This window comes from Rathayibacter sp. VKM Ac-2926, from assembly GCF_022815565.1.
Taxonomy (GTDB): Bacteria; Actinomycetota; Actinomycetes; order Actinomycetales; family Microbacteriaceae; genus Rathayibacter; species Rathayibacter festucae.
Genome location: NZ_JALGRS010000012.1, coordinates 1 through 55,556, shown reverse-complemented (window position 1 = coordinate 55,556; position 55,556 = coordinate 1). Strand labels below are relative to the sequence as shown.

The following is a 55,556-nucleotide window of genomic DNA, read 5'->3' as shown; positions in this document are numbered from 1 at the left end:
GGTCGATGCCGCTGGTCGAGCCGAGGCGGGCGAGGTCGAGCTGCTCGGCGCCGAGCAGGTGCACGACGAGGGTCTCCGACGCCTGGATGGCCGGCGAGCTGGACGACGCCGAGGACAGCGAGAACACGAACAGCGGCGGCTCGGCGCTCACGGAGAAGACGGACGTCGCGGTCAGCGCGACCGGTCCGGTGCCCGGGTCGGCGGTGATCAGCGCGACCCCCGCGGCGTGGTTGCGGAACGCGAGCTTGAAGTCCGCGGGCGAGAGCCCGGCGAAGGCGGCGTGCGGTCGGCCGTCGGCAGGCGCGGATCCGGCGGACGCGGCGGTGTCGGACGCGGTGGCGAGGTTCTCGCGGCTCATCGGAGACTCCAGATCGATCGGGGTGGCGGCGCGGAACGGGCCCGCCCTCGCGCCACAGCACGGCCCCTCCAGCCTGTCGCACCGGGCAGGGGCCGCTCGCCTCATTGCGGAGTATGACACTCCCGCCTCCGCCCCCCGAAGCCCGCACCGCTCGTCCGATCTGCAGGCGATGCGACGGTGAGAGCCCTCCCACCCGCGCCCGGGGGCGGCACACCCCCGGATCGCCTGCAGATCGAACACCCACCACACCCACCACCCCCACCACACCCACCACCCCCACCACCCCCACCCCCCGCGTCCGCTCCCCGCGCAACCCGTGGCACCCCCGCCCGCACGCGCGCAGACTCGACACCATGGCCCACCGCCCCCGCGAATCGAGCACCCGCCCCGAGAACAAGACCTGCGCCTCCTGCGGCCGCGAGATCGAGTGGCGCGCGAAGTGGGCGCGCGACTGGGAGAACGTCCGCTACTGCTCCGACGCCTGCCGCCGCCGCGGCGTCGGCCCGGAGGAGGCGCGCCTCGAGGAGGAGATCCGCACCGTCCTCCTCGCCCGCGCCGCGTCCGCCACCGCCTGCCCGTCCGAGGTCGCCCGCCGGGTCGGCGGAGAGGAGTGGCGGCCGCTGATGGAGCCGGTCCGCCGCGCCGCCCGTCGCCTCGTCGACCGCGGCGAGATCGACATCGTCCAGGGCGGGCAGATCGTCGATCCGTCCCGCGCGAAGGGCCCGATCCGCCTGCGCCGCCGACCCGGGGGACCGCTGTCGCCCGACGGCGGCGCCCGCTAGCCTCGCTGACATGCCCAGCAGCGACGCCGTCGTCCTCACCGTCCCCGGACCGCACGGCGACCGGGAGGTGCGCGTCTCCAGCCCGGGCCGCGTGCTGTTCCCGGAGCCGGGCATCACCAAGCGCGAGGTGGCGGAGTACCTGATCGCGGTCGGCGAGGCCTTCGTCGCCGCCAACGGCGACCGGCCGATCTCGCTGCAGCGCTTCTCCTCCGGCATCGACGGCGACCAGTTCTTCTCGAAGAACCCGCCCAAGGGCGCCCCGGAGTACGTCCGCTCCGTCCCCGTCACCTATCCGAGCGGGCGCGTGCACCCGCAGCTCGTGATCGACGAGCCCGCCGTCGCCGTCTGGGCCGCGCAGATGAACACGCTCGTCTTCCACCCGTGGGCGTCCCGTGCCGAGGACTCCGACCGGCCCGATCAGCTCCGCATCGACCTCGACCCGCAGCCGGGCACCGATGTCGCCGACGCGGTCGTCGCGGCGCACGCGCTCCGCGAGGTGCTGCGCGAGGCGGGCCTGGAGTCGTTCGTGAAGACCTCCGGCAACCGCGGGCTGCACGTGTTCGCGCCGATCGTGGCCGAGCACGAGTTCCTCGACGTGCGGCACGCGGTGATCGCCGCCGGCCGCGAGCTCGAGCGCCGGATGCCCGAGCAGGTCACGACGGCGTGGTGGAAGGAGGAGCGCGGCGAGCGGATCTTCGTCGACTTCAACCAGGCCAACCGCGACCGCACGATGGCCGGCGCCTACAGTCCGCGTCCGCTCGCGCACGCTCCGGTCTCCTGCCCGGTCGAGTGGGAGGAGCTCGACGGGATCGATCCGACCGCGTTCACGATCCGCACGGTTCCCGAGCGCCTGAGCACGACCGGCGAGCCCTGGGCGCGGATGCACGACGCCCCCGGCCGCCTGGACGCGCTGCTCGGCTGGTGGGAGCGCGACCTCTCCGCGGGCCTCGGCGAGCTGCCGTTCCCGCCCGACTTCCCGAAGATGCCGGGCGAGCCGCCCCGCGTCCAGCCCAGTCGCGCGAAGAAGCCGGCGGCGGAGTCCGCGGAGGACGCCGCCGAGTAGCGTCAGCCCAGCACGTCGCCCAGGTCGTACGCCGTGGGCTGCTCCAGCTGCGCGAAGGTGCACGAGCCGGCGTCGCGGTCCGGCCGCCAGCGCTCGAACTGCACCGTGTGCCGGAACCTCGATCCCTCCATCTGGTCGTAGCGCACCTCGAGCACCGTCTCCGGCCGCAGCCGCACGAACGAGGTGTCGCGGCTCCCGGAGAAGCGACTGCGCTCGCCGTCGCCGCGCACCGCCTCGCCGTCCGCGTCGCGCTCGACGACGTCGGCGAGCTCCTCGATCAGCTCGACCCGCCGGGCGTCGGTGAAGGCGGAGGCACCGCCCACCTGCCGCAGCGCCCCGTCGGTGTCGTACAGGCCGAGCAGCAGCGAGCCGAGCCCGGGCTTCGAGGTGTGCTCGCGGTAGCCGATCGCGATGACGTCGGCCGTCCGGTGGTGCTTGACCTTGAGCATCGTCCGCTTGCCCGGAGCGTAGGGCGCGGCGAGGGGCTTCGCGATCACGCCGTCCAGCCCCGCGCCCTCGAACCGCTCCAGCCAGTCGCGGGCGAGCGCCTCGTCGGCGGTGGTCCGGCCCAGGTGCACCGGCGCGGTCACTCCGTCCAGCAGTGCGGCGAGCGCCTCGCGCCGCGCCGAGTACGGCTCGTCGAGCAGGCTCCGGCCGCCCACGGCGAGCAGATCGAAGGCGACGAGCATCGCCGGGGTCTCGGCCGCGAGCGTCGCGACGCGGCTGGCCGCCGGGTGGATGCGCTGCGAGAGCAGCTCCCAGTCCAGCCGCTGGGCGCCGCCGGGCCCGGTCGCCAGCACGATCTCGCCGTCGAGGACGCAGCCGTCGGGCAGCAGCCGGAGGAACGCCTCGACCAGCTCGGGGAAGTAGCGCGTGAGCGGCTTGGAGCCGCGGCTGCCGATCTCGCAGACCCCGCCGGAGACAGAGACGATGGCGCGGAAGCCGTCCCACTTCGGCTCGTAGGAGTAGCCGCCGTCGACCGCGTCCTGCGCGGGCACCGCGGCGACCGCCTTGGCGAGCATCGGGGCGAGGGGGAGGGGGAACGGGAGGTCCATCCTGTGATCATCCTCGCCGCAGCAGCCCTGGCGCACCCCTCCCGCAGAGGCTCCTCCCCAGGGTCGAGCGCGTGACGAACAGATCACAAGCGCCACCTCCGGTACCTTTCGCGCCAGCGGATACGGAAGACTGCGCCTCATGAGCATGTGGGGACAGCACTCCGGAACGCGCGCCAGACCAGACCGATCGGTGCGTCCGCTCCGAAGAAGAGCTATGACCCTCGAATGTCGGAACGACGCCGGACGGAGCCGCCGCTGATGGCGCGCACCGCCGTCTCGGCCGCCCGGCAGCTGTTCTCGCGCTCGCGGCGCAGCGACTCCCCCGGGGAAGGGGAACCCCCGTACGGAGTCGAGCCCGACGTGACCGAGTACCTGCCGGCTCCGGCGCGCGACGAGGAGGCTCCCCGCCGGGACGCCCTCCTCGAGCAGCACGCCGCTCCGGCGCACGCGGATGCCGGGTACGTCTTCGACGTGCCCGCGCCCGCGATCGGCGAGTACTGCGAGCTCGACGCGGATGCTCTCGAATTCCCCCATCCGGGGGTCGCCTCCTTCGTCCCCGATCTCTCGCGCCCGGTCCGCGGCGGAGGATCGCACAGCGCGTTCCGCAGCCCGCCGCCGCCCGCCCCGGCGCCCGCCGCACCGTCGCCGATGATCGACCTCCCGCGGGACTTCGCGCCCTCGGAGGAGGTCGAGGAGCCGCACGCCCACGAGCAGCAGGCCGTGACGATCGCGCCCCCGTCCCCGCCCCCGCCCCCGTCGTCGCGCTTCGAGCCGCAGCCCGTCGACGCGCAGTTCTTCGACGCGCCTCCGGCGCCGCCCGCACCCCCGGCCCCGCCCGTCCTCGCCCCGCCCCTCGCGGAGCAGCCGGACGAGCCCACCGCGGAGGAGACCGACGAGACCGAGTGGTCCGGGACCGAGGAGCCCGCGGACCTCCAGTTCGACGGCACCCGTCTCGCCGCGCCCCGGCAGCCCGCGGCTCCGCCCGCCGACGCGCAGCCGGTCGACGCGCAGTTCTTCGAGCCGCCGACCTCCGCGCCGTCCGCGGTCCAGCCGCCGGCCCCTGTCGAGGCCGCACCGCCCGTCGCGCCGCCGCTCCCGCCGGCGCCCACCGTCGACGCCGCGCTCCTCCGCGGCTTCGCCCTCGCGCCGACCGACGTCGACGGCCCCGCCCTCGCGCCCGTCATCGGCGAGGTCTGCGAGCTCGACACCGAGCACCTCGAGTTCCCGCACCCGAACGCCGCCTCCTTCGTGCCGGTCCAGGGGCGCAGCCGCGGCGCCTTCGGGCTGCTCCTGCCCGATCCGGCCCGCCGCTCCGCGCCCGTCCAGCCCGAGCAGCACGTCCAGCCCGAGCAGCACGTCGAGCCCGAGCAGTACGACGAGCCGGAGCAGTACGACGCACCCGAGCAGTACGCGCAGGAATCCTTCGGCGGACCCGATCAGCACACCGCGCCGCAGCACCGCACCGAGGACCCCGCACAGGACCTCTTCAGCGAGCGCTTCCTCGCTCCCGCGCCGTTCCCCGGCCGCAGCGACTCCGACGGCGACACCCGCGACGACGACGACGCCGACGGCTTCCTCGCGCCGCCCGTGCCCGCCACGGCGCACCAGTGGCACGGCGCTCCCGTCTCCGCCGAGGCCGCGGACGACGAGGGCAGCCCCCGCCCCCGCCGGAAGACCGTCCTGATCGTCGCCGGCATCGGTGCCGCCGTGCTGCTCATCGGCGGCGCGCTCGTCGCCGTCCCGCTGATCACGAACGGCGGCGGAGACGGCGGCAGCGCCACCGGCCCCGTCGCGGCCGCCGCTCCCGGCACCACCGAGGCCGCCGTCGCCTGGGTCGCGGACACGATCGATCCCGCCTCGGTGCTCCTGGTGCAGGACGACCTCGTCGGCGACGTCACCGACGCCGGCTTCCCCAGCGACACCGTCGTGTCGGAGTCGACGCTCTCCGCGGCGGCACCCGATTCGGCCTGGCGCGCGGCCGACTACATCCTCGTCACGCCGAGCCTGCGGGCGAGCGCGACCGGCGAGACCGAGACGGCGCTCGACAACTCGGAGGCCGTCGCGAGCTTCGGCAGCGGCGACACCGCTGTGGAGGTGCGCCGCGTCCTCGACCAGGGCACCGATCAGGCCGCCGCCGCGGCCACCGTCCTGACCGCCGCGCGCGCCTCGGCCGGCAGCCAGCTCGCGGCCAACCCCGCGCTGACCACGACCGACGCCGCCCGCGCCCTGCTCGAGGGGGGCCGCGTCGACTCGCGGCTCCTCCTCCTGCTCGGCCAGCAGCTCGCCTTCACCCCGCTCTCGGTCGCCGACTTCCCCGTCGGCACCAGCGAGGTCGACGGCGTCCGCCACCGGATGATCCTGTCCGGCTACAACGGCGCCGCGCTCCCGGCCGACGCCGCCGCGCTGCAGAGCGCGACCACCTGGCTCGGCAGCCAGTCGGGCGACTTCGTCCCGACCTCCGTCGAGTCGACCCCCGAGGGTCTCCTCGTCACCCTCGACCTCGATGAGCCGACCGGGCTGCTCCCGGGCGCTCAGTAGCACGACCCACCCGAAGGACCCGCCATGAACCCGATCCGCCCTCTCCGTCTCGCGCGCGCCGCGCTCGCCCTCGCCGCCGTGTCCGCGCTCGCCGCTCTCGGCGCCGCGCCCGCCTCGGCGGCCGAGGCGCCGCCGGCCACCGGCTGGGTGCGGGTCGCGCACCTCTCGCCCGACACCAAGTCGGTCGACGTCACCCTGACCGCCCTCGGCGGCGGCGGGGCGAGCTTCGAGCTCGACGGCGTGGCCTACGGCGCGGTCTCGCCCTACTGGACGCTCCAGCCGGGCACCTACGTCGTCGCGATGGTCCCGTCCGGCGCCCCCGAGGGCACCGCCCCCGTCATCGAGCAGTCCGTCGACGTCTCGGCCGGCACCCCGCTGACCGTGGCCGCCCTCGGCCGCAACGCCGTGCTGCGCACCACGGTCTTCACCGACGACCTCACCCCGCCCGCCGACGGCCAGGCCCGGGTCCGCGTCGTCCAGGCCTCGACCACCGCGAGCCAGGTGGACGTCGCCACGACGACCGGCACGCTGCTCGCGACCGGCGCCGCCCAGGGCACCGCCACCGGCTACACCAGCGTCCCGGCCGGCCCGTGGAGCCTCGACCTCTCGGCCGGTGCCGTGACCGCGACGGCCGACCTCGACCTCGCGCCCGGCTCCGTCGCCTCGCTCTTCGTCCTCGACGACGCCTCGAACGGCCTCGTCGTCTCGCCCGTGCTCGACTCGGCCGCCATCGGCGACCTGCCCACGGGCGGCATCCAGACCGGAGGCGGCGCCACCGCCGTGCACGTCGCCTCCACCACCTCCGCCGCCGCGCCGCTCGTCGACGGACTCCTCGGCGTGCTCTCGGTCCTCGGCGTCTTCGCCGCGGTCGCGGGTGCCCTCGCCCTGATCGCGCGCCGCTCCTCGGTCGGCACCGGCCGAGCGAGCTGATGCGCCGCCTCGCCGGAGCGGGAGCCGCCCTCGCGGCGCTCCTGCTCCTGGCCGGCTGCGCCACCGCGGGGGAGGAGGCCGCCCCCGCGGCGACGCCCGCCTCCTCCGCCGCCCCCGCCACCACGGCGCCGGCCACCCCGTCCCCGGGTGACGCGGGCGCGCTGCAGAACCCGGTCGCCGCCGCCGCTCCCGCGCGCTCGGCGGTCACCCCGGTCCGCGTCGTGATCCCCGCGATCGGCGTCGACTCCACCCTCGAGTCGCTGACCCGCGACGACAACGGCTGGATCCAGCCGCCCGTCCAGGTCGACGAGGCCGGCTGGTACCGGGACGGCGTCGTCCCCGGCGACATCGGCCCCTCCGTCATCGCGGGTCACGTGGACTCGCGGATCGGCCCCGGCGTCTTCCTGGACCTCACGGCCCTCGTCCCCGGCGACACGGTCGACGTGATCCTGTCGGACGGCAGCACGCGCACCTTCTCCGTCACCGGCTCGGTCTCGGTGCCCAAGGAGGACTTCCCGACCGAGGACGTCTACGGCCCGAGCCCCACTCCGCAGCTGCGCCTGATCACCTGCGGGGGAGTGTTTGACGACTCCTACGGCCACTACGTCGACAACGTCGTCGTCTCGGCCGACCGCATCGCCTGACGGTCCGCCGTGACGGCGCCCCACTCGCAGGCGGCGCGCCGATTCGAGGCGTAGCGTCGAGGACCATGAGCACCTCTTGGAAGCGCTGGGTCCCCGCCGCCGCCGTCCCCCTGGTCGTCGTCGCCGCGGCCGTCACCCTGCCCCTGTCCGCGAGCGCGGCCGGGGACCTCCCGGAGAAGTCCGCCGCCGACCTCCTGACCTTCGTCGCCGAGAGCGACACCACCGCCTTCTCGGGCGAGGTCCAGCAGACCTCCGCCCTCGGGCTCCCCGACCTCTCCGCTCTCGGCAGCACCGGCTCCGGTGCGCAGGGCTCGGACGACGCCTCGGCGACGAGCGCGCTGATGGAGCTCGCGACCGGCTCTCACCAGGCCCGTGTCTTCGTCGACGCCGAGCACGGCGCGCGCCTGCAGGTCCTCGACCGCCTCGCCGAGCGCGACGTCGTCGCGACGAAGGCCGACGGCGTCTGGATCTACGACTCCGCCGAGAACTCCGCGACCCACCTGCTGCCGCCCACCGGCGACACGGCCGCTCCTCCGACCGAGGCTCCCGCCGGCGAGATCCCGACCCCGTCCTCGGTCGCCGAGCAGCTGCTCGCCTCGATCGACCCGACCACCACCGTCGCCGTCGGCTCCGATGTCCGCGTCGCCGGCCGTGACGCCTACGAGCTCGTGCTCACCCCGCGCGACAGCAGCACCCTCGTCGGCTCGGTCACCGTCTCGATCGACGGCGAGACCGGCCTGCCCCTCGGCGTGGCCGTCACTCCCGTCGGCGGCACCGCGCCCGCCTTCAGCGTCGCCTACACGAGCATCGACGTCTCGGCGCCCGACGCCGCGATGTTCTCCTTCACGCCGCCCGTCGGCGCGGAGGTCACCGAGAAGGCCGCACCGACGCACGAGCAGGACCCCTCCACCGACGCCACCGACGTCCCGGCCGCGCCCGAGGGCGACTCCGGCGTCACCACCACCGGCACCGGCTGGGGCTCGATCGTCGAGCTGCCGGCCGGCGACGCCGAGTCGCTCGCCCAGCTGGACGCCGTGACCACGGCCGTCGACGGCGGCCGGGTGCTCTCGTCCGCCCTGTTCACGGTCCTCTTCACCGACGACGGACGCGTCCTCGCGGGCGCCGTCCCGGTCGACGCGCTGACCGCCGCCGCCGGTCGGTGACGACCGGCGAGCTCGCGGTCGAGACCCGGGGCCTCACCAAGCGCTTCGGGCGCCAGGAGGCGGTGTCGGGTCTCGATCTCGCCGTCCCGCGCGGCGCCGTCTTCGGCTTCCTCGGGCCCAACGGCTCGGGGAAGACCACGACCATCCGGATGCTCCTCGCCCTGGCCGCGCCGACCGAGGGTGACATCACCGTCCTCGGCACGGCGATGCCGCGCGGCGCGGCCGAGGTGCTGCCGCGGGTCGGCGCGCTCGTCGAGGGGCCGGGCTTCTATCCGTTCCTCTCCGGCCGCGCGAACCTCCGCCGCTTCGACGCGGCCGAGGCCGGCACCTCCGCGCGCAGCCGCGACAGCCGGGCGGAGGAGGCCCTCGCCCGCGTCGGCCTCTCCGCTGCGGCCGGCAAGAAGGTGGGCTCCTACTCGCTCGGGATGAAGCAGCGCCTCGGCATCGCCGTCGCCCTGCTCTCGCCGCGCGACCTGATCGTCCTGGACGAGCCGACCAACGGGCTCGACCCGCAGGGCACCCGCGAGGTCCGCTCGCTCGTGCGCAGTCTCAACGCCGACGGCACGACGGTCCTCGTCTCCAGCCACCTGCTCGCCGAGATCGAGCAGCTCTGCACCCACGCCGCCGTGATGCGCACCGGCCGCCTCGTCGCGCAGGGTGGGCTCGACGAGCTCCGCGGCGACGCGGCCTCCCTCGAGCTGCTCACGCCCGATGTGGTCGACGCCCAGCGCGCCCTCGTCGAACTGGGACTCGCGCCGCGGCTCGTCCCCGCCGAGCACCCGATCGATCCGCCGCTGGTCGTCGCCGCGATGCCGACGACCGCCGCCCCGGAGTCCGTGGTCGCGTCCCTCGTCACCGCGGGAGTCCGCGTGCGCGGCTTCTCCGTCCGCCGCCCCTCGCTCGAGGAGCGCTTCGTCCAGCTCACCGGGGAGGGCTTCGATGTCGAGCGCTGAGACCACTGCGGCCGCCGCTGCCGCCCCCGCCCGCACCGGGCGCAGCCTCGGCATCGGCTCGCTCCTCGCCTCCGAGCTGGTCCTGCTCTTCCGCCGCCGCCGTACCTGGGCGCTGCTGGCGGCCCTCGCGGCCATCCCGATCCTGCTGGCGGTCGCCGTGCGGCTGTCCGGCGGCGACGGCGGCGGTCCCTCCTTCGTCGGCGCGATCGCCGGCAACGGCCTGTTCACCGGCTTCGCGGCGATCACGGTCGCCGTCCCGCTCTTCCTGCCGCTGACCGTCGGCGTCGTCGCGGGCGACGCGATCGCGGGGGAGGCGTCGCTCGGCACCCTGCGCTACCTGCTGGTCAGCCCGGTCGGGCGGATCCGGCTGCTCGTCGTCAAGTTCGCCGCCGCGATCGCGTTCTGCCTCGCCGCGGCGCTGACCGTGATGGTGGTCGGCATCCTGATCGGCCTGGCGCTCTTCCCGGCCGGCCCGGTGACGCTGCTCTCCGGCAGCACGGTGCCGCTCGCCGACGCGATCGGCCGCGCGCTCGCGATCGCCGTCTACGCGGCGCTCTCGCTGGTCGGCCTCGCGGCGATCGGCCTGTTCGTCTCGACGCTCACCGACGTCCCGGTCGGCGCGATGGCCGCGACCGTCGTCGTCTCGATCGCGGCGCAGATCGTCGGCTCGCTCTCGCAGCTCGACGCCCTGCACCCGTTCCTGTTCACCGACCGCTGGTTCGACTTCGCCGACCTGCTGCGCGATCCGATCGCCTGGAGCTCGTTCGGCGAGAACGCGCTCCTGCAGCTCGCCTACGTCGCCGTCTTCGGCTCGCTGGCGATCGCGCGCTTCACCACCCGCGACGTCCTGTCCTGAGCCGCCCGGAACGACGGAGGCCGCCCTCCCCGCAGCAGCGGGAGGGCGGCCTCCGTCGTTCGAGCGGCCGGGCGTCAGCCCTGCGGCGTGATGCCGAAGGTGACGGAGCCGCCCTCGTCCACCTGCGCGTCGAGCACCTTGTCGCCGAGGGCCACGGAGGCGGCGACGTCGAGGAAGACCCGCGCACCGTCCTGCTCCACGACCGCATCGGTGGTCTCCGGGGCCGGCGCGACGGCGACGGCGAAGTTGCGGGCGTCGAGGTCGTCGCCGCTGATGCGGAGTCCACCCTCGACGGGGGTCTCGGTCTGACCGGTGATGGTCTTGACGACGGTGCTGGCGTTGTCGGTGAGCGTGAGCATCGGGTCGTTCCTTCCGTCCGTGATCGATGAGGGAGCCACGATGCCGAGATCCCCGGCCCGTCTCAACCCGGAGCCGCGGACGTGGAGGGGATGCACACCTCCGCGTCCCTCGCAGCAAGCCGCGGCAAGGTTTGCCTTGACGCGGAAAGTTGCCGCAAGCTACCGTGGCCGTCACGCGCACCCACGCTCTCGACGACGAGAAGAGGACGACCCCGATGAGCTTCCCCGCCCGCCGCATCACCCTCAGCGACGTCGCCGCGGCGACCGGCGTCTCCGTCGGCACCGTCTCGAAGGCGCTGAACCACCGCGGCCAGCTGAGCGGCGACACCCGCGGGCGGATCCTCGCCGCCGCCGCCGAGCTCGGCTTCGCGCTGCCGGCCGCCGCGAGCGGGCCGGCCCCGGAGCAGCGGGTGCTCACGATCGGGCTGGTCACCTCCGACGACATCGGCCGCTTCAGCATCCCGGTGATGTGGGGCCTCGAGGACGCCTTCCCCGCCGAGCAGGCCTCGGTGCTGCTCAGCAACTCCCGCGGCGACCGGGTCCGCGAGCGACACTGCGTCGAGATCCTCGCGGCCCGCGGCGTCGACGCGATCGTCGTGATGACCAACCTCACCGGTCCGCGCCCGGCGCTGCCCGCGACCAGCGTGCCGATCGTCTACGTGATGGGCTCCTCCGACGACCCCGCCGACATGTCGGTCGTCGTCGACCAGACCCAGGGGATCCTGCTCGCCCTCGAGCACGTCGCCGCGCTCGGCCGCCGCGACATCGCCTACGTCGCCGGGCCCCGGCTCGACTACTCCGCCCGGATCCGCGCCGAGGCGGTCCAGGAGCACGCGCCCTCCTTCGGCCTGCGCCTGGTCGGCGACCGCTCGCTCTACGGCAACTGGACCGAGACCTGGGGCCGTCAGGCCGCGCAGATGCTGCGCCAGCGGGTCGAACCGGTCGACGCGGTGCTCTGCGGCAGCGACGAGATCGCCCGCGGAGTGGCGGACGGCCTCCGCGAGGCCGGCGTGAGCGTCCCGCGCGACGTCGCGATCGTCGGCTTCGACAACTGGGCCGCCGCGGCGATGAACTCCCGTCCCGCGCTCACCACGGTCGACATGAACCTCGAGGAGCTCGGCCGGGCGGCCGGCGCCCGCGCGCTGGAGGCGATCGACGGCCGCCCCCGTGCCGGGATCGAGGCGCACCCCTGCCAGCTGATCGTCCGCGACTCCACCTGACCCGGCGCCCACCCGCCGCGCCCGCCCGCACCCGTCCACGCTCACGCACCGACCGCACGCACCCGACCGCCCGCACCGACCGAACGACGAGGGACCGACGATGCACTCTCCTCTCCGCCTGCTCGACCCGCACCTGCCCGACCTGACCCGCCGGCGCGCGCTCGCCCTCGGCGGTGCGGGCCTGGCGGCCGCGCTCGGCCTGACCGGCTGCTCCGCCGTCCTGCCCGAGGCCGACGTCTCCGCGCCCTCGTTCGCCGCCGCCCCGAGCGGCACGATCCGGTTCTGGTGCCGGAGCGTCGCCTTCACGCCGGCCCAGCTGATCGTCGAGAAGTACCACGCGGCGCAGAGCGCGGTCCGGGTCGAGCTGACCGTGCTGCCCGAGGGGCAGATGGTCACCAAGCTCGCCACGGCGATCCGCGCGGACGCCGTGCCCGACGTCGTCGCTCCCGACTCGGTCACCACGCCGGTCTTCAGCTCCCGCGAGGCGCTGACCGACCTCACCCCGCTGATCCAGGCGCTGCCCTACGCCGACCGCCTCAACCGGCCGCTGCTCGACGTCGCCTCCTACGACGGCAAGGTCTACGGACTGCCCGCCCTCTCCAACGTGTCGCAGCTCTTCTGGAACAAGCGCCTCTACGAGCAGGCCGGCCTCGACCCGGAGCAGGGACCGACCGACTTCGACCAGTACCTGACCCACGCCCGGGCGCTCCAGCGGCTCGACGGCGTCTCCGGGGTGACCTTCACCGGCAACTCCGCCGGCATCCTCGGCTACGTGATCCAGCCGCACTTCTGGGCCGACGAGAGTCCCTTCTACGACGGCGTCGTCGGCCGCCAGAGCGCGACCGTCGCGGGCAACGAGCCGCTGCGGCGCACCCTGGAGCTCTACCGCACCTTCGAGCAGGAGGGCCTCGCCCAGCCCGGCGCCTCCGCCGACAGCGGCACGGCCTGGGGCAAGGACTTCCTCGACGGCACCGTCGGCCTCTTCCCCGGCTCCTACGACCTGATCGTCGGCGGAGCCACCCCCGAGTTCCTCGGCGACCTCGGCGTCAGCGCGTTCCCCGGCCCCGACGGCGGCGTCTCGCAGTTCTCCGGCGGCGCGGTGCTCTCGATCCCGCGCGGCGCGAGGAATCCCGAGGCGGCCTGGGACTTCATGCGCTTCGTCACCGAGCTCGAGCAGCAGTCCGAGCTCGCCGCGCTCGGCTGGTACCCGGTGCGCGACGACGTGCTCGAGACCGGCTTCGTCGACGAGTTCCCGCTGATGGTCCCCGGGATGGAGCGGATGAACGAGGGCTTCGCCGCCCCGACCACCCTGTACACCCAGCTCACCAACACCGTGCAGTCCCCGTGGCTCGCGATGTTCCGCGGCGCGGTCTTCGGCGACGACGACCTCGACGCGGTCCTCGACCGCGGCCAGGAGGAGACGGCCCGCGTCCTGGAGGTGAACCAGGCATGAGCGTCGCCCTCGGAAAGAAGGACGCCCGCACCGGGCTCCTGATGATCCTGCCCGCCCTCGTGCTCGTCGTCGTCTTCGTCGTCGTGCCGCTGATCTTCGCGGTGGTGATCTCGGTGACGGACTGGCCGCTGGTCGGCACCGTCGGCTTCGTCGGGTTCGACAACTACGCGACCGCCTTCTCGGACACCACGTTCTGGGCGTCCGTGCTCTACACGCTCGGCTTCGCCGTCGTCTCGACGCTGCTCGGCATCGTCGTCGGCTACCTGCTCGCCGTGCTGGTGCGCTCGAACCGGCGCGGGGCGGGGATCATCCGCACCGCCGTCTTCGTGCCCTACGTGATCGGACTCACCTCGCTGAGCTTCGTCGCGCTGCTCGAGTTCCGCCCCGACAGCGGCGCGCTCGACCAGGTGCTGATGGCCCTGGGCCTCACCGACGCGCCCACCGCCTGGCTGCTCGACGCGACGAGCGCGACGACGCTGATCGTCCTCCTCGGCGCCTACGTCGGCTCCGGCTTCACGATGATCGTCTTGATGTCGGGCATGCAGGGCATCGACGACGCCCTCTACGAGTCCGCGGCGATCGACGGCGCCGGCCGGTGGAAGCAGGAGTTCCTGGTGACGGTGCCGCTGGTGAAGCGCTACCTCGGGCTGCTCAGCGTGCTCGGCTTCGTCGGCGCGATCCTCGCCTTCACCCAGTTCTACGTGATCACGGGCGGCGGGCCGGGCACCGGCACCCTCACCGTGATGCTCTACGTCTACAACAAGGCCTTCGGCGATCTGCAGGTCGGCTACGCGACCGCGCTGTCGTTCGTGGTCGTCGTCATCGCGGCCGCGCTGACGCTGCTCCAGTTCCGCGTGATGAAGGACGACTGATGCCCCCTCGCACTCCGACGCCCACCCGCCCGCCGGCGCCCGCCGCCGCCCCGGTGCCGGCGCGTCGCCGCAGCACCCCCGCCGCCCGGCTCCGCACCGTCCTCTACGTCGTGCTCGGCACGCTGGTCTCGGTCGCGTTCGTCGCGCCGGTCGCCTGGTCGATCCTGCGCTCGTTCCAGCCCGGCGCGCAGATCGTCGCGCCCGCCGCCGAGCAGTCCTTCTCGAACCTCACGCTCGACAACTACACCGGCCTGCTCGGCTCGATCGGCGCGGGGACCTACATCGTCAACTCGCTGATCATCGCGCTCGGCACCGCCGTGCTCAGCGTGGTCGTGACCACCCTCGCCGCCTACGCGCTGGTGCTCTTCCCGTTCCGCGGCTCGAACGTCGCCTTCGGCCTGATCCTGCTGACGATGATGGTGCCGTTCCAGGCGGTGCTCACTCCGCTCTTCCTCGAGATGAACGCGCTCGGGCTGACCGACACCCACCTCGGCATCATCCTCTTCTACCTCACCTTCAACCTGCCGTTCGGGGTGTTCCTGATGCGCAACTCCTTCGCGCAGATTCCGCGCGAGGTGACCGAGGCCGCGCGGATCGACGGGGCCGGGCCGTTCCGCATCCTCTTCTCGGTGCTGCGGCCGATGATCGTCCCGGGTGTCGCCACGGTGTTCCTCTTCGCCTTCCTCGGCGCCTGGAGCGACTTCCTCGGCGCGCTGACCTTCCTCACCCGGCAGGACCTCTTCACGCTGCCGGTCGCCATCCAGAACATCTCCTCCGGCGCCTTCGGCCAGACCGACTTCGGCTACGTCATCGCCGGCGCGGTGCTGCTGATGATCCCGTGCCTGCTGCTCTACGCCGCCATCCAGAAGTACTACGTCCGCGGTCTCGTCGCGGGCGCCGTCAAGGGCTGAGAGGTCTCCCGTTGCCCCGCACCGCCCCCGCTGTCCGCCCCGTTCGCCGCTTCCCGCTGCGCTCCGTCCGCCTGCTGCCGAGCGCCTTCGCCGACGCTCAGGCCACGGGCCTGCGCTACCTCCTCGCGCTCGACCCCGACCGCCTGCTCGCGCCGTTCCTGCGCGAGGCCGGTCTGCCCGCGGCGGAGGGCTACGGCAACTGGGAGTCGGACGGGCTCGACGGGCACGTCGGCGGTCACGCACTCTCGGCGAGCGCGCTGATGCTCGCGGCCACGGGCGACGCCGCCGCGCGCGAGCGGATGGAGACCCTGCTCGACGGGTTCGAGCGGGCCCAGGACGCGGTCGGCACCGGCTACCTCGGGGGCGTCCCCGGCGGGCGCGCACTGGGGGAGGAGCTCGCCCGCGGCGAGGTCGACGCCGACCTCTTCACCCTCAACGGCCGCTGGGTGCCGCTGTACAACCTGCACAAGACGCTCTCGGGCCTGCTCGACGCCGCGTCCGCCGGCGGCTCGGAGCGGGCGCTCGCGATGGCCGTGCGGTTCGCGGACTGGTGGCTCGGCGTCTCCGCCGGGCTCGACGACGACGCCTTCGAGGCGATGCTGCACGCCGAGTTCGGCGGGATGAACGAGGCGTTCGCCGATCTCGCGGAGCAGGTGGCCGCCGCGGACCCCGGCGACTCCGAGCGCGCCGCCGCCTACCGCGCCGAGGCCGCGCGCTTCTCGCACCGCGCGCTGCTCGACCCGCTGCTCGAGCGGCGCGACGCGCTCGACGGGCTGCACGCGAACACCCAGATCCCGAAGGCGGTCGGCTACGCGCGCCTCGGCGGCGAGCAGCTGCCGGCCGCGCGCTTCTTCTGGGAGCGGGTCACCGGCGAGCGCACCGTCGCGATCGGCGGCAACAGCGTGCGCGAGCACTTCCACCGCGCGAGCGACTTCACGCCGATGATCCTCGACCGCGAGGGCCCCGAGACCTGCAACACCGCCAACATGATCGAGCTGAGCGGTGTCCTCTTCGAGGCGGGCGGCGAGGAGCGCTACCTCGACTACGTCGAGCGCGCGCAGTACAACCACCTGCTCTCCTCGCAGCACCCCGACGGCGGCTTCGTCTACTTCACCCCACTGCGCCCGGCGCACTACCGGGTCTACTCCGCGCCGCACGAGGGGATGTGGTGCTGCGTCGGCACGGGGCTCGAGAACCACGCCCGCTACGGCGAGCTGATCTGCGCCCTCGTCGGCGACGAGGCGCGCGACGGTGACCGCGCACGGACCGGCGACGACCTGCTGATCGCCCTCTACCTGCCCTCGACCCTCGACGCCCCGGAGCACGGGCTGCGCGCGCGGATCGACACCGCCTTCCCGCAGGCGGACGACGTGACCATCACCGTGGACCTGGAGCGCGCCGGTGCCGTGCGGCTCCGCCGGCCGTCGTGGGCGGAGTCGATGACCGTGGCGGTCGACGGCGCAGCGCTCGACACCGCGGCCGTCGAGGGCTTCGTCCGCACCGCCGTCCTGGAGCCCGGCCGCCACGAGATCCGGATCGTCTTCGCGCTCGGCTTCCGCGCCGAGCCGCTGCCCGACGGCTCCGCCTGGTCGGCGTTCTCCTACGGCCCCGTCGTGCTCGCGGCGAGGACCGACGACGCCGACCTCGACGGACTGATCGCCGACGGCCGGCGGATGGCGCACGTCGCCGCGGGCCCGCTCCGCGACCTCGCCGCGACCCCGGTCGTCACCGGGGGAGTCGGCGCCGTCGCCCTCCTCGACCGCGCGACCCTGACCGCGGAGCTCCGCACCGACGCCGGTCCGGTCCGCCTCGAGCCGTTCTCCGCACTGCACGACAGCCGCTACACGCTCTACTGGCCCAGCGGCTCCGACTCCGCCGCGCGCCGGGCCGAGCTCGCCGCGCTCGACCGCGAGGCCGCCTCCGCAGCCGCGGTGATCGACTCCGTGACCGCGGGCGAGCAGCAGCCCGAGTCGGACCACGCCTTCGTCGGGCATCGCAGCCGCGCGGGCGGCGCCGACGGCGTGCACTGGCGCAGCGCCGAGGGCCCGGACGGCTGGTTCGGCTACACCCTCGTCGATCCGTCGCAGCGCGCCGCCGTGCTCCGGGTCCTGCTGCGCGACCGCGACGGCGGCGGCGAGCACGAGCTCCGGATCGACGGCCGCCCGCTCGGCGAGCCGCTCGCCGTCCGGACGCTCGACGACGCCGTCGAGGTGGAGTACGCGATCACCCCGTCGACGGGTGAGGACGGCCTGGTCGAGTTCTCGCTGCACGCCGTCGGCGCCGGGCCGACGGGCGATCTGCTCGCGGTGTCGCTGGTGGCGGAGCCGGCGGGAGCGGGGGAGTAGGGCGATCCGGCGCGCCCGCGCCCTGCGAGACTGTCCGGATGCACCCCGCCGACGCCTGCCCGTGCGGAAGCCGCCGCCACTACGCCGACTGCTGCCGCCCCGCCCACCTCGGCGAGACGCCCTCGCCGACCGCGGAGCGCCTGATGCGCAGCCGCTACAGCGCGAACGTCCTCGGCAGCGCCGGCTACCTGCTGTCCAGCTGGCACCCGTCCACCCGCCCGAAGCGCGTCGACCTCGACGACGACGTCCGCTGGCGGCGCCTGCAGATCGTCGACACCTCGTTCGGCGGCGAGGACGACGCGGAGGGGCTCGTCGAGTTCCGCGCCTCCTACCGCTCGTCCGAGGGGCCGGGGCTCGTGCACGAGCGCAGCCGCTTCCTCCGCGAGGACGGCCGCTGGTACTACGTCGACGGCGATCTGCTCGGCGACGGATCCTGACCACCCCGGCCGTGCGGAGCGCGAGCGGCCTACCCTGGGGAGATGGCCAGAGACTTCCGCCGGGCGGACCACGCGTCACGCTACGAGCTGCACCAGGATGGGGCGCTCGTCGGCGTCCTCGACTTCCACGAGAACGACGAGAGCGTCTCGCTCGTGCGCTCCTTCACCTCGCCGCCGCACCGCGGCCAGGGGCTGGCCGGCGAGCTGGTCGCCTTCGCCGTCGACGACATCGAGGCGACGAGCGGCCGCAGCATCGTGCCGATGTGCTGGTACGTCGGACAGTGGTTCGACCAGCACCCCGAGCGGGCGCACCTGCTCACCCGCGGCGCGCAGGCGTAGGCCGAGGCTCTAGGTCCTGACGATCGGCTCGACCCCGGCGAGGTCGGGCCCGAGCCCGATGTCCACGAGCCGGATCCGGCCGACGTAGGAGCGCGCGGGCTCGAGCAGCAGCCCCGCCTTGATCGCCCCGAAGGTCACGGTCACGTCGGCGGGCAGGACGGTCTCGTCCGGTACCGCGCCGTCGTCGGGCCCGATCCCGCTCGGCAGATCCACGGCGACCACGACGGGCGCGTCCTCGCGTCGTCCGAGCGCCTCGATCACCGTCGCCACCACCTCGCGCGGCCGCCCGCGCAGCGCCGGCTCCGCCGTGCCGATGCCGAGGATCCCGTCCACGATCACGTCCGCGCGGGCGACGGCGGCCGCGAGGGCGGCCGGGTCATCGGCGGCGACGCGGCCGCAGCCGTCGTCCAGCGCGACGGCGAGTCCGCGCTGGTGCGCCCTGTCGGCGGTCAGCACGAGCGACACGTCGCTGCCGGAGGAGGAGATCTCGGCCGCCGCGTACAGCGCGTCCCCGCCGTTGTTCCCCGGCCCGACCAGCACGAGCACGCTGCCCGCACCGCGCCGGTCCCGGCGCGTGCTGAGCGCGGCCCGCAGCTCCCGCGCGAGCCCGTCCGCTGCCCGCTGCATCAGCGGCTCTCGACGCGCCAGATGCGGCGCCTCGGCGGCCCGCACCTGCGCGGAGGAGTATCCCTCGGCCATCCCTCCACTGTGCGCCCCGCCGGCCCGCACAGCAACCCGCCCCACCCCATTCGCAGCCCGACCGCCCCCTCCGGTCGAGCACCCGAGTCACGCCGGTCGACCAGCCCGGGCCGGGCCGCTCGAGCAGCCCGCCCCCTGCTGGTCGAGCAATCCGGAGGGCGTATCGAGACCCGCCCCGTCGGGAGCCGCCTGCCGTGCATGCTGGTCGAGTAGCCCGCAGGGCGTATCGAGACCCGCCCGCCACGACCCGCCCCCGCGCTCACCCCGCCTGCACCGCCCGGTCCGACTCCTCGACGATCGCGCGCATCGCCGCCTCCGCCGCCTCACCGTCGCCCTCGGCCACCGCAGCGGCGACCGCCCGGTGCAGCCCCACCGCCTCCGAGTCCGCCTCGCGCGGCATCAGCGCGTGCCGCGTGCGCCCGGCGAGCCCCTCCGCGACGAGGTCGCCGAGCTGCGCGAGCATCGGATTCCCCGACGCCGCCAGCAGCGTCCGGTGGAAGACGACGTCGGCAGCGAGGTAGGCCGCCTGATCGGCCGCCCGAGCGTGCTCGGACATCCCGCCCGCCGCCTCGGCGAGCGCGATCCGCTGCCCGGCCGTCGCGTGCTCCGCCGCGAGCCGCGCCGCCAGCGGCTCGACACCGAGGCGAAGCTGGCTCAGCCGATGCAGCTGCACCTGCCGATCCGGCCCGTCGAGGCTCCAGCCGATCACCCGCGGATCCAGCGCGTTCCAGCACTCCGGCGGCTGCACGCGCGTCCCCGCCCGCCGCCGCGAGACCACCAGCCCGAGCGACTCCAGCACCCGCACCGCCTCGCGCATCACCGAGCGGGAGACCCCGCGGCGCTCCGCCCGCTCGTCCGCGCTGAAGGCGCTCCCGGGCGCCAGTGCGCCCTGCACGATCTGCGCCCCGAGCTCGTCGAGCACCGCCTCGTGCAGCGAGCGCGGTCCGTCCATGCCCTCAGTATTCCGGCGCACGCCTCGCCCGACCAGCTATTCGTCGGACATAATCGAGGTCATGACCGCATCGGCCAGTCCCTCCGCCACTCCCGTCCGCGCCCTCGTCGTGATGGGCGTCTCCGGCAGCGGCAAGTCCACGATCGCCACCCTGCTGGCCGACCGCCTCGGCTGGACCTTCGTCGAGGGCGACGAGCTCCACCCCGCCGCGAACGTCGCGAAGATGGCCGAGGGCGTCCCGCTCGACGACGAGGACCGCGCCCCCTGGCTGGCGACGATCGCGGCCCGCGTGGACTCTCTCGTGAGCGGGGGCGACTCCGTCGTCGTCACCTGCTCCGCCCTGCGCCGCCGCTACCGCGACGTGCTCCGCCGCGACGACCTCGTCTTCGTGCACCTCGCCGGCACCCGCGAGCTGATCGCCGACCGCCTCGGCGCGCGCACCGGCCACTTCATGCCGCCCGCCCTGCTGGATTCGCAGTTCGAGGCCCTGGAGCCGCTCGGCGACGACGAGCGGCACGTCACCGTCGACCTCGCGGCCGCTCCCGAGGACGAGATCGCGCAGATCGTCGAGACCCTGGGCCTGCAGGCCGCCTAGCCCAGCAGCCCCTCGAGGCTCGCCGCCGGCAGCCCGAACGCCTCGGCGACCGCCGCGTTCACGACCTGCCCGTCGTGCGTGCTGAGCCCCTTCGCGAGCGCCGGATCCGCCGCGAGCGCCGCCTTCCAGCCGCGGTCCGCCAGCGCGACGACGTAGGGGAGCGTCGCGTTCGTCAGCGCCCGCGTCGACGTCTCCGGCACCGCGCCGGGCATGTTGGCGACGCAGTAGTAGACGCTGTCGTGCACCGCGAAGACCGGGTCGTCGTGCGTCGTCGGCCGCGATCCCTCGAAGCAGCCGCCCTGGTCGATCGCGATGTCGACCAGCACCGAGCCCGGCTTCATCGTCGCCACCATCTCGTCCGTCACGAGCTTCGGCGCCCGCGCACCCGGGATCAGGACCGACCCGATCACCAGATCGGCCTCCGCCATCTGCGCCGCGATCTCGTACGTCGAGGACGCGCGCGTCTGGATCCGCCCGTCGAAGCGCGCCTCGAGCTCGCGCAGCCGCGGGATCGACAGGTCCACCACGGTCACGTCGGCGCCCATGCCGAGCGCGTTCGCCGCGGCGTGCTCGCCGGCCACGCCGCCGCCGATCACGACGACCTTGGCCTTCGGCGTCCCGGGCACTCCGCCGAGGAGGGTGCCTCGCCCGCCGGCCGCCCGCATCAGGTGGTAGCCGCCGACGGTGATCGAGAGCCGCCCGGCGACCTCGCTCATCGGCGAGAGGAGGGGCAGGTGGCGATCGGGCAGCTGCACGGTCTCGTAGGCGATCGCGGTGGTGCCGGCGGCGAGCAGCGCATCGGTGCACGCGCGGGAGGCGGCGAGGTGCAGGTAGGTGAAGAGGATCTGCCCGGAGCGCATCCGCGGGTACTCCGCCTCGATCGGCTCCTTGACCTTGACCACCAGGTCGGCCTCGCCCCAGACCTCGTCCGGCCCCGCGACGATCCGGGCGCCGGCGGCGGCGAAGTCCTCGTCCGAGACCCGCGAGCCGAGCCCGGCGCCCGCCTCGACCAGCACCTCGTGCCCGCGTCGCACGAGCTCGTGCACTCCGGCGGGCGTCGCCGCCACGCGGTTCTCGTTGTTCTTGATCTCGGTGGGGATGCCGATGCGCATGACTGCTCCTTCGCGGTGGACTGCCCCTATCGTGCGAAGATCATGTTTCGAACGGGAGAACATCCGCAGGATCGTCGAGAATCGAAGCGTTCACCGCAGGATCCGTGATCAGAAGGAGCCGTGCCGCCATGAGACCGCAGGATCTGCACGATCTCGGCGACCTCGATCCGATCGACCGGACCCTCGTCCGCCTGCTCCGGGCCGATGCCCGCACCCCGAACAGCCGCCTCGCCGAGCAGGCCGGCATCGCGCCCTCCACCTGCGTCTCGCGGGTGCGCTCCCTCGTCGAACGCGGCATCATCACCGGCTTCACCGCCGAGCTCGACCCCGCGGCCCTCGGGCTGACCCTGCAGGCACTGATCAGCGTCAACATCCGCGCCGGTCAGCGGCAGGCGATCACCCGGTTCGCCGAGGAGATCCGCGCGCTGCCCGAGGTCGTGCAGCTGTTCTTCCTCGGCGGCTCCGAGGACTTCCTCCTCCACGTCGCCGTGCGCGACTCGAACGACATCCGCGACTTCGTGGTGTCGAACCTCTCGGCGCACCCGGCGGTCGCCTCGACCCGGACGAGCCTGGTCTTCGACCACCACCGGAAGGGACCGGCGCTGCCGGAGTGACGCGGTGCGCATCAGAGGATGCCGACGCTCAGTGCGCGCCGAGCCTCGGTGTGCGTGGGGCTCAGTGCGCGCCGGGGCTCAGGTCGCCGCCGCCGCGCTGGGTCAGCCCGGGGATCCGCCGCGCGAGCCCGGCGATGTGCTCCTCCGCGATCTCGATCCGGGTGTCGCGCAGGCGCTGGCGCAGCAGCGCCTCTACGTCCTCCTCGGGCCGCAGCTCGGCGTCGCCGGCGACCTGCAGCAGGATGCCGCGGAGCTTCTCGTCCAGGGGAGCGTCGTCGCTGCCGTGCTGAATCGGGTGGTCCTGCGATGCGTTCGTCATGTCCCCATGCTGCCACCGTCCGCGCGGCCCGCACGGCAGGATGGCCGCATGCCGTTCTCCCGCGCCGAGCTCGCCTCGTACCGCGACCGCACCGTCGAGGACCTGCTCGACGGCGACGTCCGCCTCCTCTTCGTCGGCATCAACCCCGGCCTCTGGACGGCCGCGACCGGCGCGCACTTCGCCCACCCCGGCAACCGCTTCTACCCGGCCCTCGCCGCCGCCGGCATCCTCGACCGCGTGCTCCGCGTCTCCGAGGGGATGACCGCCGAGGATCGCCGCGCCCTCGCCGACCGCGGCGTCGGCATCACCAACCTCGCACCCCGTGCCACCGCCCGCGCCGACGAGCTCACGCCGGAGGAGCTGCGCGCCGGCGCCGAGCGCCTGATCCGCACCGTCGAGCGCGTCCGCCCCGCCGCCGTCGCGATGGTCGGCATCACCGCCTACCGCGCCGCCTTCGGGCGGATCAGGGCGCGCCAGGGGCGGCAGGACGAGCCGATCGCCGGCGCCCCGCTCTGGGTGCTGCCGAACCCCAGCGGCCTGAACGCGCACGACACCGTCGCATCGCTGGGGCTGGCCTACCGCGAGCCGGCCGTCGCCGCCGGAATAGTCCCCGACCCTCGGAGGTTGCAAAGTCCATGAGTACGCATGAAATCAAGTTCGGTGTCGACACCTTCGGCGACGTCACGGCCGCGGCCGACGGCACGCTCCTCTCGCACGGCCAGGTCCTGCGCGATGTGGTGGAGGAGGGCGTCCTCGCCGACGAGGTGGGCCTCGACTTCTTCGGCGTCGGCGAGCACCACCGCGCCGACTTCGCCGTCAGCGCCCCGGACGTCGTGCTCGCCGCGATCGCCGCCAAGACCGAACGCATCCACCTCGGCTCCGCGGTCACCGTCCTCTCCTCCGACGACCCCGTGCGCGTCTACCAGCGCTTCGCCACCCTCGACGGGCTCTCGAACGGCCGCGCCGAGGTCATCCTCGGCCGCGGGTCCTTCACCGAGTCCTTCCCGCTCTTCGGCCTCGACCTCTCCCAGTACGAGGTGCTCTTCGAGGAGAAGCTGGAGCTGTTCCACGAGCTCGTGCAGGGCGGCCCGGTCACCTGGCAGGGCACCGTCCGCCCGGCCCTGACCGAGCAGAGCGTGTACCCGACCATGGAGGGCGACCGTCGCCTGCGCACCTGGATCGGCGTCGGCGGCAGCCCCGAGTCGGTCGTCCGCGCCGCGCGCTTCGGCTTCCCGCTGGTCCTCGCGATCATCGGCGGCGCCCCCGCCCGCTTCCGCCCCTACGTCGACCTCTTCGGCCGCGCGCTCGACCAGCTCGAGCAGCCGCGCCTGCCCGTCGCCGTCCACTCGCCCGGCTTCATCGCCGACACCGACGAGGAGGCGCACGAGCTCTACTTCGGCCACTACAAGGGCATGCTCGACTCGATCGGCCGCGAGCGCGGCTGGGCCCCGCTCACCCGCGAGCGCTTCGCCGAGGAGGCGGGACCCGACGGCGCGCTGCACCTCGGCTCTCCCGAGACGGTCGCCCGGAAGATCGCGAACACGGTCGGCGCCCTGGGCATCGACCGCTTCGACCTCAAGTACAGCGCCGGCACCCTGCCGCACGCCGCGATCATGCGGAACATCGAGCTCTACGGCACCCGGGTGATCCCGCGCGTCCGCGAGCTGCTCGCGGACCGCTGACCGGAGTCCGGACGCCGACCCGCACCCGGGCGCCGTGGAGGGGGCGCACTGCGCGCTCCCACCGGGCGCCCGGGCGGCGTCGATATGCTCGGAGACCGGGCGTTCACCCGCCGCCCCCGACCCTCCGGAAGCACATGCCAGACAGCCACGCCGCCCGCACCCCCTACGAGGTGCTGGGCGTCCCCGCGAGCGCGTCGGAGGACGAGCTCAAGCGCGCCTACCGCCGCCTGCTCCGCGAGACCCACCCGGACACCGGGGGAGACGCGGCCTCGTTCCACGCCGTGCAGGTCGCCTGGGAGCGGATCGGCAGCGCCGGCGCCCGCGTCGACTACGACCGCGGAGCGCCTGCCCCCGGTGCCTCCTCGCACGCGCCGTACACCGGCTCGCCGCGCCAGCAGACCGCGTCCTCGGTGCGCGCCCGCTCCTACGGCCACCCGGGTGGCGCCGCTCGCGAGTACTACCTCCGCCTCGTCCGCGAGTGGGTCGGCCGCGGCGTCGAGATCGACGATCCCTTCGACCCGGCGCTGGTGCGCTCTGCCCCCCGCGAGGTCCGCTCCTGGCTGGCCAAGGCCCACGCGGAGGAGGCGACGGCCTCCCTGGTCGGCGCCCTCGGCATCGCCTTCACGATCTGGAACGACGTCGCGGTCGGCGACGGCGGCGTCAAGATCGATCACCTCGTGCTCGGCCCGTCCGGTCTCCTCGCCCTGACCTCGGCCGACTGGGGTGAGCCCGTCCGCCTGCGCAAGGGCGAGGTCGAGGGTGTGGGCCTGGCCGAGGACGAGAAGCCGCTCGCCTCGCTCTCGAAGGCCGCCCGCCGCCTCGGCCGCGAGCTCGGCGTGCGCTTCTCCGCGAGCGTGATCGTCGTCCCCGACGACGCGCTCGAGCAGCCCTACGAGCAGGTCGAGCGCGGTCGCCACGCGGGTGACGTGCTCCTCCGCCGCTCCCTCCTCCCGCAGCTGCTGCGCTCCGGCACCGACGACCCGCGCCTCGGGGGCTACGGCGAGTCCTTCGAGGTCCGCACCCGCGTCCAGAACCGCGTCCGCTTCGTCTGACGCGCGGCGCCGCTAGCCCGCCCCCGCCCGGCGGGCAAGGGGCTGTCGGCGCCACCCGTCCCCGCCCGACGATGGACGCACATGATGGACGCCTGCCCTCCGGCACGGCGACGACGACGAGCGGAACGAGGCGGACGATGGTGCGATTCGGCTACACCCTGATGACCGAGCAGAGCGGCCCGAAGCAGCTGGTGGGCTACGCGGTCGATGCCGAGAGGCACGGCTTCGAGTTCGCGGTCTCGAGTGACCACTACTCGCCCTGGCTGACCGAGCAGGGGCACGCCTCCTACGCCTGGACGATGCTCGGCGCGGTCGCGCAGGCGACGTCGACCATCGAGCTCGCCACCTACGTGACGGCGCCGACCATCCGCTACCACCCCGCCGTGATCGCGCAGAAGGCGGCGACCCTCGCGATCCTCTCCGACGACCGCTTCCTCCTCGGCCTCGGTTCGGGCGAGAACCTCAACGAGCACGTGGTCGGCGAGGGCTGGCCCGCCGTCTCCGCACGCCAGGACATGCTCGAGGAGGCGGTGCACATCATCCGCGCCCTGCATACCGGTGAGCTGGTCACCTGGGAGGGCGACTACTTCCGCGTCGACTCCGCCCGGATCTGGGACCTCCCGGACAAGCCCGTGCCGATCGGCCTCGCCGTCTCGGGCGAGAAGTCGATCGAGCGCTTCGCCCCGCTCGGCGACCACCTGATCACCACCGAGCCCGAGGCCGAGCTGATCTCGCAGTGGACCGCCGTCCGCGGTGCCGACGCCGCTCCGTCGCGCTCGATCGGGCAGATCCCGATCTGCTGGGCGCCGGACAAGGAGCAGGGGATCGCCCTGGCGCACGAGCAGTTCCGCTGGTTCGCGGGCGGCTGGTCCGTCAACGCCGACCTGCCCACCCCGGCCGGCTTCGCGGGCGCCAGCCAGTTCGTGCGCCCGGAGGACGTCGCCGAGTCGATCGCCTGCGGCCCCGACCTCGACGAGCTCGCCCAGAGTGTCGTCCCCTTCATCGAGGCCGGCTTCACCGACATCGCCTTCGTCCAGGTCGGCGACGCCCTGCAGCAGCGCTTCCTCGACGAGGTCGCGGAGGACCTCCTCGAGCGGGCGCGCGCGCTCGCTCCCTGAGCGCCGAGACTCCCTCTCCCTGCTGATCGAGCAGCTCAGGCAGCGGCCCGCCTTCATGCTGATCGAGTAGCCCGCGGAGCGGGCGTATCGAGATCCACCCTGCTTCAGAACGGCAGGTCTCGATACGCCGCTGCGCTGCTACTCGACCAGCATGAGACGGATGCGCCCCGACGACATCACCCGGTGACGACGATCGTGACGGTGCGGACGGTGTTCGTCGTGCCGGTGTCGCTCGCGGTGAGGGTGTGGCTGCCCGGCGTCGCGAGCGCGGGAGGAAGAGTGACCTCGGTGACGAAGGCGCCGTGCTCGTCGGTGACGACGGAGGTGAAGCGTGCTCCGCTGTCGAGCCGGAATCCGACGCTGGTGGTGATCGGCCAGCCTGCACCCGTGAGGGTCAGCGTCGGACTCCCGGCGGAGATCGTGGTGCGCAGAGCGGTCACGGAGGGCCCTGACGCCGGCGCGGGCGCGGCGGGCCGATCGAGATCGACGGCGAGGCTGATCACCTCGCCGTGACGAGCGGCGACGATCTGCGTCCGTCCGCCGGCCGCCTCCGGGGAGAGGGTCAGTGTGAAGGCGCCGTCGGCGCCGGTGGTGACGGGGTCGGAGAGGTCCGGACCGTCGCCGTACCCCTCGGACATCCCCGGAGGCAGATGCCGCAGGACGACGGAGGTGCCTGCGGGGACGATTCCGGTGACAGTGCGTCCGTTCACGTGGAGGTCGTCGAACGCGAGTGGGACGGTCGTCGCGGCACCGGCGGTGCTGATGCTGAGCAGGTGCTCGGTGCGCGTGTACTCCCCGCTGTCGGTCGGAGACGTCCACAGCCGGTACTCGCGGGTCGTCCCCGGTCCCTGGAACGGGGTCGGCCCGGAATCGCAGCGCCAGAGGCCCTCCTGGTCGACCTTCTGCGCACCGCAGACGACGGCGCCCGTCGCCTCGTCGGTGACCCTCACGAACGTGACCGCCGTCCCCGTGCCCTTCAGCAGGGACACCGTCTGCTCCGCCGAGCGCCCGCCGGTGGTGGTGAAGGCGGTCGGCAGGTCGGTGCGGGTGATCGCGTGGACCACCTCGACGGGGTCGACGGAGGGGACGACGAGGGCGTTCTTCGACGGGTCGAACAGGCGCAGGCTGTTCTCGGCGTGCTCGTACAGGTCCAGGGTCTCGTTCGTGATCGACCCGAACTGCGCCTCCGCGGCGCCGTGATAGGCGTCCGGGTCGATCGGACGCGTGTTCACCGAGGGCAGCTCGTCCACCGAGACCGTGTGCTTGACGGACCCGCACTGGGTCAGGCCTCCCTTCTCGTTCACCGACTCGACCCACTGCGCACGGAAGTCGGTGAAGGTCTTCCCGGCGTTGACCTCATCGGTGAGCACGCGGATCGTCCTGCGCAGGTCCTGGAGGCCCGCCTGCCAGGTCAGCTGGAGCGCCTCGTTCGCGGAGACCTGGATGTCGTCGATCGCGCCCTGCACGGACGGCGGCAGCGTCTCCGCGGTGTACCCCTGCGCGACCGCGTCCAGCACGATCCGCGACTGCGCGAACCGGGCCCGGTAGGCGATCTGGTCCTGCGCCAGCCGCACCGCGGTCAGCTCCTTCTCGGCCGCGACCCGCGTCATCCGCGACAGCGCCTCGTGTGCCGGCCACTGGAACGCGTCGATCAGCTTCTGCCCCGGTGACTCGCACTCCGCGGGGTCCGACCCGCGCAGCCACAGATCGAGCATCGCGATCACCAGCGCCACCGGACCCAGCTCCGGGAACGCCAGTGCCACCAGACCCACGACCGCCTCCGCCAGCTGGAACCCGTCCTCCGTCTCGGCGAAGTTCCGCAGGTTCAGCACCGTCCCCAACCCCACCGCGAGCGGACCCATCTCCGGGACCACCACCGAGGCGACCCCCGAGACCGCGACCGCGTCCGTCAGCGCGTCCGAGTCCCCGCTGAACGCATCGACCAGTCCCTTCACGGCGAACACCGCGTTCGCGATGCCCTCGCCGCTCCCGACCGAGCCCCGCATCAGCTCGGACGCCGTCGCCTCGAACCCCTTCCACACGCTCGCCCGCGCCTCAGCAGGCACGTACTCCCCGCCGAACCGCTCCGCCAGCGCCGCCATCCGCGCCGCCGCAGCGTCGTCCGCCAGACCCGCCTCCGGCGCCAGGGGCCTCCCGGAACCCGGCAGCTCCCGCCCGGGCGGGCCCGTCTCCGCAGCCGGTCTCTCCTCGGGCGACGGTTCCTCCTCCGGCGCGGAACCCTCCGGAGCGGGACCCGGGACCGTCCTCGGGCGGGCCGCGGTCGAGCCGGCGCCGTCGACGGCGCTCGGGCTCAGGTCGCAGAGGACGCACAGGGCGTCCGAGGCCGCCGGTGCCGACTCCTCGGGGCTGTTCGTCCGCGACCAGACGGCGGCGAGGGTCGTCTCCCATCGGAGGTAGGGGGACCTGAGCGGATACAGGAGGTCGATGTGCCCGATCGGCCCGGCCTTCTCGAACGACCCGACGTTGTTGAGGAGCGTCCCGGCGCCGTTCCTCCGCACCATCGGCTCGTATTCGGCGCGGGCCGGGATGTGCAGTTCCTCGGCGATCCTGATCTCGGTGGGGTGCTGCGTCACGAGCCGGTCGAGGGCTCGCGTTCGACGCCCGAGAGCATCGCGGACGTGCTCGGGTCCGCTCTCCGCGCCCTGCTCCTCCGTCGTCGCCCGCATCAGTGCGAAGTTCAGGAACGGATTCGGGCCCCGCGCGAAGTGTGCCTCCCCGTAGGAGTCGTCGCTTCCCGACTCCGCTGCAGCCTCCTCGCCGGGATCTGCGGGGTCGGGACTCAGGAGCCAGTCCTTCACCGCCGCGAGACCGCGCGGTCCTCCCTGCGTCACGAGCTCGTCGACCAGGCTGAAGACCCGCTGATCCTTCTCCGGAGTGCCGGGTGTCCCCAGGTCGCCACTGCGCACCGGGGTGGGGATCGAGAGCTCGTACTCCTTGCCGACCTGCGAACCGGCGAGCGCCTGGACCGAGTGGTACAGCTCGTGGGCGAAGGTCGCCGTCGGTGAGAAGGCGCGGATCTGCCCGGTCTCCTCATCGAAGTACGACGAGATGCGGTCCGGGTCGAAGGTGAGGAACGAGTCGGACCCGGTTCCAGTGATGGCGTGCTCCCTGCTCAGACGGGAGGACGACCAGCTGTCCCCCGGGACGACGAGGACCCGGATGTCGGAGACGTCGCCGTTGACCTGCAGGAACCGGTTGCCCTTCACCTCGCTCGCCCCGAGGAGGTCCGGCACCACCTCGACGAGGCTCTTCGACGGCTCCGCCGTCAGGAGCTCGGACAGCAGGGAGCTCACGAGCCGCTGGGCCCGCAGGCCCTTCGGCGAGATCGCCATCCCCCCGACACCGCTCGGCTGAGTGGCGACCGCGATCCCCGGAGCGACCTCCCACGCCTTGTAGACGAGACCTGTCCTCGGACTCTTCACGAGGCTGAAGGAGGCGGGCGGCAGCTCGCTGCCAGCCGGCGAGCCGCCGCCGGGCGCGGCCGACGCCCCGCTCCCCGAGATCAGGACGCTGACGACCGCGATCGCCGCGACGGCTGCGCTCAGTCGCCCCGTTCGTCCACGGTCCCGCCGCGTCGATCGGGGGAGGGGGATCGATGCTGCCAGACGCAGAATCGGAGCTGAGAGAACTGACATGCCCTCATTATAAAAATCCGCCGAGCAGCCGCGCAGAGCCGTGGCGCGCGATCACGGGCCGAGCGCGAGACCGGTGAGCAGGTGCCGTCAGAAGCCGCGGAGCCGCTCGATCTCGCGCCGATCGCGCTTGGTCGGGCGGCCGGCGCCCCGGTCGCGCTCGATGATCGCGGGGGCCGCCTCGCGCGGCGGCGGCGGCGGAGTGCGGTCCTCGAAGCACTCGGCCGCGACGGGCGCGCCGACCCGCTTCACGATCAGGCCGCGGACCACGAGCTCGCGGTCGAAGCCGCCGATGCGGGCGCGGACCTCGTCGCCGACCTTCACGGTCTGCGCGGCCTTGGCCCGCTCGCCGTTCACCCGGACGTGACCGGCCCGGGCGGCCGTCGTGGCGGCCGAGCGGGTCTTGTACACGCGGACCGCCCACAGCCAGGCGTCCACGCGGACGGAGCCGGTCACCGGGATCTGCATCCGTCCAGTCTACGAAGCCATGATGGGGGTGGTCCCATCGACGAGGGATCCGCGGCCCCACCGGCCGCCGACCGAGGAGGTTCACCATGAGCACGTACCACAGCTACGGCGAGGACACCGGCGAGGGCGTCCCCACCCGCGGAGCGCCCGAGCACAGCGGCTCGCCGTCCGAGCTGCGCGAGAGCCCCTTCCCGCACGCCGGACTCGAGTTCCTCCTGGTCCCGTCGGGTCACGAGGAGTGGCAGGTCCGCCACCCGGACGGCCGCGCGGTCGGCGTCCTCGCGATCATCTCGCACAGCGGCGAGGAGGGCGAAGCGGTCTTCGTCACCCGCCGTGTCGGCTCCGACGAGGCCGTCGCCGAGGGCACCGACTGGCGCGGCATCGTCACCGCCGTGATCAACGACGATGCGGCCGACGAGCGCGTGCAGGGCAGCCCCGACCCGGCGCTGGACTACACGCGCGGCGGCCTGCTGCACCGCGGTGCGGCCGACGTCGAGGACCAGGTCTGAGCGGTCGCGCCTGAGCGGGCCGGTCCGAGCGGCCGCCCCTAGCGCGCGAGGAGCGCCGCGTTGATCCGGGCCGTGAGCTCGTGGTCGACGCGGCGCTCCTGCGCGTCCACCGCGCGGATCGGCGCGGCGTTCCGCGCGCTGGAGACCAGCCAGGCGGCCTCGGCCGCCGCGAGGTCCTCGGCCCGCAGCGGGCGCTCCGCTGTGCCCAGCCCGAGCCCGCCTGCCAGCTCGAAGAGGTCCGCCTGCGTGGTCCCCGGCAGCAGCCCCAGGCTCGGCGGTGGAGTGACCAGCTCGCCGCCCGCGAGCAGCACCAGGTTCGAGGTCGGCCCCTCCAGCAGGAAGCCGTCGCTGGAGACGAACAGCGCGTCGTCCGCTCCGCGCCGCAGCGCCTCGCGCGAGGCCGCCCGGTTGACCGCGTAGGAGAGCGTCTTCGCGCCGGCGAGCAGCCACGGCGACGTGTGCTGCACATCGGAGCGCAGTCCGCGGTTGAGCAGCACCACCCGCACGCCGTCCCGGCGGGCCGGCCCGAAGTCCGGGCTCGTCTGCACGAAGACGATGCCGGTCGGCCGTCCGTCGCCCTCGACCCCGCGGCTCAGGATCGTCTTCACCATCGCCTCGGGCACCCGCGGGTGGGCGGCGACCGCCTCGTCGATCGCCGTCCGCCAGGCGGCGCGGTCCGGGCGGGGCAGGTCCAGCATCCGCGCCGAGGTCTCGAACCGGTCGAGGTGCGCGTCGAGCGCCTGCAGCCGCCCGTCGACGAGGTTGATCGTCTCGAAGACCCCGTCGCCGCGGGTGAAGCCGAGGTCGGTGACGTCCAGCCCGCCCCGACCGGTCGCATCGAGCACGGATGCGGAGCCTGCGTCGTGCGCCGGAGCGTCGAGCGAGGGGCGGCCGAGGACGACGAGGGTGTCAGCGGGCATGCGCGGTGCGGTCCTTCCGGGGGCGGAGCGGGAGACGGGCGAGCACGACGACCAGCAGCGCACCGAGGAGCGCGCCGGTGCCGTTCGAGACGAGGTCGCGCACGTCCGCGACGCGCGAGGGCAGTGCGAGCAGCTGGATCGTCTCGACGATCACCGAGACGCCGAGGCCGATCGGCGCGGCGAGCAGCCGGCGCCGCCGCGGCAGCTGCAGCGCGACCAGCGCGCCGAGCGGCACGAACATCAGCACGTTGGCGACGAACTCGGCGACGTCGAAGGTGAACCAGGCGGTCAGCGGCGTGGAGGCGAGGAACGCGATGATCCCGCGGACGAGCGCCGAGGGCTGACCGGCCGGGTACGGCGCCGGCGTCAGGGTGATCAGCGCGATCACGCCGAGCCAGGCGAGCGTCGCGGGCAGGAGGATCCTCGAGCGGCGCATCCGTCGATTCTGCCAGGTGCACGATCCGAGCCGGTGAGCGACTCGGTGCTGGGCGGCGGGCGGTCCGGGACGGTCGGCGCGATGTGGAAGGCTGGAGCGCATGACGAGCGACGGCCCGGCCGACGGCGGAGCGCTTCCGCGCCACCCCTTCGACGCCGCGCTCGGCGACGGCTGGGTCGAGATCGGCGACGGGCGGCGCTTCTGGGGCCGCTTCGGCGCCGCCGGGCTGCTGCTGCGCGACCCGGACGGCCGCGTCCTGCTCCAGCACCGCGCCACCTGGAGCCACTTCGGCGACACCTGGGGACTCCCGGGCGGCGCCCGCCACCCCGAGGAGACCGCCTTCGAGGGCGCCCTGCGCGAATCGGTCGAGGAGGCCGGAGTGCCCGACGGGATCGTCGTGCCCGTCCTCTCCCGCGTCGTCACCATCGGCCCCTGGAGCTACACCACCGTCGTCGCCCGGGCCCTCGAGCACTTCACCCCGCGGATCGCCGACGCCGAGAGCCAGGAGCTGCGCTGGGTCCCGCCGGCTGAGGTCGACGCGCTCCCGCTGCACCCGGGGTTCGAGGCCTCCTGGCGCGAGCTGCGCGCCCTCGACACCGAGCCGTGCGTCCTCGTCGTCGACGCGGCCAACGTCGTCGGCTCGCGTCCGGACGGCTGGTGGCGCGACCGCGCCGGCGCGGCGGAGCGCCTCGTCGCGGCGCTCGGGCGCCTCGCGGCACTCGGTGTCCCCGGCTCGCTGTTCGCCGTCGAGGCCGACACGGTCTGGCCGCGGATCGCGGTCGTCCTCGAGGGCGACGCCCGGGCGGCACGCACCGCCGACGCGGTCGACGCGGCTCCGCGCGGACGGCTGAGCGTCGAGAGCGCCGCCGGCTCCGGAGACGACGCGATCGTCGAGCGCGTCGCGGCGATCGGGCCGACCGCCCGCGTGGTGACCGCCGACCGCGGCCTCGTCGCCCGGATCGAGGAGCTCGGCGCCACGGCTCTGGGCCCGCGCACCCTCCTCGACCTGCTCGACGCCGTCCCGCCCGCAGCCCCTCCTGCAGCCCGGGAATAGCGCGCGGATCGGGTCGGTTGCATCCCTCATGGCCACGACAGCGATGACTCTCGACACCCACGACCAGACCGTCTCCGACGGCATCGTCCTCATCGACTTCTGGGCGGAGTGGTGCGGCCCGTGCCGCCAGTTCGCCCCCGTCTTCGAGGCGACCAGCGAGAAGAACCCGGATGTCACCTTCGCGAAGGTGGACACCGAGGACCAGCAGCAGCTCGCCGGCAGCTACGGCATCTCGTCGATCCCCACCCTCGTCGTCTACCGCGACGGCATCCCGCTGATGGCGCAGCCCGGCGCCCTGCCCGCCCCGGCCCTCGACTCCCTGCTCGAGCAGGTCCGCAGCCTCGACATGGTCGCCGTCCGCAAGCAGTACGAGGAGGCGAAGGCCGCGCAGGAGTCCGGCGCCCCGCAGAAGTTCGACCACGGCGCGCAGATCTGATCCGCACCGCTCCACCCGCACGACGACGGAACCCCCGGCAGCCGCTCAGGCCACCGGGGGTTCCGTCGTTCCCGCAGGAGTCCCGCGGCGAGCTGGATCAACCCGTGTTCTGAAGGCCGGCGGCCACGCCGTTCACGGCCAGCAGCAGGAGCCGCTGGTTCTGCTCGGTGCCCGAGCCGCCCGGATCCGTGCGCAGCGCCCGGAGCGCGCGCAGCTGCAGCAGCGACAGCGCGTTGACGTAGGGCGTGCGCAGCCGCACGGCCCGCCCGAGCACGCGGTGCCCGGTGAGCAGGCTCTCCTCGCCGGTGATCGACAGCACCCAGCGGCGGGTGAGCTCCATCTCGTCCAGCACGAGACCGGCGAGGTCGTCGCGGGAGTCGAGCGCCAGGTAGCGGCGGGCGATGCCCTCGTCGGTCTTCGCCAGCGACATCTCGACGTTGTCGATCATCGTGGTGAACAGCGGCCAGGTCTCGTAGGCGGTGCGCAGCTCGTCCAGGTCGCCGACCGCCTCGAGGGCGCTGCCGAGTCCGAACCAGCCGGTCAGGTTGACGCGGGCCTGGGTCCAGGCGAAGACCCACGGGATCGCCCGCAGGTCCTCGAGCGACTCGACCGAGAGGCCGCGGCGGGCCGGCCGCGAGCCGAGCGCGAGCAGGCCGACCTCCTCCTGCGGGGTGACCCGGGCGAACCAGGGCGCGAAGCCGTCGGCCTTGACCAGCTCGAAGAAGCGGCGGCGCGACTCGCGGTCCATCGTCGCGGCGACGTCGCGGAAGCGGTCCGCGGCGCCCGCGTTGCGCTCGCCGATCGAGGGCGAGGAGGCGAGCAGCGTGGCACCGGCGACCTGCTCGATGTGCCGGGTGGCGATGTCCGGGTTGCCGTAGCGGGCGAAGATGACCTCGCCCTGCTCCGTCAGCTTGAAGCGGCCGTCGACCGAGCCGGGCGGCTGCGCGAGCACCGCGCGGTTCGCCGGTCCGCCGCCGCGGCCGAGGGCGCCGCCGCGGCCGTGGAAGAGCGTGAGCACGATGCCCTCGTCCTCGGCCCACTTCGCGATGCGCGCCTGCGCGTCGTAGAGCGCGAGCGTCGCCGAGACGGGGCCGACGTCCTTCGAGGAGTCGGAGTAGCCGAGCATGACCTCGAGCCGGTTCCCAGTCGCGGCGAGGCGCGCGCGCACCTGAGGCAGCTGGATCATCTCGGCCAGGATGTCGGTCGAGGCGTCGAGGTCGGCGAACGTCTCGAACAGCGGGACGGCGTCGATGATCGGCGGGTTCCCGTCGGTCGCCGCCTCGGCGAGGTCGAAGACCGTCTTGAGGTCCTCGGCCGACTGGGTGAACGACACGACGTAGCGGCGGGCCGCGTCGGTGCCGAAGCGCTCCTGGATCGTCGCGATGGCGCGGTAGACCGAGAGGACCTCGATGCTGCGCTCGTCGAGCTCGCCGCCGGCGCGGACCGCCGCGAGGGTCTCGCGGTGCACCTTCGAGTGCTGCCGCACCTCGATCTCGGCGAGGTGGAAGCCGAAGGTCTCCACCTGCCAGAGCAGGTCCTGCAGGTCGCCGTAGGCCGAGCGGACGTCGCCCGCCTCGATCAGCGAGTCCTGCAGGGTCCGCAGGTCGGCGAGCAGCTCGGCGGCGGAGCCGTAGGCGAGCGCGCCGCCGGAGCGGGTCGCCGCGAGCCGGTCCGCCGTGAAGAGCAGGACGCGGCGGTGGGTCTCGCTCGGCGAGCGCTCGGCGATGACCGCGGCGAGCTCGGGCGCCTTCTCGACCCCTGCGGCCCAGAGCGCCTCGACGGCCGCCGACGGGGGAGTGGTGCCGGCGTCCAGCGTGAGGGAGCGGCCGACCCGGCGGGCGACGCGCTCGAGCCCGATCAGGACGTGCTCGGCGGCGATGTCGACGGCCTCGAGGGTCGTCTCGGCGGTGACGAACGGGTTGCCGTCGCGGTCGCCGCCGATCCAGGTGCCCAGGCGCACGAACGCGGGGGCGATCGGCTTGCGGGTGCCGGAGGCGTCGCCGAGCAGCGCGTCGTCGAGCCGGCGGTAGACCCGCGGCAGGACGGAGAACAGCGACTCGTCGAACACGCTCATCGCGGTCCGGACCTCGTCGAGCGGGCTGGGCTTCGACTCGCGCAGCGGCGCCGTGCGCCAGAGCGTGTCGACCTCGGCGAGCAGGCGCCGGCGGTTCTCGACCAGCACGACGCCGCCCGTGCGCGGGTCGTCCCGCTGCTCGAGCAGGGCGCTGATCCGGCGGATGGTGGAGGAGACCGCGCGGCGGCGCGCCTCCGTCGGGTGCGCGGTGAGGACGGGGCGGAACTCCAGGCGCGAGAGGCGCTCGAACGCCTCCTCCTCGCCCAGCTCGTCGGTGAGGGTCGCCATCGACGCGATGATCGAGTCCTCGGGCCGCTGGGCGCCGGCGTCGGCGTCGCGGCGGCGCAGGACCCGCACGCGGTGGAACTCCTCCGCCACGTTCACGAGGTGGAAGTAGCAGGTGAACGCCCGCGCCACCTCCTCGGCGCGCTCGGCGGTCAGCGACGCGACGAACTCCTCCGCCGCGGCGAGCTCGTCCGGGTGCCCGCTGTCGTAGGCGCCGATCGTCAGGGCGCGGAGCCGCTCGACGTCGGTGTAGAGGCTGTCGTCGCCCGATTCCCGCAGGACCTGGCCGAGGAGCTCGCCCAGCAGATGGACGTCGCCGCGGATGCGGTCGTCCATCGGCGGCGCGACGGTCCCGTCGGCGGAGGAGGCGGAGGAGGCGGGTGCTGCGGTCGCGGCTGGCGCGTCGGAGATCGGAGGCACGGCACGACCTTAGCGGCGGCGCGTGTCCGGCGGATGACGCCACTGTCACGCGGCGGAATGGAATGATCGAGGGGTGACCGTGACCCCTGCACCTCCCGCCCCCGCCGTCCAGACCGAGCAGGCCGCCCCTCACGTCGTCGTCCTCTTCGGGGCCGTGGGCGACCTGTCCCGCCGCAAGCTCATCCCGGGCATGGCGCACCTGGCGCTGTCCTCGCTCGCACCCGACCTGCAGATCGTCGGCACCTCGCTCGAGGAGCACGACGACGAGTCCTTCCGCGCCTTCGCCAAGCTCGCCTACGACGAGTTCGGCAGCCGCTCGCTGACCCCCGCCCAGTGGGACGAGTTCGCCTCCAAGCTCCGCTACGTCCCGCAGTCCGCCGGCCCCGCCGCGCTGGCGAAGGCGGTCACCGACGCCGAGAAGGTGCTCGGCCCGGACGTCAGCCGCCTGCACTACCTCAGCGTCCCGCCGCGCGCCGCCCTCTCGGTCGTCCGCATGCTCGCGGAAGCCGGCCTCGTCGAGCGCTCGCGGATCATCATGGAGAAGCCCTTCGGCGTCGACCTCGAGAGCGCCGTCGTCCTCAACGCCGAGCTGCACGAGACGTTCGACGAGGAGCAGATCTTCCGGATCGACCACTTCCTCGGCAAGGAGCCGGCGCAGAACATCCTCGCCTTCCGCTTCGCCAACGGCCTCTTCGAGCCGATCTGGAACCGCAACTTCATCGACCACGTCCAGATCGACATCCCCGAGAAGCTGACCCTCGACCGCCGCGCCGAGTTCTACGAGTCGACCGGCGCCTACAAGGACATGGTCGTCACCCACCTCTTCCAGGTCCTCGCCTTCATGGCGATGGAGCCGCCGACCGCCCTCGAGCCGAAGGCGATCAGCGAGGAGAAGAACAAGGTCTTCCGCTCGATGCGGCTGCTCAACCCCGAGAACGTCGTCCGCGGCCAGTACATCGGCTACCGCGAGGAGCCGGGCGTCGCCCCCGACTCCGAGACCGACACCTTCGTCGCCCTCAAGTGCGAGATCGACAACTGGCGCTGGGCCGGAGTGCCGTTCTACCTGCGCACCGGCAAGCGGATGGCGGAGGGCCAGCGGATCATCTCCATCGCCTTCCGCGAGCCCCCGAAGAGCATGTTCCCGCAGGGCTCTGGAGTCGGCGCCCACGGCCCCGACCACCTCACCTTCGACCTGGCCGACGCGTCCAAGGTGTCGCTGTCCTTCTACGGCAAGCGCCCCGGCCCGGGCATGCGGCTCGACAAGCTGAGCATGCAGTTCGCCCTGCAGGAGACCGACCGCGCCGGCGACGCCCTCGAGGCCTACGAGCGGCTGATCCTCGACGCGATGCGCGGCGACCACACGCTCTTCACCACCGCCGAGGGCATCGAGCGCCTCTGGGAGGTGTCGGCGCCGCTCCTGCAGGACCCGCCGCCCGTGCGCCTCTACGCGCCGGGCTCCTGGGGCCCGAACGCGATCCACCAGCTGATCGCCCCGCACGCCTGGCGGCTCCCCTTCGAGCGGGTCTGGCGCGACAAGCGCTGACGAGGGCTCCCGGCATGGCGCGCGCGGCGGACGACCGCATCTGGACGGTCCCGAACATCCTCAGCATGGTGCGGCTCGCACTGGTGCCGGTGTTCCTCGTGCTCATCATCGAGGGGGAGGACGCGCTCGCCCTGCTGACGCTCGTCCTCTCCAGCCTCACCGACTACCTCGACGGCTGGATCGCGCGCCGCTTCGACCAGATCACGCGCCTGGGCGCCGTCCTCGATCCGGCCGCCGACCGCCTTTACATCTTCGCGACGGTGATCGGCCTCGCCGTCCGCGAGCTGGTGCCGTGGTGGCTGGTGGCCGTGCTGGTCGCGCGGGATCTGATGCTCGTCGTGCTCGCGGTCGTCCTCGCGAACCACGGCTACGGACCGCTGCCGGTGCACCACCTGGGCAAGTTCGCCACGTTCTGCCTCTTCTACGCGCTGCCGCTGATCATGCTCGGGCAGGCCTTCCCGGCGCTGGCCCCGGCGTCCCTCCCCGTCGCGTGGGCCTTCGCGCTCTGGGGCGCGTTCCTCTACTGGTGGGCGGGGATCGTCTACGCGGTGCAGACCCGAGGCCTCGTCCTGGGGGTCGACGGAGCGTCAGGGGCGACCGGCGGGCCCTCCGATTCCGATACGCTGAGGGGATAGCGAGGAGGTACGTCTTGGTCGAGTCCGTGCGCGGAGCGTCATCCGCAGATCCGTCCGTTCCCGTCGAGCCGTCGACGGAGACGACCCTCACGTTCACCGACGACATCGGCGCCCAGCTGGCGGCGCTCGACAACCGGGCGTCCCGCGAGGAGGCCGAGGCCGTCGGCGCTCTGCCCTCCGGCTCCGCCCTGCTCGTCGTCCGTCGGGGCCCCAACACCGGGGCCCGCTTCCTGCTCGACATCGACTCGACGACTGTCGGCCGACACCCCGATGCGGGCATCTTCCTCGACGACGTCACCGTCTCGCGCCGGCACGCCGAGTTCGTGCGCCGCGGCACCTCGTTCGAGGTCCGCGACCTGGGCTCGCTGAACGGCACCTACTTCGACGGTGTCCGGATCGAGTCCGCGATCCTCACCGACGGCTCCGAGGTGCAGGTCGGCAAGTTCCGCCTCACCTTCTACGCGTCCCGCGCCGACCTCGTCGCCGCTCCGGACGCGTAGCCGTGGGTCGTTCGACCGCTCGCGCACTCCCGTCCGGCCCGGCCGCTCTCCTGAGCATCGGCCAGGTCCTCTCGCACCTCACCACCGAGTTCCCCGACGTCACGCCGTCGAAGCTGCGGTTCCTCGAGGAGCAGGGGCTCGTCTCGCCCGCTCGCACCGACTCGGGCTACCGCAAGTTCTCGACCGGTGACGTCGAGCGCCTGCGGATGATCCTCGCGCTCCAGCGCGACCACTACCTGCCGCTCAAGGTGATCCGCGGCTACCTCGACGACGTCGACGCCGGACGCGAGCCGTCCCTCCCCGCCGGTGCCGGCGGCGCCGCACCCTCCCTGCTGGCCCCCGCCACCCGGCTCACCCGCGACGGCCTCGCGAGCGAATCCGGAGCGAGCCCGGCGCTGGTGCGGGAGGCGATCGCCGCCGGGCTGGTCCGCGGCGGGGACGTCTTCGGCGAGGAGGCGGTCACGACGCTCAAGGCGCTCGTCGACCTCGGCCGCTCGGGCATCGAGCCGCGCCACCTCCGCCCGCTCCGCATCGCCGTGGAGCGCGAGATGTCGCTGATCGAGAGCGTCGTCGCCTCGAGCACCCGCCGCGGCGACGCGTCCGGCACGGCCGGCGCCGCCGAGAACGCGATCGGCCTCGCCGCGCACCTCGGCACCATCCGCGAGGCCATGGTGCGCAGCGCGCTCTCGCGGCTCGCTCGCTCGTGATCTCCGGGCCGGGCCGACGACACGCCCTCCTGGAAGAGCGGATGTCGTTTACTCGGCATCCCCGGGTCGGTAGCTTAGGGAGCGCGTTCGGAGCGACCGGCGTTCGTATCCGGAAGGCACAGGGATGAGAGAAGTCAGCCGCGACGTCAGCGGCCAGCGCGACCTCGTCCTCTTCACCGACGGACTGCCCGACCTCGACGCCGACGCGGGCTACCGCGGAGCGGTCGCAGCGCGGGCCGCGGGCATCACCTACCGCCAGCTCGACTACTGGGCCCGCACCGAGCTCGTCGAGCCCACCGTGCGCGGCGCCTCCGGCTCCGGCACCCAGCGCCTCTACGGCTTCCGCGACATCCTCGTGCTGAAGCTCGTCAAGCGCCTCCTCGACACCGGCATCTCCCTCCAGCAGATCCGCACCGCGGTCAACCAGCTCCGCGAGTCCGGCGTCGACGACCTCGCGCAGACCACGCTGATGAGCGACGGCGCGAGCGTCTACCTCTGCACCTCGAACGACGAGGTCATCGACCTCCTCAGCCGCGGCCAGGGCGTCTTCGGCATCGCCGTCGGCAAGGTCCTCCGCGAGGTCGAGACCAGCCTCGTCGAGCTCGACCACCAGTCCGTCGACCCCTCCGACGAGCTCGCCCGCCGCCGCGCCTCCCGCAAGGTCGGCTGACCCGCCCAGGTCGAGGGCTCCCTGCCGCGCGGCGCCCACACAACATGCTGGTCGAGTAGCCCCGGAGGGGCGTATCGAGACCCACCGTCCCCAGCACGCCGGGCCTGCAGACCCGCCGTCCGACGCCGGCGTTCCGGCGTGACCCGCTCCCGCACACAGCGACGGCGCCGCAGCCGAGGCTGCGACGCCGTGCGCGGACCTCGCCGGGCTAGCTCGTCGCCGCCGGCACCGCCTGCTCGCCGATGCGCCCCGTGCGGATGACGCGGTCGAGCAACAGGTCGAAGTTGTGCGCCATCTCCTGCGCGCTCTCGCCCGGCCAGACGTGCACCGGCTTCGCGGCGCCCTGCGCCTGCTGGAGCGAGGTGCGCTCGGGCAGCTGCGGGCTGAGGACCAGCGGGCCGAACATGTCGCGCAGCTCCTTGATCCGGAACTGGTGCTCGAGCGACTGCACGCGCGCGCGGTTGACGATGATGCCGAGCGGCTGCAGGCGCGGGCTGAGACCACGGCGGATCTCCTCGATCGCCCGCAGCGCGCGGTCGGCGGCGGCGACCGAGAACAGGCCCGGCTCCGTCACCACGGCGACCCGGTCGCTCGCGGCCCAGGCCGTGCGGGTGAGGGCGTTGAGCGAGGGCGCGCAGTCGATCAGGACGAGGTCGTAGTCGGCCTCGACGCTCGCGAGCGCCTCCTCGAGCTTCCAGATGTCGCGGATGCTGGGGTGCGGTCCGTCGAAGTTGATCGCGGACGGGCTGCCGATCAGGACGTCGATGGTGCCCTGGCGCTCCTTCGTCCAGCCGGAGGGCGCGATCGCCGAGCGGACGATCTTCTCCTTGGGCGACGTGAGGACGTCGGCGATGTTGAGGTGACCGGCGACGTTGATGTCCATGCCGGTGGAGACGTCGGACTGCGGGTCGAGGTCGACGACCAGCGTTCGCAGGCCCTTCGAGAACGCCGCGGATGCAAGGCCGAGCGTCACGGTGGTCTTGCCGACGCCGCCCTTGAGGGAGCTCACGCTGAGTACATGCATGGCTGAGTACTTTACTTTCCTCCGGGTGGGAGAACCTAACCGTTCCCTGCACACGGTTCCACTCGGCACCTAGCAGGCGCGAGGACGGGAGCCGAGCCCCCGTGCGCCGCCGGGCCCGTCGGTACACTGGCGGCAAGCGGAAGGAGGCTCGTTCGCATGGATGAGCGCAACGACGACCAGCCCGATCTCGACACCGGCCCGACTCCGCGGACGGCGCTCGACGCGGCGCGGGACTCCGAGCAGTACGCCCCGCGCGCGAGCGACACCGCTCCGACCCGCATCCCCGACGGCATCCGGCTGGAGTCCCCGGCTCCTGCGCGCCGTCGGTCGAGCGCTCCGGCACCCGTGGAGGACCCGACGATCGACGTCGGACGCCTCGGCATCCCGGACGCACCGGGCGCCGTCCGGCCCGTCTCGGCCGGCATCGCCTCGCGCGACGAGGTGTCGGTGCTCCCCGAGGACGCGGGTGAGCGGCCGCGCGGTCGCGGTGAGCAGCGTCCTGCCGAGCCCGCCCCGGAGATCGAGCGCGATTCCGACACGGCTGCCGCGGATCCGGCTCCCGGCGTCACCCGGCGCGACCGCCTCCGCGCCGAGTCCGGCACCGGCGGGTCGTCCTCCGCGCCCGAGTCCGCGTCGATGCTGACTCCCGACCGGCTCCTCGAGGTCAACCGCAAGACCCGGCCCGCGCCGACCGGCGGCTGGAACCGCTTCGTCTACGGCCTCACCTTCCACACCGTCAACCTCGGCGACTCCGCGAAGGTCCAGGCCTGGAAGGCGATGGACGAGCGGATCGGCCGCCAGTTCGAGGGCGGCACCCGCTTCGTCCCGGTGATGACCCGCAAGGGCGGCGTCGGCAAGACGACCGTCACGACCCTGCTCGGGATGGCTCTCGCCGACTCGCGCGAGGACCGCATCATCGCGGTCGACGCCAACCCCGACCGCGGAACCCTGGCCGAGCGCGTCCCCAAGCAGACCCGCTCGACCGTCCGCGACGTCGTCAACCGCGCCGCCGGCGTGACCGGGTTCACCGAGTTCTCGACGATGGTCTCGCGCGACGAGACCCGGCTCGACGTGCTCGCCTCGGACACGGACCCGCAGCTCTCCGAGGCCTTCGACGAGGACGACTACAACGTCGTCGCGGACCTCGTCGAGCGCTTCTACTCGATCATGCTCACCGACTGCGGCACCGGCATCGTGCACTCCGTGATGCGCGCGACGCTGCAGCGCGCGGACAGCGTCGTGATCGTCTCCGGCGGCAGCGTCGACGAGGCGCGCCTGGCCTCCGAGACCCTGACCTGGCTCGACGCCAACGGCTACGGCGATCTCGTCCGGAACGCCGTCGTCGCACTGAACACCGCGACGCAGGGCACCAGCCTGGTGAAGCTCGAGGAGATCGAGTCGCACTTCCGCTCGCGCGTGCGCGACATCGTCCGCATCCCGTACGACCCGGTGCTCGCCGCCGGCTCGGTCGTCAAGTGGGAGCAGCTGCGCCCGGCGACCCAGGAGGCGGCGCGCCTGCTCGCCGCGCTCGTCGTCGAGGGCATCCCGGTCCGTCGTGCCTGACGCGGTTCTGCAGGACGCCGTGGCGGTCGACTCCACGGAGACCCTGACGTTCGATCTGATCGTGCTCGGCGCCGGCTCCGGGAACTCGATCGTCGGCGAGGAGTGGGCCGGCTCCCGCGTCGCGATCCTCGACGACGGCGAGTGGTTCGGCGGCACCTGCCTCAACGCCGGCTGCATCCCGACCAAGATGTTCGTGCACGTCGCCGACATCGTGACCGACGTCGACCAGGGCGACCGGGTCGGCGTGCACGGCCGCGTGGCCCGGCCGGAATGGGCCGAGGTGCGCGACCGCGTGTTCGGCCGCACCGACGCCATCAGCGCCGGCGGCCTCGACTACCGGGCGAACCGGTCCGAGAACGTCACCGTGCTGCGCGAGAGCTTCGGCTTCGAGTCGCTCGGCGACGGCGACCGGCCGCACGTGCTGGTCAGCGCGAGCGGCGTCCGGATCAGCGCACCGCAGGTGGTCGTCGCCGCGGGCTCGCGTCCGCGTCCGCTCCTCGCGGCCTACGAGCCCGACCCGCGGATCCACGACTCCGACTCGATCATGCGGATCGACGAGCTTCCCGCACGGATGCTCGTCCTCGGCGGCGGTGCGGTGGCGGTCGAGTTCGCCCACATCTTCTCGGCCTTCGGCACCGCGGTGACGGTCGCCGTCCGCGGCGACCGTCTGCTCCGCTCGCTCGACGAGGGCATCGCCCGCGGCTTCACCGCGCTGGCACGCGAGCGCTGGGACGTCCGCACCGGCGTCTCCGCCGAGGGCGTCGAGGCGACTCCGGGCGGACTCGTCACGACCTTCGACGACGGCTCCCGCGTCGAGACCGACACGATCCTCGTCGCCACCGGGCGCGACCCGAACAGCGACACCATCGCCGCGGCCTCCGTCGGCATCGACCTGCACCCCGACGGCCGAGTCGTCGTCGACGACGAGCAGCGGGTCCTCTCCGGTGGGCGCGTCGTCCCCGGGCTCTTCGCGCTCGGCGACGTCTCCTCGGAGTGGCAGCTCAAGCACGTCGCCAACCACGAGGCGCGGCTCGTCGCGCACAACCTCCTGCACCCGGGCGAGATGCTCTCGAACACCCTCGCTCCCGTGCCCGGCGCGATCTTCGCGCACCCGCAGATCGCGCACTTCGGCCTCACGGAGAAGGAGGCGGGGGAGCGCGGCATCGACGTCGTCGCCGTCACCCAGGAGTTCGGCTCCACCGCCTACGGCTGGGCGATGGAGGACGACTCGAGCATCTGCACCCTCGTCGTCGGACTCGACGGCGAGCTGCTCGGCGCGCACCTGATGGGCCCACAGGCGAGTATCCTCATTCAGCCGCTCGTCCAGGCCGCCAGCGCGGGGGTCGGGATCCGCGGCCTCGCCCGCAGCCAGTACTGGCCGCACCCCGCGGCGAGCGAAGTCGTCGAGAACGCCCTCCTCTCCGCCGAGGAGGCACTGAGGGAGCGCACCGCATGACCGAACGCCAGATCCGGATCTTCGGCGATCCCGTCCTGAAGACGGTGTCCGCCCCGATCGAGACCGTCGACGACGGGATCCGCGGACTGGTCGAGGACCTCGTCGACAGCGTGCGCACCCCCGGCCGCGCCGGCGTCGCCGCCCCGCAGATCGGCGTCAACCTCCGCGCCTTCAGCTACAACGTCGACGGCGTCGTCGGCTACATCCTCAACCCCGAGATCGTCGAGCTGAGCGGCGAGCCGGAGCCCGTCGACGAGGGCTGCCTCTCCGTGCCCAACCTCTGGTACCCCGCGATCCGCTACCCGCACGCGAAGGTCCGCGGCACCGACCTCGACGGCAACGAGGTCGTCCTCGAGGGCGACGGCCTGATGGCCCAGGCCCTCCAGCACGAATGCGACCACCTCGACGGCCGCCTCTACCTCGACCGCCTCTCCAAGGACGACCGCCGAGCCGCCATGAAGGAAGTCCGCGAGAGCTCCTGGTTCTGAGTCCGTTTCCGAGCCGGTCCCTGCCCGGCTCGGCGCGGTCGGCCTCCTGGGGTGGTCGCGTTCCGCAGAGCGTCGTGCGTCCGCCGACGGCGAAGCGCTGCAACGCGCTTCGCCGGATACGGCTCGGCCTTCGGCCATCGTGCCCGAACGCATGCTGAAAGCGCAGCTCGCGCTCCATGCTGATCGAGTAGCCCGCGGAGCGGGCGTATCGAGATCCACCGTGGTGCAGCGGGTGGGTCTCGGTACGTCCTGCGGGCTACTCGACCGGCGGAGGACCTGCGGTCTCCGCGGTCGGACGTCATGCTGATCGAGTAGGCCGCGGAGCGGGCGTATCGAGATCCGCCGTCCTGCAGAGGGTGGGTCTCGGTACGCCCTGCGGGCTACTCGACCGGCGGAGGACCTGCGGTCTCCGCGGTCCATGCTGATCGAGTAGGCCGCGGAGCGGCTCAGCATGCTGATCGAGCAGCCCGCGGAGCGGGCGTATCGAGATCCACCGTGGTGCAGACGTGGACCAGTCAGCGGAGGCTGATGCCCTCGGTGGCGGGGGCGGCGCTGTAGACGCTGCTGATGGTCGCGGCGAAGTCGTCGAGGATGACGTTGCGCTTGATGCTCATCTTCGGGGTGAGGTGTCCGCTCGCCTCGGTGAACTCGGTGGGCAGGATCACGAACTTGCGGATCGACTCGGCGCGCGAGACGCGGGCGTTCGCGGCGTCGACGGCGCGCTGCACCTCCGCGAGGACGGCCGGGTTCACGGCCGCCTGATCGAGCGAGAGCTTCGCGTCCTGGCCGTTGTTCGCGAGCCAGGTCGGCAGCATCTCGGGGTCGAGGGTCACCAGCGCCGCGATGAACGGGCGCTGGTCGCCGACGACGACGACCTGCCCGACGAGCGGGTTGGAGCGGATCGGGTCCTCGAGCGCGGCCGGCGCGACGTTCTTGCCGCCCGCGGTCACGATGATCTCCTTCTTGCGCCCGGTGACGCGGAGGTAGCCCTCCTCGTCGAGCGAGCCGAGGTCGCCGGTCTTGAACCACTCGCCGTCGAAGGCCTCGGCCGTCGCCTTCTCGTCGTTCCAGTAGCCGCCGAAGACGTCGATCCCGCGCACCTGGATCTCGCCGTCCGCGGCGATCCGGATGGAGCAGCCGGGCATCGCCGGGCCGACCGAGCCGATCTTGAACCGCTCGGTCCGGTTCACCGTCGCGGGCGCCGTCGTCTCGGTGAGCCCGTAGCCCTCGAGGATCTTGATGCCGAGGCTGTGGAAGAAGTGGCCCAGCCGGTCGCCGAGCGGTGCCGATCCGGACACCGCGAAGCGGACGTTGCCGCCCATCGCCGTGCGCAGCTTCGAGTAGACGAGCCGGTCGAAGAGCAGGAACTGCAGCTTGAGCGCGAGCGGCACCGAGCCGGCCTCGACGGCGATCGAGTGGGCGACGGCGACATCGGCCGCGCGCCGGAAGATCCTGCCCTTGCCGCCGGCCTCGGCCTTCTGCTCGGCCGAGTTGTAGACCTTCTCGAACACCCGCGGCACGGCCAGCAGGAACGTCGGCTTGAAGGAGCCGAGGGAGGGGAGCAGCTGCTTCGTGTCGGCCTGGTGGCCGACCTTGACCCCGCCGTGGACGCAGAGGATCGCGATGAAGCGGGCGAACACGTGCGCGGTCGTGATGAAGAGGAGCGTCGAGGCACCCGGCTGGTGGATCAGCTCCGTGAGCGCGACGGCGGAGTTGCGGCTCAGCTCGACGAAGTTGGAGTGCCGGATGATGCAGCCCTTGGGGCGGCCGGTCGAGCCGGAGGTGTAGATGATCGTCGCGATGTCGGCGCCGGTGGCGATCGAGCGGCGGCGCTCGATCTCGGCGTCCGGCACGTCCACCCCGCGCGCGGCCAGCTTGTCGAGGTCGCCCAGGCCGATCTGCCAGGCGAGCCGGACGTCCGGGAGATCCGGGCGGACCTCGTCGAAGCGGGCGAAGTGGTCCGCCGTCTCGACGATGACGGCCCGCGCTCCGGAGTCGAACAGGTTCCACTGCACCTGCGCGGGGGAGGAGGTCTCGTACACCGGCACGAGGACGCCGCCCGCGAACCAGACGGCGAAGTCGATCAGCGTCCACTCGTAGCGGGTCTTGCAGATCAGGCCGACCTTGTCGCCGGGCTCGATGCCCGCCGCGACGAGTCCCTTCGCGAGCGCGGTCACCTGATCGAGGAACTCGCGCGCGGTGACGTCGCGCCAGCCGCCGGCCTCGGGGAGGGCGAAGAGCGCCCGGTCGGGCGTCTCCCGCACACGGTCGAGCAGCAGCGCCGTCGTGTTGGCCTGCGGATCCGGCGCGACCACGAGGGGGGAATCGAACTGCTCCACGGCAACTCCTTCGGTACCTGAATGATTGTCGGGTCCAGCCTACCGGCGCATCCCGACTGTGTATCCACTCAGGATAACGATCCGCACGTCGGTTCTCGGCGGGTCACTACACTCGATGTGGCCGCCGCTCCAGGGCGGACCCGCGGCGCAGCGGCGTCGGAGGCTAGCGGAAGGCGGTTCGCGTGCACGCGATCGGTATCGACATCGGCGGCACGAAGATCGCGGGAGCGCTGGTCGATGAGTTCGGCGGCATCGTCCGCGAGGACCGCCAGCCGACGCCCGCCGGTCATCCCGAGCTCATCGTCGACGTCGTCGTCGAGATGGTGGCGCGCCTGCGCGAGGGCCTGCCCGCCGGCGACGTCTCCGCTGTCGGCGTCGCAGCGGCCGGCTTCATCGACGCCTCGCAGTCGATCGTCTACTACGCCCCCAACATCAACTGGCGCAACGAGCCCTTCCGCGAGAAGCTCTCGGCGCGGATCGACCTGCCGATCATCATCGAGAACGACGCCAACGCGGCCGGCTGGGCCGAGTTCCGCTACGGCGCCGGCCGACTGGTGAGCGACATGCTGATGCTCACGATCGGCACCGGCGTCGGCGGCGCGATCGTCATCAACGACCGGCTCCTGCGCGGTGGCTTCGGCGCGGCGGCGGAGATCGGCCACATGCGGGTCGTCCCCGGCGGCCTGCCCTGCGGCTGCGGTGCTCGCGGCTGCATCGAGCAGTACGGCTCCGGCCGCGCACTGCAGCGCTTCGCCGCCGAGCTCGCCGACGCCGGCGGGATCGGCCAGGGCATCGCCGACGCGCGTGCGAGGAACGGCGGCGAGCTCGACGGCGGCGTCATCGCCGAGCTGATCAGCGCCGGCGACCTGGGCGCCCTCGCGGCCCTCCGCCAGCTCGGCCACTGGCTCGGCGAGGCGGCGGCGAGCCTGAGCGCGGTCCTCGACCCGCAGATGTTCGTGATCGGCGGGGGAGTGGCGCAGGCCGGCGACCTCCTGCTCGACCCGATCCGCCAGGCCTACCTCGACAACCTGCCCGCCCGGGGGTACCACCCCGAGCCCGAGTTCCGCATCGCGGAGCTCGTCAACGACGCGGGGGTCGTCGGCGCCGCCGACCTCGCCCGCCTGCACGCGAGCTCGCTGTGACCTCGGTCGCGGACCGCTGAGGAGCGCCCCTTGTTCTACTGGTTCATGAAGCACATCGTCGCGGGGCCCCTGCTCAAGACGATCTTCCGGCCCTGGGTGGTCGGCGCCGACCGCGTCCCGGCCACCGGCGGCGTCATCCTGGCGAGCAACCACCTCTCCTTCATCGACTCGGTGTTCCTCCCGCTGGTGATCGAGCGCAACATGGTCTTCCTCGCCAAGAGCGACTACTTCACCGGCAAGGGCCTGAAGGGCTGGGCGACGAAGCTCTTCTTCACTGCCACCGGCATGCTGCCGATCGACCGCTCCGGTGGCAAGGCGTCCGAGGCCTCGCTGAACACGGGGCTCCGCGTCCTGGCAGGCGGTGAGGCGCTCGGCATCTATCCCGAGGGCACCCGCAGCCCCGACGGACGGATGTACCGCGGCCGCACCGGCGTCGCGCGGATGGTCCTCGAGGCGCGGGTGCCCGTCGTCCCGGTGGCGATGATCGACACCGCCCGCATCATGCCGATCGGCAAGCGGCTGCCCAAGCTCGGGCGCATCGGCATCGTCTTCGGCGAGCCGCTCGACTTCAGCCGCTTCGAGGGCATGGAGGGCGACCGCTTCATCCTCCGCTCGATCACCGACGAGATCATGTACGAGCTGCTGGCTCTGAGCGGCCAGGAGTACCTGGACGTCTACGCGACCTCGGTCAAGGAGAAGCGCGCGGCCCTGCTGCGCTGAACCCGCCGCGCCGAGCCGGCCGCACAGCGCCGGGTCCGGTGGGCCGACTGCGCGCACCTCCGGAGAACGCTCCGCCGAGCCGATAAGCTCGTCAACCGTCGCCGTCCGACCGGGCGGCGATCACTGCGCGCGCCGCGCGCCCGTCAGAACCAGGAACCCTCGTGGTCATCGATCCGAACGAACCGTACGTCCTCGCCGCCCCCTCCGTGGTCGCCGGCCTGGACTACTGGCGTGAGCTCGAGGTCAAGCAGCAGCCGAACTGGCCGGACGCCGCCGCGGTCGCCGCCGCGTCCGCCGAGGTCGCCGCGCTGCCGCCGCTCGTCTTCGCCGGCGAGGTCGACCAGCTGCGCGAGCGCCTCGGCGCCGCGGCCCGCGGCGAGGCCTTCCTGCTGCAGGGCGGCGACTGCGCCGAGACCTTCGCCGGCGCGACCGCGGACCAGATCCGCAACCGCGTGAAGACCGTGCTGCAGATGGCCGTCGTCCTGACCTACGGCGCGAGCATGCCCGTCATCAAGATGGGCCGCATGGCGGGCCAGTTCGCCAAGCCCCGCTCGAGCGACCTCGAGACCCGCGGCGACGTGACGCTGCCCGCCTACCGCGGCGACATCGTCAACGGCTACGACTTCACTCCGGAGTCGCGGACCGCCGACCCGCGCCGCATCGTGCAGGGCTACCACACGGCCGCCTCGACGCTGAACCTCATCCGCGCCTTCACTCAGGGCGGCTTCGCCGACCTGAGGCTCGTGCACTACTGGAACAAGGGCTTCACCGAGAACCCGCAGAACCAGCGCTACGAGCAGCTCGCCCGCGAGATCGACCGCGCGGTGAAGTTCATGGTGGCCTGCGGCGCAGACTTCGAGGGCATGAAGCGCACGGAGTTCTACACCGGCCACGAGGGCCTGCTGATGGACTACGAGCGCCCGATGACGCGGATCGACTCGCGCACCGGCACGCCGTACAACACGTCCAGCCACTTCATCTGGATCGGCGAGCGCACCCGCGAGCTCGACGGCGCGCACGTCGACTTCCTCTCGCGCGTCCGCAACCCGATCGGCGTCAAGCTCGGCCCGTCGACGACGCCCGAGACGATGCTCGAGCTGATCGACAAGCTCGACCCGGACCGCGAGCCCGGCCGCCTCACCTTCATCACGCGGATGGGTGCCGGCAGGATCCGCGACGCCCTGCCGCCGCTGCTCGAGGCGGTCAAGACGAGCGACGCGCTGCCGCTCTGGGTCACCGACCCGATGCACGGCAACGGACTGACGACGCCCACCGGCTACAAGACCCGTCGCTTCGACGACGTGGTCGACGAGGTCAAGGGCTTCTTCGAGGCGCACCGCGCCGCGGGCACGCACCCGGGCGGCATCCACGTCGAGCTCACCGGCGACGACGTCACCGAGTGCCTCGGCGGCTCGGAGCACATCGACGAGGCGACCCTCGCGACGCGCTACGAGTCGGTCTGCGACCCGCGCCTCAACCACATGCAGTCCCTCGAGCTGGCCTTCCTCGTCGCCGAGGAGCTGCGCGAGCGCTGAGCCGGCCGCTGCCCGCCAGCGGGCCCTCCCTGCCGATCGAGGAGCCCGCTGGGCGGGCGCCCTCATGCTGATCGAGTAGCCCGCGGAGCGGGCGTATCGAGATCCACCGTTGTCTGGAGGCTGGGTCTCGATACGCCCCCGCGGGGCTACTCGACCAGCATGTTTCCGCCGCTGGTCGTGTGCCCGCGGCAGTCTTCGCTGAGCGAGTGGCCGGCGCGGCGGGTCCTCCATGCTGATCGAGTAGCCCGCCGTGCGGGCGTATCGAGATCCACCGTTGTCAGGTGGGTGGGTCTCGATACGCCCCTGCGGGGCTACTCGACCAGCATGCCGACGCAGCATGCCGACGAAGCATGCCGACGAAGCATGCCGACTCGGCGTGCCGATACGGCGTGCCGCGCTCGGCCGCTGTGCTCCGCTGTCAGATCGTGATCGTGATCGAGAGCTGGATCGTGGTGCCGCGCTGCACGAGGGCGCCCTCCTTGTCGGACTGGTTGGTCACCTTCGTCACCTCGTCCGGCACCTGGTCGATCAGCGGGGTCGTCAGGCCGTAGCTCCACTTCAGGTCGACGGCGCTGAGCGCGGCCTTCGCCTGGTCGCGGGTCATCCCGACGACGTTCGGGACGGCGACGGGCTGCGGGCCCTTGGAGACGACGACGGAGACGGTGTCTCCGGTGGTCGCGGGCGCCTCCGGGTTGATCTGGGTGAGGACGACGCCGGCCGGGACCGTGTCGCTCCAGTCCTCGCGCTCGCGGTCGAGGGCGAGCCCGGCGTCCTTCGCCGCGGCGGTCGCCTCGTCGACGGTCAGGCCGACGACGTTGGGGATCGCCCCGAGGCTGACCGTCATCGCGATCGTGCTCGTCTCGGACATCGTCGCGGGCAGCTCGCCGCCGTCGGGCAGCGCCGCCGAGACGACGACGCCCGCGGGGACGTCGGCGTCGAAGATCCGCGTCACGTCGCCCACGGTGAACGGCGCGGCCTGGATCGCGGCCGTCGCCTCCTCCTCGGAGACACCGGCCAGTGCGGGCACCTCGATCTGCCGCGGGCCGCTGGAGACGACCAGCGTCACGACCTCGCCCTTGTGCAGCCCCTGGCCGCCGGGCGGATCGGTGCTGAGCACCGTGCCGGCGGGCACGGTCAGGTCGTTCGCCTGCTGCGGCGAGACCTCGAAGCCCTGGCTCACCAGCGCGGCCGTCGCGTCGTCCTGCGAGCGGCTCACCACGTCCGGCACGTTCACGATCGCGCCCGGGCCCTCGCCGTACCACCACGCGGTCCCGCCGCCGATGAGGGCGAGCAGCAGCACGATCACCGTCAGCAGCACGCCTCGGCGGCGCCGCGTGCGGCGCTTGGTCGCGAGCCGCGCGACCGCGTCGTCGTCGTCGCGCTGCTCGAGCTCCGCCGGCGAGCCCTCGATCACCGAGGTGTGCCCGGTCACCGCCTCGTCGAACAGCAGCGCGGTGGCGGGCTCCGCCACCGGAAGGGGGGTGACGGCCTGGGTGTCCGCGCCGCGGCGGTCGGTCGGCGTGATGCCCATCAGGCGCTCGGCCTCGAGCAGCTGCGCCAGCATCACGCCGGCGTCGCGCGGACGCATGTCCGGGTCGCGCTCCGTCGCCCAGAGCACGAGCTCGTCGAGCGAGGTCGGCACCGAGGGCACCTTCGCGCTGGGGTAGGGGACCGAGTCGTTCGCGTGCTGGTAGGCGATCTGCATCGGCTGCTCGCCCGTGAAGGGCTGCTCGCCGGTGAGCATCTCGTAGATCATGATGCCGATGGCGTAGATGTCGCTGCGGGTGTCCGCGGTGCCGCGGGTGACCAGCTCGGGGGAGAGGTACGCGATGGTGCCGAGCAGCGCCTGGCCGGAGGCGGTGTTCGCGCTCGCGGCGCGGGCGAGGCCGAAGTCGCCGATCTTGATCCGGCCGTCGTCGGCGAGCAGCACGTTCTCGGGCTTGAGGTCGCGGTGCAGGATCCCGGCCCGGTGCGCGGCCGCGAGGCCGGACAGCACCGAGTGCATGATGTCGACGACCTGCTGGGCCGTCAGCCGCCCGCGCTCCTTGAGCAGGTCGCGCAGGGTGATGCCGGGGAGGTACTCCATCACGAGGTACGCCATGTCGGAGTCCTGGCCCTGGTCGAAGACGCTGACCACGTTCGGGTGGGCCAGGCGCGCGGCGGAGCGCGCCTCCTGGACGAAGCGGTTCTTGAACGTCGCGTCGTCGGAGAGGTGCCCGTGCATCACCTTGATGGCGACCCGGCGCTCGAGGCGCTGGTCGTGCGCCAGGTAGACGGTGGCCATGCCGCCCCGCGCGATGCGGGAGCGCACCTCGTACCGGCCGTCGACGAGACGGCCGAGGAGAGGGTCGAGCTGGCTGGTGGTCACGCGACGAGTCTAGGCAAGACGCTCCTGACAACCGGCGTGCAACGCGGAGGCGGCTCGTGGCACTCTTGACGGGTGACCGACTCGTCCGCTGCCTCCGCCTCCCCGTCCGCTCCCGAGATCGAATGGCTGACCGTGCCCGATCTGGTCGAGCTCACCGGTCTCGGCGTCAGCCGGGTGCGCCGTCTCCTGGAGGAGCGCCACCTGCTCGGCACTCGCCGTGACGGCAAGCTCGTCGTCCCCTCCGTCTTCCTCCGCGACGGCGAGCCGCTCAGCGAGATCCGCGGCACGGCGATCCTGCTGTCGGACCAGGGCTTCTCGGACGACGAGGCGATCGACTGGCTGCTCGCGGACGAGGACAGCCTCGGCACCAGCCCGGTGCGGGCGCTGCTCGCCGGCCGCAAGGCCGAGGTGCGCCGCGTCGCCCAGGCGCTCGCCTGAGCCGAGCCGGCACCGGAGCGCGCCGGTCCGGCTGATCCGCTCTACGCCGTCCGGGCGGTGACTCGGTCGGCGAGCTCGCGGAGCTCCGCGACGCCCTCCTCGCGCAGGGGCGCGTCCGGCAGCTCGGCCAGCGCGGCACCGACGTCGCGGGCGATCCGCTCCTCGAGCCGGTCGAGCGCCCCGGAGCCCGCCACGATCTCCTGAGCGCGGGCGATGTCGTCGGCGCTCGCGTCCGCACGGCCCACCACGGCGTCGAGCTCGTCGCGCTCGCCCGCCGAGGCGGCTGCGCGGGCGAGGCCGAGCAGCACGGTCCGCTTGCCCTCGCGGAGGTCGTCGCCGGCCGGCTTCCCGGTCACGGCCGGATCGCCGAACACGCCCAGCACGTCGTCGCGCAGCTGGAAGGCGATGCCGAGCGGCAGGCCGAAGCGGCGCAGGGCGTCGATCTGGGCGTCGTCGCCGCCGCCGAGCGAGCCGCCGATGGTCAGCGGCGCCTCGATGCTGTACTTCGCGCTCTTGAAGACGACCACGCGCTCCGAGCGCTCGAGGTGCTCGTGCTCGGGGTGCTGCACCCAGGCGCTCTCCTCGAGGATGTCGAGGTACTGGCCCAGGGTCACCTCCGTGCGCATCAGGTTGAACTCCGCCCGGGCCCGCGCCGCAGCGGTGCGGTCCTCGAGCGCCCACTCGGCGTCCGCGAAGATCTCGTCGGACCAGACCAGCAGCAGATCGCCGAGGAGGATCGCCGAGGAGCGGCCGAACTCGTCCGCGTCGCCCGACCAGCCGCCGCCCGCGTGCAGCGACGCGAAGCGGCGGTGCGCCGAGGGCGCGCCCCGGCGGGTGTCGGAGTTGTCGATCACGTCGTCGTGCACCAGGGCCGCGGCGTGGAACAGCTCCAGGCTCGCGCCGACCCGCGCGACCGGATCCGAGGCGCTCCGGTGCGCGTCGCTCGGGACAGCGGAGACCGCCGTCCAGCCCGCCTCGCAGAAGCGCGCCCGGAAGCGCTTGCCCCCGCTGAGAAAGTCCCGCGAAAGGTCGCCGAGGGCGGAGACGTCCTCTCCGATGGAGCGCAGAATTGGCGTGCGCCCGGTGAGGAATTCATCGATTCGGAACTGGACGCGATCGACCAGACGAGTGCTGTGGTTCACCCGACCAGCCTATGCACCGATGGCGCCTGGCGCCTCGGCGGGCCGCGGTCTACACTGAAGCGCCACCAGCCCGGTCGAGCAGACCGCCCGCCCATCCTCGGTGCCGTCCCCGCCGGGTCGACGCCACACCCTGAAGGGGTCCCGATGCCGCTTTCGGAACACGAGCAACGGCTCCTCGACGAGATGGAGCGCAATCTCTATCAGAACGACGCCGACTTCGTCGCGGCGGTCAGCAAGGGCCGGGGCGGCACCAACTACCGCGCGCTCGTGCTCGGCATCCTCCTCGCCATCGTCGGCCTGGGAGTCCTCGTCGCCGGCGTGATCGTCCGTCAGCCCCTCGTGGGCGTCGCCGGCTTCGCGCTGATGCTGGCCGGCGTGGTCGTCGCGATGCGCCCCGCGCCCGGCGGCTCCACCACCTCCGGAATCCCCGAGGCGGGTCGGCCCTCGAAGCCGCGCTCCGCGAGCGGACGCCAGGGGTCCAACTTCATGGACCGTCTGAACGACCGGTGGGACAACCGCGGCGACGGCCGCTCCTAGATGTAGTTCCTCGGGACGTTGTGAACGGGTGACGTAGAAGAAGACCTCCGGGACGATGTGGGTTACCACACAC

53 protein-coding genes (1 of these 53 running past the window's edge) are annotated in these 55,556 nt (G+C 73.1%); 37 read left to right on the top strand and 16 right to left on the bottom strand.

Features of this window, described 5'->3' with window-relative positions:
* A protein-coding gene (locus tag MT351_RS15860) for a flavin reductase family protein (RefSeq protein WP_123736014.1) crosses the window boundary here: on the bottom strand, positions 1–358 show its 5' portion. It extends 233 nt beyond the left edge of the window; the window shows 358 of its 591 coding nt (coding positions 1–358); the start codon lies at positions 356–358; the stop codon falls past the left edge of the window.
* A gap of 353 nt (positions 359–711) precedes the next feature.
* Here MT351_RS15860 and MT351_RS15855 point away from each other — a divergent pair, with 353 nt between their 5' ends.
* A complete protein-coding gene (locus tag MT351_RS15855) occupies positions 712–1,140 on the top strand; it encodes a DUF2256 and DUF3253 domain-containing protein (protein WP_123732960.1) in 429 nt (142 codons plus the stop codon).
* 10 nt (positions 1,141–1,150) lie between these two features.
* Positions 1,151–2,203, top strand: a complete 1,053-nt coding sequence (gene ligD / locus MT351_RS15850) for a non-homologous end-joining DNA ligase (protein ID WP_243582624.1) — start codon at positions 1,151–1,153, stop codon at positions 2,201–2,203.
* 2 nt (positions 2,204–2,205) lie between these two features.
* Here ligD and MT351_RS15845 read toward each other — a convergent pair whose 3' ends face one another.
* Positions 2,206–3,258, bottom strand: coding sequence for an ATP-dependent DNA ligase (locus MT351_RS15845; protein ID WP_123735926.1), 1,053 nt, complete (start codon positions 3,256–3,258; stop codon positions 2,206–2,208).
* Positions 3,259–3,483: 225 nt separating this feature from the next.
* Here MT351_RS15845 and MT351_RS15840 point away from each other — a divergent pair, with 225 nt between their 5' ends.
* The 6 genes from MT351_RS15840 (at position 3,484) to MT351_RS15815 (ending at position 10,342) form a co-directional block, all read left to right on the top strand.
* Positions 3,484–5,796, top strand: coding sequence for a hypothetical protein (locus tag MT351_RS15840; protein WP_243582623.1), 2,313 nt, complete (start codon positions 3,484–3,486; stop codon positions 5,794–5,796).
* Positions 5,797–5,820: 24 nt separating this feature from the next.
* Positions 5,821–6,726: a DUF4397 domain-containing protein gene (locus MT351_RS15835; RefSeq protein ID WP_123735924.1), complete on the top strand. Its 906-nt coding sequence runs from the start codon at positions 5,821–5,823 to the stop codon at positions 6,724–6,726.
* The gene (locus MT351_RS15830) at positions 6,726–7,370 is read left to right on the top strand and encodes a class F sortase (protein ID WP_243582622.1); all 645 of its coding nucleotides are present in this window, start codon (positions 6,726–6,728) and stop codon (positions 7,368–7,370) included. The genes MT351_RS15835 and MT351_RS15830 overlap by 1 nt, the downstream gene beginning before the upstream one ends.
* A gap of 65 nt (positions 7,371–7,435) precedes the next feature.
* A complete protein-coding gene (locus tag MT351_RS15825; protein ID WP_243582621.1) occupies positions 7,436–8,533 on the top strand; it encodes a hypothetical protein in 1,098 nt (365 codons plus the stop codon).
* Positions 8,530–9,486, top strand: a complete 957-nt coding sequence (locus MT351_RS15820; RefSeq protein WP_123446094.1) for an ABC transporter ATP-binding protein — start codon at positions 8,530–8,532, stop codon at positions 9,484–9,486. The genes MT351_RS15825 and MT351_RS15820 overlap by 4 nt, the downstream gene beginning before the upstream one ends.
* A complete protein-coding gene (locus tag MT351_RS15815) occupies positions 9,473–10,342 on the top strand; it encodes an ABC transporter permease (RefSeq protein WP_243582620.1) in 870 nt (289 codons plus the stop codon). The genes MT351_RS15820 and MT351_RS15815 overlap by 14 nt, the downstream gene beginning before the upstream one ends.
* 74 nt (positions 10,343–10,416) lie before the next feature.
* Here the strand turns inward: MT351_RS15815 and MT351_RS15810 are convergent, their stop codons facing one another.
* A complete protein-coding gene (locus tag MT351_RS15810) occupies positions 10,417–10,701 on the bottom strand; it encodes a hypothetical protein (protein ID WP_123446096.1) in 285 nt (94 codons plus the stop codon).
* A 215-nt stretch (positions 10,702–10,916) separates the two neighbouring features.
* On the opposite strand from MT351_RS15810, the gene MT351_RS15805 reads away from it, so the two are divergent.
* The 7 genes from MT351_RS15805 to MT351_RS15775 all read left to right on the top strand — a co-directional run bounded on the left by MT351_RS15805 (position 10,917) and on the right by MT351_RS15775 (position 18,278).
* Positions 10,917–11,921: a LacI family DNA-binding transcriptional regulator gene (locus MT351_RS15805; RefSeq protein WP_243582619.1), complete on the top strand. Its 1,005-nt coding sequence runs from the start codon at positions 10,917–10,919 to the stop codon at positions 11,919–11,921.
* A 100-nt stretch (positions 11,922–12,021) separates the two neighbouring features.
* A complete protein-coding gene (locus tag MT351_RS15800; RefSeq protein WP_243582618.1) occupies positions 12,022–13,374 on the top strand; it encodes an ABC transporter substrate-binding protein in 1,353 nt (450 codons plus the stop codon).
* The gene (locus MT351_RS15795; protein ID WP_123735917.1) at positions 13,371–14,246 is read left to right on the top strand and encodes a carbohydrate ABC transporter permease; all 876 of its coding nucleotides are present in this window, start codon (positions 13,371–13,373) and stop codon (positions 14,244–14,246) included. Before MT351_RS15800 ends, MT351_RS15795 begins: the two co-directional genes overlap by 4 nt.
* Positions 14,246–15,157 carry a carbohydrate ABC transporter permease gene (locus tag MT351_RS15790; RefSeq protein WP_123735916.1) on the top strand — a complete coding sequence of 304 codons (912 nt, stop codon included), beginning with the start codon at positions 14,246–14,248 and terminating at the stop codon, positions 15,155–15,157. Before MT351_RS15795 ends, MT351_RS15790 begins: the two co-directional genes overlap by 1 nt.
* A gap of 11 nt (positions 15,158–15,168) precedes the next feature.
* Complete coding sequence (locus tag MT351_RS15785; protein ID WP_243582617.1) at positions 15,169–17,502, top strand: beta-L-arabinofuranosidase domain-containing protein; 2,334 nt, start codon at positions 15,169–15,171, stop codon at positions 17,500–17,502.
* Positions 17,503–17,540: 38 nt separating this feature from the next.
* Positions 17,541–17,939, top strand: a complete 399-nt coding sequence (locus tag MT351_RS15780; RefSeq protein WP_123446101.1) for a YchJ family protein — start codon at positions 17,541–17,543, stop codon at positions 17,937–17,939.
* A 42-nt stretch (positions 17,940–17,981) separates the two neighbouring features.
* Positions 17,982–18,278 carry a GNAT family N-acetyltransferase gene (locus MT351_RS15775; protein ID WP_243582616.1) on the top strand — a complete coding sequence of 99 codons (297 nt, stop codon included), beginning with the start codon at positions 17,982–17,984 and terminating at the stop codon, positions 18,276–18,278.
* Positions 18,279–18,287: 9 nt separating this feature from the next.
* Here MT351_RS15775 and MT351_RS15770 read toward each other — a convergent pair whose 3' ends face one another.
* Both MT351_RS15770 and MT351_RS15765 read right to left on the bottom strand, forming a co-directional pair.
* Positions 18,288–18,977, bottom strand: coding sequence for an NAD(P)H-hydrate epimerase (locus MT351_RS15770; protein WP_123735915.1), 690 nt, complete (start codon positions 18,975–18,977; stop codon positions 18,288–18,290).
* 259 nt (positions 18,978–19,236) lie between these two features.
* Complete coding sequence (locus tag MT351_RS15765) at positions 19,237–19,929, bottom strand: FadR/GntR family transcriptional regulator (protein WP_243582615.1); 693 nt, start codon at positions 19,927–19,929, stop codon at positions 19,237–19,239.
* A gap of 61 nt (positions 19,930–19,990) precedes the next feature.
* Here MT351_RS15765 and MT351_RS15760 point away from each other — a divergent pair, with 61 nt between their 5' ends.
* Entirely contained in the window at positions 19,991–20,524 is a 534-nt protein-coding gene (locus MT351_RS15760) for a gluconokinase (RefSeq protein ID WP_132436387.1), read from the top strand.
* On the opposite strand, the gene ald is transcribed toward MT351_RS15760, so the two are convergent.
* Positions 20,521–21,636, bottom strand: a complete 1,116-nt coding sequence (gene ald, locus MT351_RS15755; RefSeq protein ID WP_123446106.1) for an alanine dehydrogenase — start codon at positions 21,634–21,636, stop codon at positions 20,521–20,523. The genes MT351_RS15760 and ald overlap by 4 nt on opposite strands.
* A gap of 128 nt (positions 21,637–21,764) precedes the next feature.
* Between ald and MT351_RS15750 the strand changes: the two genes are divergently transcribed.
* Complete coding sequence (locus MT351_RS15750) at positions 21,765–22,250, top strand: Lrp/AsnC family transcriptional regulator (RefSeq protein WP_123446107.1); 486 nt, start codon at positions 21,765–21,767, stop codon at positions 22,248–22,250.
* Between the two features lie 61 nt (positions 22,251–22,311).
* On the opposite strand, the gene MT351_RS15745 is transcribed toward MT351_RS15750, so the two are convergent.
* Entirely contained in the window at positions 22,312–22,569 is a 258-nt protein-coding gene (locus tag MT351_RS15745; RefSeq protein ID WP_123446108.1) for a hypothetical protein, read from the bottom strand.
* A 48-nt stretch (positions 22,570–22,617) separates the two neighbouring features.
* On the opposite strand from MT351_RS15745, the gene MT351_RS15740 reads away from it, so the two are divergent.
* The 4 genes from MT351_RS15740 to MT351_RS15725 all read left to right on the top strand — a co-directional run bounded on the left by MT351_RS15740 (position 22,618) and on the right by MT351_RS15725 (position 26,421).
* Positions 22,618–23,208, top strand: a complete 591-nt coding sequence (locus tag MT351_RS15740) for a mismatch-specific DNA-glycosylase (protein ID WP_243582614.1) — start codon at positions 22,618–22,620, stop codon at positions 23,206–23,208.
* Positions 23,205–24,251 carry an LLM class flavin-dependent oxidoreductase gene (locus MT351_RS15735; RefSeq protein ID WP_243582613.1) on the top strand — a complete coding sequence of 349 codons (1,047 nt, stop codon included), beginning with the start codon at positions 23,205–23,207 and terminating at the stop codon, positions 24,249–24,251. Before MT351_RS15740 ends, MT351_RS15735 begins: the two co-directional genes overlap by 4 nt.
* A gap of 134 nt (positions 24,252–24,385) precedes the next feature.
* The gene (locus MT351_RS15730; RefSeq protein WP_132436379.1) at positions 24,386–25,303 is read left to right on the top strand and encodes a J domain-containing protein; all 918 of its coding nucleotides are present in this window, start codon (positions 24,386–24,388) and stop codon (positions 25,301–25,303) included.
* Between the two features lie 137 nt (positions 25,304–25,440).
* A complete protein-coding gene (locus tag MT351_RS15725) occupies positions 25,441–26,421 on the top strand; it encodes a TIGR03557 family F420-dependent LLM class oxidoreductase (RefSeq protein ID WP_123446112.1) in 981 nt (326 codons plus the stop codon).
* Between the two features lie 176 nt (positions 26,422–26,597).
* Here the strand turns inward: MT351_RS15725 and MT351_RS15720 are convergent, their stop codons facing one another.
* A complete protein-coding gene (locus tag MT351_RS15720) occupies positions 26,598–30,077 on the bottom strand; it encodes a hypothetical protein (RefSeq protein WP_243582612.1) in 3,480 nt (1,159 codons plus the stop codon).
* A gap of 87 nt (positions 30,078–30,164) precedes the next feature.
* The gene (locus tag MT351_RS15715; protein WP_123446113.1) at positions 30,165–30,542 is read right to left on the bottom strand and encodes an RNA-binding S4 domain-containing protein; all 378 of its coding nucleotides are present in this window, start codon (positions 30,540–30,542) and stop codon (positions 30,165–30,167) included.
* An 86-nt stretch (positions 30,543–30,628) separates the two neighbouring features.
* Here MT351_RS15715 and MT351_RS15710 point away from each other — a divergent pair, with 86 nt between their 5' ends.
* On the top strand, positions 30,629–31,051 hold the full coding sequence (locus tag MT351_RS15710; RefSeq protein ID WP_243582611.1) for a hypothetical protein: 423 nt from the start codon (positions 30,629–30,631) through the stop codon (positions 31,049–31,051).
* Positions 31,052–31,089: 38 nt separating this feature from the next.
* Here MT351_RS15710 and MT351_RS15705 read toward each other — a convergent pair whose 3' ends face one another.
* Both MT351_RS15705 and MT351_RS15700 read right to left on the bottom strand, forming a co-directional pair.
* Complete coding sequence (locus tag MT351_RS15705; protein ID WP_243582610.1) at positions 31,090–31,971, bottom strand: aminotransferase class IV; 882 nt, start codon at positions 31,969–31,971, stop codon at positions 31,090–31,092.
* Positions 31,961–32,407 carry a VanZ family protein gene (locus MT351_RS15700; RefSeq protein WP_165909061.1) on the bottom strand — a complete coding sequence of 149 codons (447 nt, stop codon included), beginning with the start codon at positions 32,405–32,407 and terminating at the stop codon, positions 31,961–31,963. The genes MT351_RS15705 and MT351_RS15700 overlap by 11 nt, the downstream gene beginning before the upstream one ends.
* A gap of 100 nt (positions 32,408–32,507) precedes the next feature.
* Between MT351_RS15700 and MT351_RS15695 the strand changes: the two genes are divergently transcribed.
* On the top strand, positions 32,508–33,461 hold the full coding sequence (locus tag MT351_RS15695) for an NUDIX hydrolase (RefSeq protein WP_123735904.1): 954 nt from the start codon (positions 32,508–32,510) through the stop codon (positions 33,459–33,461).
* A gap of 28 nt (positions 33,462–33,489) precedes the next feature.
* Complete coding sequence (trxA, locus tag MT351_RS15690) at positions 33,490–33,897, top strand: thioredoxin (RefSeq protein WP_243582609.1); 408 nt, start codon at positions 33,490–33,492, stop codon at positions 33,895–33,897.
* A gap of 97 nt (positions 33,898–33,994) precedes the next feature.
* Here the strand turns inward: trxA and MT351_RS15685 are convergent, their stop codons facing one another.
* Positions 33,995–36,592, bottom strand: coding sequence for a phosphoenolpyruvate carboxylase (locus MT351_RS15685; RefSeq protein ID WP_123736012.1), 2,598 nt, complete (start codon positions 36,590–36,592; stop codon positions 33,995–33,997).
* A 163-nt stretch (positions 36,593–36,755) separates the two neighbouring features.
* Here MT351_RS15685 and zwf point away from each other — a divergent pair, with 163 nt between their 5' ends.
* The 5 genes from zwf to MT351_RS15660 all read left to right on the top strand — a co-directional run bounded on the left by zwf (position 36,756) and on the right by MT351_RS15660 (position 40,731).
* The gene (gene zwf, locus MT351_RS15680; protein ID WP_123704898.1) at positions 36,756–38,219 is read left to right on the top strand and encodes a glucose-6-phosphate dehydrogenase; all 1,464 of its coding nucleotides are present in this window, start codon (positions 36,756–36,758) and stop codon (positions 38,217–38,219) included.
* 14 nt (positions 38,220–38,233) lie between these two features.
* Positions 38,234–38,854: a CDP-alcohol phosphatidyltransferase family protein gene (locus MT351_RS15675; RefSeq protein ID WP_243582608.1), complete on the top strand. Its 621-nt coding sequence runs from the start codon at positions 38,234–38,236 to the stop codon at positions 38,852–38,854.
* Positions 38,855–38,868: 14 nt separating this feature from the next.
* Positions 38,869–39,354, top strand: a complete 486-nt coding sequence (locus tag MT351_RS15670) for an FHA domain-containing protein (RefSeq protein ID WP_279392406.1) — start codon at positions 38,869–38,871, stop codon at positions 39,352–39,354.
* Between the two features lie 2 nt (positions 39,355–39,356).
* Positions 39,357–40,061, top strand: a complete 705-nt coding sequence (locus MT351_RS15665) for a MerR family transcriptional regulator (RefSeq protein WP_243582607.1) — start codon at positions 39,357–39,359, stop codon at positions 40,059–40,061.
* A gap of 124 nt (positions 40,062–40,185) precedes the next feature.
* Positions 40,186–40,731 carry a MerR family transcriptional regulator gene (locus MT351_RS15660; RefSeq protein ID WP_123446121.1) on the top strand — a complete coding sequence of 182 codons (546 nt, stop codon included), beginning with the start codon at positions 40,186–40,188 and terminating at the stop codon, positions 40,729–40,731.
* Between the two features lie 208 nt (positions 40,732–40,939).
* On the opposite strand, the gene MT351_RS15655 is transcribed toward MT351_RS15660, so the two are convergent.
* Positions 40,940–41,755 carry a ParA family protein gene (locus MT351_RS15655; RefSeq protein ID WP_123446122.1) on the bottom strand — a complete coding sequence of 272 codons (816 nt, stop codon included), beginning with the start codon at positions 41,753–41,755 and terminating at the stop codon, positions 40,940–40,942.
* Between the two features lie 156 nt (positions 41,756–41,911).
* On the opposite strand from MT351_RS15655, the gene MT351_RS15650 reads away from it, so the two are divergent.
* The 3 genes from MT351_RS15650 to def are packed head-to-tail and all read left to right on the top strand — an operon-like array spanning position 41,912 to position 45,262.
* Complete coding sequence (locus MT351_RS15650; RefSeq protein ID WP_243582606.1) at positions 41,912–43,318, top strand: MinD/ParA family protein; 1,407 nt, start codon at positions 41,912–41,914, stop codon at positions 43,316–43,318.
* Positions 43,311–44,774, top strand: coding sequence for a mycothione reductase (locus MT351_RS15645; RefSeq protein WP_243582605.1), 1,464 nt, complete (start codon positions 43,311–43,313; stop codon positions 44,772–44,774). Before MT351_RS15650 ends, MT351_RS15645 begins: the two co-directional genes overlap by 8 nt.
* The gene (gene def / locus MT351_RS15640; protein ID WP_123446123.1) at positions 44,771–45,262 is read left to right on the top strand and encodes a peptide deformylase; all 492 of its coding nucleotides are present in this window, start codon (positions 44,771–44,773) and stop codon (positions 45,260–45,262) included. The genes MT351_RS15645 and def overlap by 4 nt, the downstream gene beginning before the upstream one ends.
* Before the next feature lie 515 nt (positions 45,263–45,777).
* On the opposite strand, the gene MT351_RS15635 is transcribed toward def, so the two are convergent.
* Entirely contained in the window at positions 45,778–47,601 is a 1,824-nt protein-coding gene (locus MT351_RS15635; RefSeq protein WP_243582604.1) for a long-chain fatty acid--CoA ligase, read from the bottom strand.
* A gap of 182 nt (positions 47,602–47,783) precedes the next feature.
* Between MT351_RS15635 and MT351_RS15630 the strand changes: the two genes are divergently transcribed.
* The 3 genes from MT351_RS15630 to MT351_RS15620 all read left to right on the top strand — a co-directional run bounded on the left by MT351_RS15630 (position 47,784) and on the right by MT351_RS15620 (position 50,998).
* Entirely contained in the window at positions 47,784–48,743 is a 960-nt protein-coding gene (locus tag MT351_RS15630; RefSeq protein WP_123446125.1) for an ROK family glucokinase, read from the top strand.
* 30 nt (positions 48,744–48,773) lie between these two features.
* Positions 48,774–49,463, top strand: coding sequence for a 1-acyl-sn-glycerol-3-phosphate acyltransferase (locus MT351_RS15625; protein WP_123735898.1), 690 nt, complete (start codon positions 48,774–48,776; stop codon positions 49,461–49,463).
* A gap of 206 nt (positions 49,464–49,669) precedes the next feature.
* The gene (locus tag MT351_RS15620) at positions 49,670–50,998 is read left to right on the top strand and encodes a class II 3-deoxy-7-phosphoheptulonate synthase (protein WP_243582659.1); all 1,329 of its coding nucleotides are present in this window, start codon (positions 49,670–49,672) and stop codon (positions 50,996–50,998) included.
* A gap of 418 nt (positions 50,999–51,416) precedes the next feature.
* Here MT351_RS15620 and pknB read toward each other — a convergent pair whose 3' ends face one another.
* Entirely contained in the window at positions 51,417–53,366 is a 1,950-nt protein-coding gene (gene pknB, locus MT351_RS15615) for a Stk1 family PASTA domain-containing Ser/Thr kinase (protein WP_243582603.1), read from the bottom strand.
* Between the two features lie 72 nt (positions 53,367–53,438).
* Between pknB and MT351_RS15610 the strand changes: the two genes are divergently transcribed.
* Positions 53,439–53,804 (top strand): Rv2175c family DNA-binding protein, encoded by a 366-nt coding sequence (locus MT351_RS15610; RefSeq protein ID WP_243582602.1) that lies wholly within the window; start codon positions 53,439–53,441, stop codon positions 53,802–53,804.
* 41 nt (positions 53,805–53,845) lie between these two features.
* Here the strand turns inward: MT351_RS15610 and MT351_RS15605 are convergent, their stop codons facing one another.
* Positions 53,846–54,946: a polyprenyl synthetase family protein gene (locus tag MT351_RS15605; protein WP_243582601.1), complete on the bottom strand. Its 1,101-nt coding sequence runs from the start codon at positions 54,944–54,946 to the stop codon at positions 53,846–53,848.
* A 144-nt stretch (positions 54,947–55,090) separates the two neighbouring features.
* On the opposite strand from MT351_RS15605, the gene MT351_RS15600 reads away from it, so the two are divergent.
* Positions 55,091–55,483, top strand: a complete 393-nt coding sequence (locus MT351_RS15600) for a DUF3040 domain-containing protein (protein WP_123704544.1) — start codon at positions 55,091–55,093, stop codon at positions 55,481–55,483.
* Positions 55,484–55,556: the final 73 nt, after the last annotated feature.

What these genes read in the sequence shown, in the direction of transcription:
- MT351_RS15855 (WP_123732960.1), top strand. Translation starts at nt 712, where the DNA reads ATGGCCCACCGCCCCCGCGAATCGAGCACCCGCCCCGAGAACAAGACC.
- ligD (WP_243582624.1), top strand. Translation starts at nt 1,151, where the DNA reads ATGCCCAGCAGCGACGCCGTCGTCCTCACCGTCCCCGGACCGCACGGC.
- MT351_RS15845 (WP_123735926.1), bottom strand. Translation starts at nt 3,258, where the DNA reads ATGGACCTCCCGTTCCCCCTCCCCCTCGCCCCGATGCTCGCCAAGGCG.
- MT351_RS15840 (WP_243582623.1), top strand. Translation starts at nt 3,484, where the DNA reads ATGTCGGAACGACGCCGGACGGAGCCGCCGCTGATGGCGCGCACCGCC.
- MT351_RS15835 (WP_123735924.1), top strand. Translation starts at nt 5,821, where the DNA reads ATGAACCCGATCCGCCCTCTCCGTCTCGCGCGCGCCGCGCTCGCCCTC.
- MT351_RS15830 (WP_243582622.1), top strand. Translation starts at nt 6,726, where the DNA reads ATGCGCCGCCTCGCCGGAGCGGGAGCCGCCCTCGCGGCGCTCCTGCTC.
- MT351_RS15825 (WP_243582621.1), top strand. Translation starts at nt 7,436, where the DNA reads ATGAGCACCTCTTGGAAGCGCTGGGTCCCCGCCGCCGCCGTCCCCCTG.
- MT351_RS15815 (WP_243582620.1), top strand. Translation starts at nt 9,473, where the DNA reads ATGTCGAGCGCTGAGACCACTGCGGCCGCCGCTGCCGCCCCCGCCCGC.
- MT351_RS15810 (WP_123446096.1), bottom strand. Translation starts at nt 10,701, where the DNA reads ATGCTCACGCTCACCGACAACGCCAGCACCGTCGTCAAGACCATCACC.
- MT351_RS15805 (WP_243582619.1), top strand. Translation starts at nt 10,917, where the DNA reads ATGAGCTTCCCCGCCCGCCGCATCACCCTCAGCGACGTCGCCGCGGCG.
- MT351_RS15800 (WP_243582618.1), top strand. Translation starts at nt 12,022, where the DNA reads ATGCACTCTCCTCTCCGCCTGCTCGACCCGCACCTGCCCGACCTGACC.
- MT351_RS15795 (WP_123735917.1), top strand. Translation starts at nt 13,371, where the DNA reads ATGAGCGTCGCCCTCGGAAAGAAGGACGCCCGCACCGGGCTCCTGATG.
- MT351_RS15790 (WP_123735916.1), top strand. Translation starts at nt 14,246, where the DNA reads ATGCCCCCTCGCACTCCGACGCCCACCCGCCCGCCGGCGCCCGCCGCC.
- MT351_RS15780 (WP_123446101.1), top strand. Translation starts at nt 17,541, where the DNA reads ATGCACCCCGCCGACGCCTGCCCGTGCGGAAGCCGCCGCCACTACGCC.
- MT351_RS15775 (WP_243582616.1), top strand. Translation starts at nt 17,982, where the DNA reads ATGGCCAGAGACTTCCGCCGGGCGGACCACGCGTCACGCTACGAGCTG.
- MT351_RS15770 (WP_123735915.1), bottom strand. Translation starts at nt 18,977, where the DNA reads ATGGCCGAGGGATACTCCTCCGCGCAGGTGCGGGCCGCCGAGGCGCCG.
- MT351_RS15765 (WP_243582615.1), bottom strand. Translation starts at nt 19,929, where the DNA reads ATGGACGGACCGCGCTCGCTGCACGAGGCGGTGCTCGACGAGCTCGGG.
- MT351_RS15760 (WP_132436387.1), top strand. Translation starts at nt 19,991, where the DNA reads ATGACCGCATCGGCCAGTCCCTCCGCCACTCCCGTCCGCGCCCTCGTC.
- ald (WP_123446106.1), bottom strand. Translation starts at nt 21,636, where the DNA reads ATGCGCATCGGCATCCCCACCGAGATCAAGAACAACGAGAACCGCGTG.
- MT351_RS15750 (WP_123446107.1), top strand. Translation starts at nt 21,765, where the DNA reads ATGAGACCGCAGGATCTGCACGATCTCGGCGACCTCGATCCGATCGAC.
- MT351_RS15745 (WP_123446108.1), bottom strand. Translation starts at nt 22,569, where the DNA reads ATGACGAACGCATCGCAGGACCACCCGATTCAGCACGGCAGCGACGAC.
- MT351_RS15740 (WP_243582614.1), top strand. Translation starts at nt 22,618, where the DNA reads ATGCCGTTCTCCCGCGCCGAGCTCGCCTCGTACCGCGACCGCACCGTC.
- MT351_RS15735 (WP_243582613.1), top strand. Translation starts at nt 23,205, where the DNA reads ATGAGTACGCATGAAATCAAGTTCGGTGTCGACACCTTCGGCGACGTC.
- MT351_RS15730 (WP_132436379.1), top strand. Translation starts at nt 24,386, where the DNA reads ATGCCAGACAGCCACGCCGCCCGCACCCCCTACGAGGTGCTGGGCGTC.
- MT351_RS15725 (WP_123446112.1), top strand. Translation starts at nt 25,441, where the DNA reads ATGGTGCGATTCGGCTACACCCTGATGACCGAGCAGAGCGGCCCGAAG.
- MT351_RS15720 (WP_243582612.1), bottom strand. Translation starts at nt 30,077, where the DNA reads ATGTCAGTTCTCTCAGCTCCGATTCTGCGTCTGGCAGCATCGATCCCC.
- MT351_RS15715 (WP_123446113.1), bottom strand. Translation starts at nt 30,542, where the DNA reads ATGCAGATCCCGGTGACCGGCTCCGTCCGCGTGGACGCCTGGCTGTGG.
- MT351_RS15710 (WP_243582611.1), top strand. Translation starts at nt 30,629, where the DNA reads ATGAGCACGTACCACAGCTACGGCGAGGACACCGGCGAGGGCGTCCCC.
- MT351_RS15705 (WP_243582610.1), bottom strand. Translation starts at nt 31,971, where the DNA reads ATGCCCGCTGACACCCTCGTCGTCCTCGGCCGCCCCTCGCTCGACGCT.
- MT351_RS15700 (WP_165909061.1), bottom strand. Translation starts at nt 32,407, where the DNA reads ATGCGCCGCTCGAGGATCCTCCTGCCCGCGACGCTCGCCTGGCTCGGC.
- MT351_RS15695 (WP_123735904.1), top strand. Translation starts at nt 32,508, where the DNA reads ATGACGAGCGACGGCCCGGCCGACGGCGGAGCGCTTCCGCGCCACCCC.
- trxA (WP_243582609.1), top strand. Translation starts at nt 33,490, where the DNA reads ATGGCCACGACAGCGATGACTCTCGACACCCACGACCAGACCGTCTCC.
- MT351_RS15685 (WP_123736012.1), bottom strand. Translation starts at nt 36,592, where the DNA reads ATGGACGACCGCATCCGCGGCGACGTCCATCTGCTGGGCGAGCTCCTC.
- MT351_RS15675 (WP_243582608.1), top strand. Translation starts at nt 38,234, where the DNA reads ATGGCGCGCGCGGCGGACGACCGCATCTGGACGGTCCCGAACATCCTC.
- MT351_RS15660 (WP_123446121.1), top strand. Translation starts at nt 40,186, where the DNA reads ATGAGAGAAGTCAGCCGCGACGTCAGCGGCCAGCGCGACCTCGTCCTC.
- MT351_RS15655 (WP_123446122.1), bottom strand. Translation starts at nt 41,755, where the DNA reads ATGCATGTACTCAGCGTGAGCTCCCTCAAGGGCGGCGTCGGCAAGACC.
- MT351_RS15650 (WP_243582606.1), top strand. Translation starts at nt 41,912, where the DNA reads ATGGATGAGCGCAACGACGACCAGCCCGATCTCGACACCGGCCCGACT.
- def (WP_123446123.1), top strand. Translation starts at nt 44,771, where the DNA reads ATGACCGAACGCCAGATCCGGATCTTCGGCGATCCCGTCCTGAAGACG.
- MT351_RS15600 (WP_123704544.1), top strand. Translation starts at nt 55,091, where the DNA reads ATGCCGCTTTCGGAACACGAGCAACGGCTCCTCGACGAGATGGAGCGC.